Source organism: Methylobacterium phyllostachyos (assembly GCF_900103445.1).
Lineage (GTDB): Bacteria > Pseudomonadota > Alphaproteobacteria > Rhizobiales > Beijerinckiaceae > Methylobacterium > Methylobacterium phyllostachyos.
On sequence record NZ_FNHS01000001.1, the window covers coordinates 283,246 to 337,063 of the forward strand.

Consider the following 53,818-nt stretch of genomic DNA (forward strand, 5'->3'; position numbering starts at 1 on the left):
ACATGCATGGCGATCTGGCGGCCGAGCGCCGAGAGCGCCTCGACATCACCCTCGGACTCCAGCGCCACCAGCACGCCGATCTTGCCGAGGCCCTCGGAGATCTGGTTGTGCACGTAGGAGGCGATGACGCCCTTCTTGACTTCGAGCTTGGCGACCCGGCGCAGGTTCATGTTCTCGCCGATCGTGGCGATCAGGGCCTGCAGCTTCTCGGACACGGTCTCGGTGGCGCCCGGGAACTTGGCGGCCTGGAGGCCTTCCAGCGTGCCGTCGGTGTTCAGCGCGATCTTGGCGGCCTCGCGGGCAAAGGCCTGGAAGGCGTCGTTGCGGGCGACGAAGTCGGTCTCGGAGTTCACCTCGATGACCGCGGCGTGATGGCCGGCGGACTCGACGGCGACCAGGCCCTCGGCGGCGACGCGGCCGGCCTTCTTGGCGGCCTTCGCGAGCCCCTTCTTGCGCAGCCAATCGACCGCGGCCTCCATGTCGCCCTGCGTCTCGTTGAGCGCGCCCTTGCAATCCATCATGCCGGCGCCGGTCGTCTCCCGGAGCTCCTTCACCATCGCGGCGGTGATGTTGGCCATGGCGGTCCCTTTCGTGTGGTCTGGATGAGAGAGGCCCGGCGCGCGGGTAAGCGGCCGGGCCCGGTATGCGGGGAACCGCGACGGCCCGATGACGGGGCCGCCGCGACGTCCGGATCGATCAGGCCGCGGCGGCGGCCTCGACGAAGCCGCGGGCCTGCGAGACCCACGAATCGCGATCGATGCGGCCGTTGAGCTTCAGGTCGGCATCGACCTTGGCGACGTCCGCGGGGGTCATCGCGGCAATCTGCCAGTAATGGTAGATGCCGGCGTCGTTGAGCTTCTGCACGATCTGCGGGCCGGCGCCGTTCAGCTTGGTCAGGTCGTCCGGCGCGCCGCGCGGGGCGGCGAGCAGCTCGAAATGCTCGGTCGACTCGGCGAGCATCGCCACGTCGGCCGGGTCGAGGGCGTCGGACTCGACCGAGACGGCCTCGTCGTCGTTCGCCGGCAGTTCCTCGGCCATCGGCTCCTCGGAGGCGCCGAGATCCATGCCCGACGAGCCCTGGGCGCGCGAGATGCCGTCGATGGCGGCCTTGGCGATCAGGTCGCAGTAGAGCGCGATGGCGCGGCCGGCGTCGTCGTTGGCCGGGACGATGTAGCTGATGCCGTCCGGGTTGCAGTTGGTGTCGACGATGGCGGCCACCGGGATCCCGAGGCGGTTCGCCTCCTTGATCGCCAGCTGCTCCTTGTTGGTGTCGATCACGAACAGCAGGTCGGGGACACCGCCCATATCCTTGATGCCGCCGAGCGCCTTCTCGAGCTTCTCCTTCTCACGGGAGAGCATCAGGCGCTCCTTCTTGGTCAGGCCCGGGCCGCCGGTCTCCAGCGTCTCGGTGACCTTGCGCAGGCGCGAGATCGAGCCCGAGATGGTCTTCCAGTTGGTGAGCATGCCGCCCAGCCAGCGGGAATTGACGTAGTACTGGGCCGAGCGCTTGGCCGCCTCGGCGATCGTGTCGGCGGCCTGGCGCTTGGTGCCGACGAACAGCACGCGGCCGCCCTTGGCGACGGTGTCGCTCACCGCCTGCAGCGCCTGGTGCAGCGCCGGCACGGTCTGGGCGAGGTCGATGATGTGGATGTTGTTGCGCGTACCGAAGATGTACGGCTGCATCTTCGGGTTCCAGCGGTGCGACTGGTGACCGAAATGGGCGCCCGCCTCGAGGAGCTGACGCATAGAGAAATCGACGGCCATTCTTTTTGCTCTCCGGTTGGATCCGCCGCGGAGGGATGCAGCCGCTCGACGCATTCGGGCGACCACCGGAAACGCCTCATTCAGGCATGAGGCCGGCTCCGCGTGTGGGATGGGCGGGCGCTTAGCAGAGAGCGCGGTCGGAAGCAAGGCTTCGGAGAGCGGCACGGTCGAAGGATGCCGCGCAGGTGACGCCATCCCTCAATCACAGGCTGCGTTCAAACCGCTTGCAACACGCAGCTTCGGCTTCCGATCATCAAGCCATGGCGATGGTCGCGTTCGACACCCTAAAATTCGCCCGCCCCCTCCGGGAGAAGGCCAAACTCTCACGCGAACAGGCAGAGGGCTCGGCCGATGCCATGGCGGAAGCGTTGCAGGGCGATCTCGTCAGGACGGCGGACCTGCGCGCCGCGTTGGCGGGTACGCGGCCCGCGATCGTGTGCTGGGTTGCGGGCCTGATCGGCTTCCAGACGCGCGCATTCATCGCCCTCGCCCGTGCCCTACATTGACGGACGCGCGGCTCGACTCACCCGCCGGCGAACACCGCCGCCACATCGTCGGCCGTCATCACGCGGTAGGCCCCCGCGGCGAGATCTGCCGGCAGATCGAGCCCACCGACCCGATCGCGGTGCAGTGCCGTGACATGGTTGTCCACGGCGGCGAACATCCGGCGGACCTGATGGTAGCGGCCCTCGGTCAGCGTCACCGCGCAATGGGTGGCATCCTCGACCACGAGATCCACCGGCAGCAGCGGCCGCTCCTCGCCCTCCAGCATCAGCGTCCCGGAGGCGAACACCGCCGCCTCATTGCCCGCCAGAGGCCGGTCGAGGGTCACGCGGTAGCGCTTCGCCACCTGGGCCTTCGGGCTGATGATCCGGTGCAGCAACGCGCCGTCGTCGGTCAGCAGCAGCAGGCCGGAGGTCTCCTTGTCGAGGCGGCCCACGGTGGAGAGCGGCGGGTCTCGGCGGCGCCAGCGCTCCGGCAGCAGCCCGTAGATCAGAGGCCCCGCCTCCTTGTGCGAACAGGTCACCCCCAGCGGCTTGTGCAGCATCAGGCACAGGCCCGGCAGTGGATCCAGCGGCTCGCCATCGATCGTCAGACGCTCCGGAAGATCCGGATCGAGGGCGATCCGCGTGCCGGCATCTCCGAGCTCAGCGCCGTCGAGGCGGATCGCCCCCACGCGGGCGAGCCCCTGGATCTCCCGGCGCGAGCCGTAGCCCAGATTGGCGAGGAGCTTGTCGAGCCGCACGGCTTTCGCGCTCACCGGCGTGCCTCGTAGACCCGGTAGCCGTTCTCCTGAACCGTCACGGACGCCGTCCGGAACGCTGCGCGCAGGGGCGCCTCGTAGGGCAAGTGCGCGTTGGCCACGAGCCACAGCGTGCCGCCGGGCCGCAGCGACGCGGCGGCCCGGGCGATGAAGGCCCGGCCGAGCGCCTGATCCTCCGCTCCACCCTCATGGAAGGGGGGATTCGTGACGATGAAGTCGAGGTCGCCCGGCACCTGCCCGGGCGTCCGGATATCGGCCCAGAGGATCGTCGCCCGCGGGTCGGGGACGTTGCGTCGGGCCATCTCGACGGCGCGGCGGTCGATCTCAACCAGGGTCATCGCGGTCACGGCCTCCGAGGCCAGGACCGCCCGGGCCAGGATCCCGAGGCCGCAGCCGAGATCGGCCCCGCGGCCCTTCAGCACCGGCAGCGCCCGCAGGAGCAGGGCCGTGCCGGGATCGAGCCGATCCCAGGAGAAGATGCCGGGCTGCGTGCACAAGGCGAGGTTGTCGACATGGCGCGGCCCGCCCTCGTCGATCGCCTCGGCGATCCCGGCGGGCTCCGGCGGCCGGTCGGCTTGGCAGATCCGGTGGTGGCGGCGCGGCTGGTCGGCGGCGGCACACCCGAAGGTGGTGAGTTCCTTGGCCAGCCGGGTCCCGCCCCGATCCTTGGGCGCAAGCGCGATCATCCGGCCGCCGGGCCCCAGGGCGCGCAGGACCTGCGCCAGGACGTAGCGACGCTCGACCGTTCCGGGTGGCGCGAGCACGGTGGCGGCGTCGAGGCTGTTCTCGGACAGATCCTCCAGCCGGGCGGCACCGGGAATCAACGGGGAAACCTGGACGGCATCGCCGGGGACCTCAGCGAGATCCACCGGCGGCAGGCCGTAGACGGCATGTCGCATGAATAATTCGGAAGCTGGAGGGATGCGGCCGGAACGCGACTCCGGTGCGGTGCGGGACCGACCCGCGCCCGACTCGGCTCATCCGGGGGAACGCCCCATTTTATACCGGATCGGGGCCGGAAGCCCAGCCTGACGGGCAATCTGGCCCCGCGGGGCCGGTCAGCCCCGGGGGAATTCGAGGCCCATCTCGCGGTAGCGCGCGGGGTCGTCGGCCCAGTTCTCCCGCACCTTCACGTGCAGGAACAGGTGAACCTTCGCGTCGGCCGCCTCGGCGATCTCGATCCGGGCCGCCTGTCCGATCGACCGGATGGTCTGGCCGCCCTTGCCGAGCACGATCGAGCGCTGGCTCTCGCGCTCCACGAAGATCGTCTGCTCGATCCGAACCGACCCGTCTGCCCGGACCTGCCACTGGTCGGTCTCGACCGTGGAGCGGTAAGGCAATTCCTCATGCAGCCGGTCGTAGATCTTCTCGCGGGTGATCTCGGCGGCCAGCATGCGCAGGGGCGCATCCGAGACCTGATCCTCCGGGTAGAGCCAGGGGCCGGCCGGCATCCGGGCGGCGAGCGCCCGCCGGAGATCCTGCACACCGCTGCCGTTCAGCGCCGAGATCATGAACGTCTCGGCGAAGGGCGCGGCGGCGTTGAGCTTGGCGGCGAGATCGAGCAGGCGCTCGCGGGCGATCAGGTCGATCTTGTTGAGGATCAGCAGCTTGTCGCGCTTCACCGCGTCGAGGCGGCCGAGCACGGCCTCGACCTCTTCGTCGACGCCCTTTCGAGCATCCACCAGCAGGCAGACCGCGTCGGCGTCGGCGGCGCCGCTCCAGGCCGAATGGACCATCGCCCGGTCGAGCCGGCGCTTGGGCGCGAAGATGCCGGGCGTGTCGACCAGCACGACCTGGGCGTTGCCCTCGATGAAGATGCCGCGCACCAACGCCCGGGTCGTCTGCACCTTGCGGGAGACGATCGACACCTTCGTGCCGACAAGGTTGTTCAGGAGCGTCGACTTGCCGGCATTCGGCACGCCGATCAGCGCGACGAAGCCGGCCCGGGCGTCGGTGGGTGTGCCCGGCAGCGCGGAGACGGCATTCGCGCCGTCCCGCGCGCCGCTCCCAAACGGAGTGTCATCCTGATCGTGCTCGGTCATGCTGTCTCCGTCGGCCCCGCCGCCGGCAGGGCTCCGATCCCCTCCCGCTCCATCAGCGCCTGCGCGGCCGCCTGCTCGGCGATCCGCTTCGATGTGCCCTCGCCGAGCCCGGGCGCAAGGCCCTCGACCTCGACGGCGATGCGGAACCGGGGCGCATGGTCAGGGCCGGTGCGCTCCACCACCGCGTAGGTGGGGATCGGCAAGCTTCGGCCCATGGCCCACTCCTGCAGGGCGGATTTGGCGTCGCGGCCCCGCGCCGCCGAGGCCGGCTCGCTCGGGTGGAAATGCGCCTCGACCACCGCCCGGGCGGCATCAAACCCGGCATCAAGGTAGATGGCACCGAGAATCGCCTCGCAGACATCGGCCAGGATGGTCTGATTGCGCCGGCCGCCGCCCATCACCTCACCCTGGCCGAGAATCAGGTGCGGCCCGACTTCCCAGGCGGCCGCCACGACCGCGCAGGTCTCGCGGCGCACCAGCGCGGCGAGACGGCGCGACAGGTCGCCCTCGTCGGCCTCCGGGAACGCTGCGTAGAGCCGGTCCGCCACCGCGAGCCCGAGGACACGGTCGCCGAGGAATTCCAGGCGCTGATAGCTGCCGCCCCGGGCGCTGGCCTTGCTGGTATGGGTCAGCGCACGGGTCAGCAGACCCTGGTCGGCGAAGCTGTGCCCGATCCGCGCCTCCAGCGCGGCGAGCGGCGGGCGCGGCTTATGGCTGCGCCGGGCCCGCGCGGAGGTTGGGGGCTGGGCGGCGTCGTCCAAGTCCGGTCCGATCAATGGATGGTCGAGAACAGGCGCGACCAGCGGACATGGGCCGGCCAGTTCCAGACCTGCCACGCCGGCGTGCCCTCATCGATCGAGAAGAAGATCATCTCGGCGCGGCCCACGAAGTTCGCAAAGGGCACGTAACCGACATTGGCGAGATCGCGCGAATCGGTGGAGTTGTCGCGGTTGTCGCCCATCATGAAGAAGTGCCCGGCCGGGACCGTGTAGAGTTCGGTCTTGTCCCAGAAGCCGTTGTCGCCATCGCGCTCGATCACCTTATGAACGACGCCGTTGGGCAGGGTCTCGAGGTATTGCGGAACCTTGGTCGCCTGGCCGTAGGGGTCGGTCGTCTCGTAGTCGGCGATCCGCTCGCGCTTGACCGCCTTGCCGTTGATGTTGAGCACGCCGTCGATCATCTGGATCTTGTCGCCCGGCAGGCCGATCACGCGCTTGATGTAGTCGGTCGCATTGTCCTTCGGCAGCTTGAACACCGCGATGTCGCCGCGCTTCGGCTCGGCGCCCCAGATCCGACCGTCCGCCTGGATCGGGATGTATTCCGAAAGCGGCAGGGAGTACTTCGAGTATCCGTAGGAGTACTTCGAGACGAACAGATAATCGCCGATCAACAGGGTCGGGACCAGGGAGCCCGAGGGGATGTTGAACGGCTGAAACAGGAGCGTCCGCACCACGAGAGCGATCAGGAGCGCCTGGATGCCGACCTTCAGCGTCTCGCGGATGCTGGCCCAGGTGCCGGTCTCGGCGGGTTTCCTGAGCGGCTTGCCGTCGTAATCCACGCGCACGTTCCGTCTTCGGTTGAGATTGCGTTGTCTTCCGCCCGCGGGGCGGCCGGGGAAGCGGTTGTCCCGAGGAATGCGCCGCAATCGTGTCCGCTGCGAGCGGCGGGTCTAGACCAAGCGCGATCCCCCCGCAACGCGCGAGGGTGCCGGGCTAATCCGCGCCCTCAGCCGGTGACCGTCACCGGCAGCGCCTCGATGATCACGAAGGCTTGTGCCATCGGCGCATCGTCGGTCAGGCTCACGTGAAGGCGGGCCTCATGGCCCTGCGGGATCAGCGTGGCGAGCCGCGCCGCCGCGCCACCGGTGAGTCGCAGGGTCGGCTGGCCGGAGGGAAGGTTCACCACCTCCATGTCGCGCCAGAACACGCCGGCGCTGAGGCCGGTGCCGAGCGCCTTGGCGCAGGCCTCCTTGGCGGCGAAGCGTCGCGCATAGCCCTCGGCGCGGGCCGCACGACCGTCGCAGCGCGCCCGCTCGCCGTCGGTGAAAACCCGGTGGGTGAAACGCTCGCCGTGGCGTCCCAGCGTCTGGGCGATCCGACGGATGTCGCAGAGGTCCGATCCGATCCCGATGATCATGGTCGACGCGCGCGGTCCATCGCGGCCCGCATGTCTCGCACCGCCTGCGGGAGCCCGACAAAGATCGCGTCGGCGATCAACGAATGTCCGATGTTGAGTTCCCGGATCTGCGGCAGCGCCGCCACCAGCCCGACGCTACCGAGGGTCAGCCCGTGGCCGGCATGGATCTCAAGGCCGAGGCCGGCCCCGTACTCGGCGGCGCGCCGGATCCGACCGAGTTCATGCGCGATCCGGGCCGCATCTCCGTCGAGCGCAGCCTCACAGTAGCTGCCGGTGTGAAGCTCGACCACCGGTGCCCCAAGCGCTCGGGCGGCGTCCATCACCGTCGCTTCCGGCTCGACGAACAGGGAGACGCGGATCCCCGCCTGGGCAAGCGACCGGATGCGCGGGGCGAGGTGATCGCGGCCACCGACGATGTCGAGGCCGCCCTCGGTGGTGCGTTCCTCGCGCTTCTCCGGCACGAGGCAGGCGGCGTGAGGCCGGGTGTCGAGCGCGATCGCCACCATCTCGTCGGTGGCCGCCATCTCGAAGTTGAGCGGAACGGACAGGCGGCGCTTGAGGGCCGCGATGTCGGTGTCGCGGATGTGGCGCCTGTCCTCGCGCAGATGCGCCGTGATGCCGTCCGCCCCCGCCTCGACGGCGAGCAATGCGGCGCGCACCGGGTCCGGATAATCGCCGCCGCGGGCGTTGCGGACGGTGGCGACGTGATCGATGTTGACGCCGAGGCGCAGCGTTTCGGAAGTCATCCGCTCGTTCGTTCCAAAGTCGGCCGTTCCAAGATCGGCGTGATGCGCCGGGCTCCTGGCAGCGATATGCTGGCGTCCCCGCGCTCCGGCAAGACGGGCCGGCGCAACCGGCTGCCTCAACTTGCCAACTCGGCAAAAACCGACTATGCGCCGCCCCTCGCGTTCGCTCCGGCCGGGGGCTGAACGGACGGTGCCGCTTGCGGCACAGGGTTTCTTTGAAACCCGTCGTCCGGTGTCTCCGCCTTCGATCAACCGCTCGGGCCTGAAAATCGGCTCGAAGGGCTTGGCGCCGGGCGATCCGCGAAACGAACCGGCCCGATACAGCCGCCCCGCGCGGCCGGGCTCCTTTTGACGCTGAAAGGCCCGACGATGCCTCTCTACGAGCATGTGCTCTTGGCCCGCCAGGACGTGACGTCCCAGCAGGTCGAGACGATGATCGACACCTACAAGGGTGTGATCGAGCAGAACGGTGGCCGTCTCGAGAAGATCGAGATGTGGGGCGTGAAGTCCCTCGCCTACCGGATCAAGAAGAACCGCAAGGCGCATTTCGCGCTGCTCAACATCGACGCCCCGCCGGCCGCCATCGCCGAGATGGAGCGCCAGATGCAGATCTCCGAGGACGTGCTCCGCTTCATGACCGTCCGGGTCGAGGAGCTGGATCAGGAGCCGTCCGCCATGATGCAGAAGCGCGACCGCGACGACCGCAAGGATCGCGAGCGCGGCCGTCGTCGTGACGACGAGGGCTTCGGTGGCGGCTTCGGCGGCGACCGGGGTGACCGCGGCGATCGGGGTGATCGCGGCGAGCGTAGCTTCGGTGGGGAGGGCTAACCCATGGCATTCGGTGCTGGTGCGGGTGCGGGCGGCGGACGCCGCCCCTTCTTCCGTCGTCGCAAGACCTGCCCGTTCTCTGGCGCGAACGCGCCGAAGATCGACTACAAGGACGTCAAGCTCCTGTCCCGCTACGTGTCCGAGCGCGGCAAGATCGTGCCGTCGCGGATCACCGCGGTCTCGGCCAAGAAGCAGCGTGAGCTCGCCCAGGCGATCAAGCGCGCCCGCTTCCTCGGCCTGCTGCCCTACGTGATCAAGTAGGTCATCGAAACCCGCCGGCCCGGCATACGCCCGGGCCGGTCCTCGCAGAGGGCGGCCCCGGTCGCCCGATCGTTGGGGCGCGAAGCCGCCTCTAACCCTGCCGCAGCGGCAGCGGGACAGCGGAATTCATGGCACAGCATATCGGCATCGGTATCGGCGCGGGTCTCGTCTCGGCACTCCTGTTCGGGGTGCTTCTGAAGGCGACGCCGCTCGCGATCCTGCTCTACCTCGTGGCGCCGCTGCCGATCCTGATCGTCGGCCTCGGCTGGAGCCACAAGGCCGCGCTTTGGGCGGCCGCGGCCGGCAGCCTCGCGCTGGGCCTGGTGATTGCACCCTTCATGGGCCTCGCCTTCGGCGCCTATATCGCGCTGCCCGCCTGGTGGCTCGCCTATCTGACGCTCCTCGGGCGCGAAACGCCGCAGGGCCTCGAATGGTATCCGACCGGCCGCCTGCTCGGCTGGATCGCCGCCACGGCGGCTTTGGCCTTCATCGCCATCGCGGTCCTGTCCTCACCGAACCACGCCGCCTTCGATCGGCAGCTGCGCGGCCTCGCCCAGACCCTGGTGCAGGCCCGCATGCCGGCCCCCCGCACGACCGGCGAGGCCGGCCGCACAGAGACCCCTCCGACCGAGACCGACCGGTCCGGTCCGGAAGCGGGCGGGGACGCCGGCGCAGGGCTGCAGACCGAAGACGATCAGACCGACGTCACGCGGTCGGAGATAGCCGACGCCCTCGCCCGTGTCGTGCCGGCCTTCGCGGCCAACGGCCTCGCGCTGCTCCTGACCTTCTATCTTTGGGCGTCGGCCCGGATCGTGCGGATCTCCGGCCGCCTGCCCCGGCCCTGGCCCGACCTTCCCTCCACCACGATGCCCCGGACGACGCTCGCGACCCTGGGGGCGGCCCTCCTCATGTGCTTCGCCCCTGGCTATGTCGGCGTGTTCGGCGTCGCGCTGGTCGGTGCCCTGAGCGCCGCCTTCGCGATCCAGGGGCTCGCGGCCTTCCACGACCGCTCCCGCGGCCGGCCCGGACGCGCCCTGATGCTGTTCGGCCTCTACCTGATCCTGTTCGTGACCCAGGGCATCGCCCTGGTCGCCCTCACCCTGTTCGGCCTCGCCGACACAGCCCTCGACCGCCGGCGTCCCCAGGACCGCCCGGCGCCGTGAGACCCCGGCCCCAGCGGCCGAAACCCTGAAGGAGAAAGACCATGGAAGTGATCCTGCTCGAGCGCGTGGCCAAGCTGGGCCAGATGGGCGAGACCGTGAACGTCCGCCCGGGCTTCGCCCGCAACTTCCTGCTCGCCCGCGGCAAGGCCCTGCGCGCGACGGAAGCCAACAAGAAGCACTTCGAGGCCCAGCGCGCCCAGCTCGAGGCCCGCAACCTCGACCGTAAGAAGGACGCCGAGGCGGTGGCCGAGAAGCTGAACGGCCAGAGCTTCGTCCTGATCCGCCAATCGGGCGAGACCGGCGTGCTCTACGGCTCGGTCTCGACCCGCGACCTCGCCGAGGTCGTCTCCAAGGACGGCTTCACGGTGGATCGCGGCCAGTTCACCCTGAACCAGCCGATCAAGACGCTGGGCCTGCACACCGTCCCGGTCGTGCTGCACCCCGAGGTCGAGGTCGAGATCACCGTCAACGTCGCCCGCAGCCCCGAGGAGGCCGAGCGTCAGGCCCGCGGCGAGTCGGTCACCGAGCGCGAGGCGTTCAACCTCGACGATCTCGGCCTGGAGGTCGGCCAGGCGCTGGCCGACGCCGGCGAGGGTGCCGACGACCGCGGCTGATTGTTTTGATTCGGCGGGTCCGGGCGGCTTCAGGGCCGGTCGGATCCGCGACGGGGCGTCTCCTTCTCCTACGCATGCGGCGCACGGCGAAGATGCGCCCGGACCCGGCGCGAGACCCGCCGGGAAGCGGCTTCGCTGCACGCAGGCACTATCCCGGTATAGCGGTGAACACTGGGGATCATCGCCCCCGAGACTTGACACGTTCCAGTTTTGTTCCAGCATGGACGCTCGCCGCTCCCGAGAGTCGGCGGGCGTTCGTTTGTGCGGGTCCTACCCGGGGAAACGGACGGTCGGCTAGGCTTCGGTAACCATACCGGGGCCAAGGTCGTGCGGTGTGATCCTGGCGCGCCCACCGCGGCGCCTGATACGGAGTCGTCCGCCGATGGCCCTGCCCAATGCGCTCACGGCCAAGCTCGAAGCGGTCCAGGCCGAATACCGCGTCGCCCCGCACAACGTTGACGCGGAGCAGGCCCTGCTGGGCGCGATCCTCGTGAACAACGACGCCTACTACCGGGTGTCGGACTTCCTGCTGCCCGAACACTTCATGGAGGATGCCCACCAGCAGATCTTCACGGTGGCGGCCTCGCTGATCCGGGCCGGCAAGCTCGCCACGCCCATCACCATGAAGACCTATCTGGGCGATGCCGATTTCGGCGGCCAGACGGTGATGCAGTACCTCGCGCGGCTGGCCGCCGACGCGACCACGGTCATCAACGCGGGCGATTACGGCCGCACGATCTACGACCTCGCCATCCGCCGCCGGCTGATCACCATCGGCGAGGATCTGGTCAACGGCGCCTACGAGGCTCCGGTGGAGCAGGCGCCCCGGGACCAGATCGAGGAGACCGAGCGGCGGCTCTACGAGCTGGCCGAGGCCGGACGCTACGACGGCGGTTTCCAGAAATTCTCGGACGCGCTCACCGCCGCGGTCGACATGGCCGCCAAGGCCTACCAGCGCGAGGGCAAGCTCTCGGGCATCGCCACCGGCCTCACCGACCTCGACGCCAAGATGGGCGGTCTGCAACCGTCCGACCTGATCATCCTCGCGGGGCGCCCGGCCATGGGCAAGACCTCGCTGGTGACCAACATCGCGTTCAACATCGCGAAGGCCTATCGCGGCGAGAAGCAGCCGGACGGCACGACCAAGACCGTGAATGGCGGGATCGTCGGGTTCTTCTCCCTCGAGATGTCGGCCGAGCAGCTCGCCACCCGTATCATCGCCGAGCAATCGGGCGTGCCCTCCTACAAGATCCGGCGCGGCGACATCCGGCCCGAGGATTTTTACAAGATCACCGACGCCGCCCGGGACATGCAGACGATCCCGTTCTACATCGACCAGAGCGGCGGCATCTCGATCGCGCAGCTTTCCGCGCGCGCCCGGCGCCTGAAGCGCCAGAAGGGCCTCGACCTGCTGATCGTCGATTACCTGCAGCTGCTCTCGGGCTCGGGCAAGCGCAGCGACAACCGCGTGCAGGAGATGACCGAAATCACCACCGGCATGAAGGCCCTGGCCAAGGAGCTGGCGGTGCCCGTGATCGCCCTGTCGCAGCTCTCCCGTCAGGTGGAGAACCGCGACGACAAGCGCCCGCAGCTCGCCGACCTGCGTGAGTCGGGCTCGATCGAGCAGGACGCCGACGTGGTGATGTTCGTGTTCCGCGAGGAATACTATGTCGGCAACAAGAAGCCCCGCGAAGGCACGGAAGAGTTCTTCGCCTGGGAAGCCGAGATGCAGCGCGTCCACGGCAAGGCCGAGGTGATCCTCGGCAAGCAGCGTCACGGCCCCACCGGCACCGTGGAACTGCAGTTCGACGCCAACATCACCCGGTTCTCGAACCTCGCGCAGACCGACCGGATCCCCGAGCAGATGTAAAAGGCTGGCGTCGCCCGTTTTCGGATGGGCGACGAGCAGGCGGCTGTGACAGCTCCGAAGCGTGCTGCGCGCGGAACGATCGCCCCGGACTGCGGGCCGACATTCATGCCTGGGCCGAGGAACAGGCGCGCTTCCTGCGCGCGGGCGCTTGGTTACGTCTCGACATCGCGCTTTGGGCGGACGAGATCGCCGGGTGGGTCGCAGCGAGCGTCATGCGCTGACCAGCGCGCTGAGCCTGATCCTGCTCCATCTGCTGAAATGGGATCCTCAGCCCAGCCGGCAAAGCCGCAGCTGGGTCACGTCGATCAGAACGCCGCGAAGCTTGGTCGAGGAGCGGCTGGACGACAGTCCCAGACCGCGATCGCAGATCGGCGGACTGGTCGCCCGCGCTTGTCATCGTGCGCGGCTCGACGCGACGGGCGAGACTGGGGTCGACGAAGACACCTTCCCGCAGGTCTGCCCCTACAGCTGGGAGGCCATCATGACGCGATCGATCCCCTGGCCACCGGCAGACCCGCAAGCCTGATCGTCCGCCGCGAACCATCGCCGAACCCGCTCGTTGTGCGAGGACCCTGATCCCCGCCGCAGGAGCGACGATGTCCGAGCCGACCCCGCCGAAGATGCCCTACTGGCATGTCTACACCGACGCGGAGGGGGTGAGCCGCCAGGAGCTGTTCCACCTTGAGCACTTCAAGTTCGAGGGGATCAACCCCGAGACTGCGCCGCAATGGAACGACAAGATGGATCCGGCCCAGTCGGTCGTGACGTTCACGGTCCTGCCGGTGGGCTGGGTCGGGGAGTGGCACGAGAACCCGCGCCCGCAATGGATCGCGATCCTCTCAGGCCGCTGGTTCGTGGAGACCATGGACGGCCACCGGGTCGAGATGGGTCCGGGCGAGCTGATGATGGGCGAGGACCAGAACACGAAGGAGCGGGACGGCAAGAAGGGTCACCTGTCCGGCACGGTCGGCGACGCGCCCTGCACGATGATCGTCACCGGCCTGCAGGTCGAGCCGACGGTGAACCGGCCCGGCCGCTTTAAGTAGGGGTCGGGCCATGGACGGGTTCGAGTTCACGCAGCCGCGCTTCAAGGCCTACGTCCTGCCGAACGCGCCCCTGGAGAAGCTGGCCGAGGGTTTCCGCTGGACGGAGGGTCCAGTGTTCTTCGGCGACCGCGACGAGCTGCTGTTCTCCGATCTGCCGAACAACCGGGTGATGCGCTGGGCTGAATATGCCGGCTTGAGCGTCTATCGCGAAACGAGCGACTTCGAGAACGGCCATGCCCGAGACCGGCAGGGCCGGCTCCTGTCCTGCTCGCACCGCGGCCGACGCATCCACCGGACCGAGCTCGATGGGCGCGTCACCAGCCTGGTCGAACGCTACCGGGGCCGGCGGCTGAACTCGCCGAACGACATCGTCTGCAAATCGGATGGGACGATCTGGTTCTCCGACCCACCCTACGGGATCCAGACCGATTACGAGGGCGGCAAGCAGGAATCCGAGCTGCCCGCCGCGGTTTACCGGTTCGACCCGCGCGACGGCTCGCTGCGGGTCGTGGCGGACGATTTCCAGGGGCCGAACGGCCTGTGCTTCTCCCCCGACGAGGGCAAGCTCTACATCGTGGAGACCGGCCTGCAGTTCGATCCCGAGCCGCTCCAGCACGTCCGGGCCTTCGATGTCGCCGAGGACGGCACCCTGTCAGGGGGCGGCGTGCTCTTCAAGATCGACCCGGGCAACGCCGACGGGATCCGCTGCGACGAGCATGGCAACATCTGGTCGAGCGCCGGCGATGGCGTCCACTGCATCGACCCCGGCGGCGAGCGGGTCGGCAAGATCCTGGTCCCTTCGACCGTCGCCAACCTCGCCTTCGGCGGCCGCAACAACAGCCGCCTGTTCCTGTGCGCCTCCCATACGCTCTACGCGATCTACGTGAACGTACGGGGAGCACCACTTCTATGAGCGGCGTGCGGGCGATCATCGGGTTCGGCCGCACCGTCGCGGATCTCGCGGCCACGGAGGCATTTTATCGCGACGGCCTCGGCTTCGCGCGGGTCGCCCCACCGGAGCCCATCCCGTCCGCGCAGGCCGAGGCGATGGGCCTCGCGGAGCGGCGGGCGACGCAATTGCGTATGCGGCTCGGTGCGCAGACCGTCATCTTCCTGGCGGTCGATCCGCCCGGCGCGCCCTACCCGGCCGATCCCGCGGCGACCGACCCGTTCTTCCAGCACCTCGCGATACCGGTCCGCGACATGGGTTCCGCGATGGGCCACCTCGCCCAGGTCGGCCCGACACCGATCAGCCGCGACGGCGCTCAACACCTGCCCGCCGCCTCGGGGGGCGTGACCGCCTACAAGTTCCGCGACCCCGACGGGCATCCGCTGGAGCTGATCTTTTTCCCGGACGGGCCGCCGGCCGCGCGCTGGCGGGACGCGCCCGGCCTGTTCCTCGGCATCGATCACTCGGCGATCACCGTCACCGACCTCGACGCGGCCCTGGCCTTTCTGACCGGACCGCTCGGCCTCACGGTGGCGCAACGCGGCCTGAACCAGGGCCCTGAGCAAGCGCGCCTCGACGGCTTGGACGCCCCACAGGTCGACGTGATTGCGCTGGAGCCTCCGGAACCCGCTCCGCACGTGGAGCTGCTACATTACCGCGCGCCGGCGGCCCGACGACATCTGTCGTTCGGCCCCGCCGACCAAGCCTCGACGCGCTATGTTTTCTCGACGGCCGATCCGGAGGGCCTCTTGCGACGTCTGCGCGATGCCGGACTGTCGCCGCGGGCCTCCGCAGACGGCACGGCACTCTCTTGCGCCGGTCCGGACAGCCACGGATTCCTCTTCGTGCGAGCCTGAGGGTTCGCCGCCCGGCACGGCTTCGAAGAGGCTTGACGCGCCGCCCCTCCGGCGTCCAATCCGGCCCGCCCCGGAGGTGAGACCGATGCCGCTCCTCGCCCTGCCCTTTCCGGCCATCGATCCGGTGGCGCTCGCGATCGGGCCGATTACGATCAAATGGTACGCGCTTGCATACATTGCCGGCCTGATCGGCGGGTGGTACTATGCGCGCCGCCTCGTCATGGCCGACAGCCTTTGGGGCGTGGTCAAGCGCCCACAGGTGGTCGATATCGACGACCTCGTGGTCTGGGTGGCGCTCGGCGTCGTGCTGGGTGGCCGGGTCGGCTACGTGCTGTTCTACAATCTGCCGATGTACATCGCCGACCCAATCGAGATCCTGGCGATCCGAAACGGCGGCATGTCGTTCCACGGCGGGTTCATCGGGGCGATCCTGGCCTTCCTGCTGTTCGCCCGGGCGAAGAAGCTCAACGGCTACACCCTCCTCGATATCGGCGCCGTGGTCGTTCCGATCGGCCTGTTCTTCGGCCGCATCGCCAACTTCGTGAACGGCGAGCTCTGGGGCCGCGTGGCCCCGGACTTCCCCTACGCCATCGTGTTCCCGAGCGGTGGCCCCCTGCCCCGCCACCCGAGCCAGCTCTACGAGGCGGCGACCGAAGGCCTGCTGCTGTTCATCGTGATGGCGGTGAGCGTCCGCCGCTTCGGCTTCCGCAAGCCCGGGTTGCTCGGCGGCATCTTCGTGCTCGGCTACGCGCTCGCCCGAACGTTCTGCGAGTTCTTCCGCGAGCCCGACCGGCAGCTCGGCTTCCTGTTCGGCGACCATCTCGGGCCCATGGGCGGCGGCGTGACCATGGGCATGCTGCTCTGCGTGCCGATGATGATCGTCGGCCTCACCTACATCGTGCTGGCGGCGACCGGCCGGACGCGCCCGCGCCATCCCGCCGCGGCCGCCACCGGGGAGGCGGGCAAGGCGCCCGTGGAGGCGTGACGCCGCTGGGCGCCGAGATCGCCGCGCTGATCCGGCAAAACGGGCCGATCGGAGTCGATCGCTACATGGCGCTGTGCCTGGGCCATCCGGTCCACGGCTATTACCGCACCCGCGATCCTCTGGGTGCCAAGGGCGATTTCACCACGGCGCCCGAGATCAGCCAGATGTTCGGCGAGCTGATCGGCGCCTGGACGGCCTATGCGCATGGGCTGATGGGGCAGCCGGATCCACTCATCCTGGTGGAACTCGGCCCCGGCCGCGGCACGCTCATGGCGGATGCCCTGCGCGCCCTGCGCGCGGCGGCGCCGGGCGTCCGGGTGAGGCCGCATTGCGTCGAGACCAGCCCGGTGCTGCGGGCCGCCCAGGAACGGGCACTGACCGGAACCGGCGCGGTCTGGCACGATGGAATTGAGACGCTGCCCCCGGGCCCGGCCATCCTCCTGGCCAACGAGTTCTTCGACTGCCTGCCGGTGCGCCAGTTCGAGCGCCGGCCAAACGGATGGCATGAGCGTCAGGTCGGTCTCGGGCCGCAGGGCGGCTTCCTCTTCGGCCTCGCCCCGGAGCCGACACCGGGGCTCGACGCGGACGGACCGGAGGGCGCTCTGATGAGCGTCCCGGCGGCCGGCCTCGCGGTCATGCGCACGGTGGCGCAGCGGATCCGCGCGGAAGGCGGCATGTTGCTGGCCATCGATTACGGCCATACCCGTCCCGGCTTCGGCGACACGCTTCAGGCGCTCGCCGGGCACAGCTACGCCGACCCGCTGGCGGCACCCGGCGAGGCCGACATCACGCACCATGTCGATTTCGCCGCCCTCGCCCGCGCGGCGACGGGCGTCGGCGCCCAGGTCCACGGGCCGGTCGATCAGGGCGATTTCCTGTTTGCCCTCGGCCTGCGCCCCCGGGCCGAGCGCCTGAAGGTCCGGGCGACCGAAGCCCAGGCGGCGGAGATTGAGCGAGCGGTCGCCCGGCTCACGGATCCCGGCCGCGGCGGGATGGGCAGCTTGTTCAAGGTTCTGGCGGTGAGCGGCCCGTCCCTGGGGCCGCTTCCCGGATTTCCGGAGGTGTGAGGCTCCGGCCTGTGCGTCCTCAGCCGAACGAGCCGAAGCCGGCATCCGACTGGCTGGCGGGCCGCGGGGCGGGCGGCGCGGGCGGATTCACATCGTTCGGATCGAAGGCGACGGGCTCACCCGTCACGGGATGCGCAGGCGCGCTCAGCTGGTGGGACTGCTGGACCTCCGGCTTGGGCGCGTCGATCAGGGCTTCGGACTCGATTCCACGTGACATTGCGATCCTTCTCGGATGGGCACCGAATCCGGCCCCATATTGCAATGCAACAAGAGTCTGACGCTTGGACGACATCGTCAAGGGGAAGCCCTTGCGCTATCGGGACGCCAGCCTTGCAGCGCAGGATCCGACCATGACCACAGGCATATCGATCGAGGCGCCGGACTTGTCCGCGCAGGCGGGGATCCGCCACGCGTTCTTCACCCGCCGCGGCGGCGTTTCCGAAGGCCTCTACGATTCGCTGAATGGGGGGCTCGGATCCGGCGACGTACCCGCACACGTCGCAGAGAACCGGACCCGGATGTGCGCCGCCCTCGGCTTGCCGGCGGATCGCCTCGTGTCGCTCTATCAGGTCCACTCGGCCGAGGTCGTGACCGTCACGAGGCCCTTCGCCCCCGCCGACCGCCCGCGGGCCGACGCCATGGTGACCCAAGTTTCAGGCCTCGCGCTCGGCATCGCCACGGCCGATTGCGGGCCGATCCTCTTCGCGGATGCTGAGGGCGGGGTGATCGGCGCCGCGCATGCAGGCTGGAAGGGAGCGCTCACCGGCGTCATCGCGTCCACGGTCGCCGCCATGGAGGCGCTGGGCGCGCGCCGGCACCGGATCGTCGCCGTCCTTGGCCCGACGATCAGCCAGCCTTCCTACGAGGTCGGCCCGGATTTCATCGCCCGCCTGAAGATCGAAGCCCCTGGGATGGAACGGTTCCTGGGGGCGGGTACGCGGCCGGACCACGCCCAGTTCGATCTGCCGGGCTTCATCCTGGGGCGCCTCGCTGAGGCGGAGATCGGCCGCGCGGTGGCGCTGAACCTCTGCACCTACGCGGATCCCCAGCGCTTCTACAGCTATCGCCGGGCCACCCACCGGGGCGAGGCCGATTATGGCCGGCTGATCTCCGCGATCACCCTCGCACCCTGAGGGCGGACTGTCCCACCGCCGACGCCGCCCGTGCGAAAAGGGGGGTGCGACACTTTGTCAAAGGCGCGCGGGCGAAAAAAGCGTGGCCGTAACCGAACCTTGGCAATTCGAGCGCGTTGTGGGGTCAAGGTGCCGGGGAAAAACGGCGGGTTGCCACAAGGGGCCGCGTGAGCGGTCGGCGATACCGCGGAGCGCAAAGCAGCCCTGGAACCGCTGGAACGCAACCAGACCCGCGTTCCGTCACTGCCCGCGGGCGGTGCGGAACCACCCATGAGGACCAGACCATGAAATCCCTGCTCCGCGTCACGACCGCCCTCGCGGGCGTCGCCCTCGCCGGCTCCGCCTTTGCTGCCGACCTGCCGCGCCGCGCCGCGCCGCCGCCCGTGTTCACCCCCGTGCCGGTGTTCACCTGGACCGGCGCCTACTTCGGTATCAACGCCGGCTACGCCTTCGACGCTTCCAGCCGCTCCAACGGCAACAGCTTCGGCGTGCCCTTCCCCTACGCCACCCCCGGCACCGTCGCCACCTTCCGCAACAGCAGCCAGGACGGCTTCTCCGGCGGTGGCCAGATCGGCTACAACTACCAGTTCACCCCGGGCTCCGGCGTCGTCGTCGGCATCGAGGCCGACGCCCAGTACCTCGACTTCGGCCGCAACCGGAACAGCGCCTTCATCACCGGCGGCGCGCTCGCGCCCGGCTACTACGTCACCGACCCGCGCGGCCTGTCGAGCCTCGACTACTTCGGCACCGTGCGTGGCCGCCTCGGTTACGCCTTCGACCGCACCCTCGTGTACGGCACCGGCGGCTTCGCCTACGGCTCGGGCTCCTCGGACCGCTCGTTCGGCGGCTTTGCCGGCAACGACAGCTTCCGCACCGGTTACGCGGTCGGCGGCGGCATCGAGTACGCGCTGCCCACCGACTCGTTCCTGAACTTCTTCCGCTCCTCGGCCGTGACGCTCAAGGTCGAAGGCCTGTACGTCAACCTCGACCGCAACACCCGCAACCAGGGTGCGTTCGTCATCAACGCCGCCAACAACGTCCCGGTCGTCACCAGCGGCATCGGCCGCCGCTCCGATGAGTTCGCCGTCGTCCGCGCCGGTCTGAACTACAAGTTCGGCTCGTACTGAGATTGACCACCGGCGCGGCTCAGGCCGCGCCACACGTTGCACTGTTCGGCAATGTCTTGAAGCAGCTCGGCCTCGCGGCCGGGCTGTTTTCGTTTCGCCGGGCGAGAATGAAGTTTTTGCCAGGCCCCTGACAAAGCGTCGCCGCGCTCCCATGTCGTGTCAGCCGTGCGGCGCGTTCGGGCCCGCGGATATCATTCGAGGAGGACGACTCCATGAATAGCGAAGAACGCGACGTTATCTCGGGCATCTTCCAGCGGCTGGAGCAGGCGCAATCCCAGCCGCGCGACGCAGAGGCCGAGCGCTTCATCGCCGACAAGATCCGCGCGCAGCCCTATGCGCCCTATGCGATGGCGCAGCTGATCTACGTGCAGGAGGAGGCCATCAAGAGCCTGAACCAGCAGCTGGAGCAGGCGCGCAGCCAGGGCACGCAGGCCCAGTCCTCCGGGGGCGGCGGCTTCCTGTCCAGCATCTTCGGCGGCGGCAGCAGCCAGCGCCAGGAGCCGCAGCCGGGCTACGCGCAGCAGCGCCCCGCCGGCCAGCCCTGGGGCAATGCGGGCGGCGCGCCGCAGGGGTATCCGCAGCAAGGGTATCCGCAACAGGGTTACCCGCAGCAGCAGGGCGGCCCGTGGGGCGGCCAGCCGCAGGCGCCGGCGCGCGGCGGCGGCTTCCTCGCCTCGGCCCTGCCCATGGCGGCCGGCGCCGCGGGCGGCATGCTGCTCGGCAGCGCCCTCTCGAATGCCTTTGCGGGCGGCCATTCGAGCCTCGGCAGCGCCGCGGCCGCGGGCCTCGGCGGGGGTGGTGGCGAAACCATCGTCAACAACTACTACGGCGACGGTGGCAACCAGGATCTCGGGGCGGCCCTCGATAACGGCGGCGGCAACGACTTCCAGAATGCCGGCTTCAGCGATCCGGGCGGCGATTTCGGCGGCGACATGGGCGGCGGCGACGACAGCGACTGGACCTGAACGACGCGTCGATCCCAGCGATGGCCCGGCCGCGATGGAGCGCGGCCGGGCCCTTCTTCGTCAGTCCGGTTCTGGACCGACGTCAGAGAACCTCGACGCGCGTTCCGACGGGAACGCGTTCATAGAGATCGATCACGTCCTCGTTCATCATGCGGATGCACCCGGACGAGACGGACTGGCCGATCGTATTCGGCTCGTTGGTGCCGTGGATTCGATAGAGCGACGAACCGAGATAGAGGGCGCGCGCCCCGAGGGGATTTGCCGGACCGCCCGCCATATGGCGCGGCAGGTCGGGGCGGCGGGCCAGCATCTCGGCCGGCGGTGTCCAATCCGGCCATTCGGCCTTGCGGCTGACGCTCTTGAGGCCGCTCCAAGCGAAGCCGGGCCGTCCGACCCCGATGCCGTAGCGCAGGGCGCGCTGGCCGGTCTGGACGAGGTAAAGGTGTTTGCCCGAGGTGTCGATCACGATGGTCCCGGGCCTCTGAGGCCCGGCGAACGCCACCTCCTGACGCTGATATTCGGGCGCGACGGCGCGGGCGATTCGCTCGGCCTGGGGTTGCGGCGTGGCATAGGCCTGCGCAGCCCCGTAGGCGACCGGCGCCGCATAGGCCTGAACGGGTTCCGGCTCGGCCGGCAGCAGCTCGCCGCTATAGGGCTCGACCCGCTGCGGAGCCGCGGCGGGTCGCGGCGACACGGCGCGCTGCGACGTCGCGTACCGCTGGGGCCAATCCCGCCCTGAACGCCCACCGCCCGTGACGAGATACTCGATCAGACCGCCGCCATAGCCGCCTTCGGCATAGCGTGCCTGCTGCGCCTGCGCCGGCGCGCACCAGAGGGAGACGGCCGTCGCCGCCCATAGACACAGTCGGATCGAACCCCGCATCACACCCTGCTCCCGATCCGGGACGTCCGATCCCGGCGCAGGCACAATCTGGCCGGACCTCGGCGAATCGGGTGAAGGAACGTGGTGAATCCCCCCGTCGCGACAGTCTCTTCCCGATTGAGGAACCGCAGCGTGAATCACCGGTAAAGTCTGCACGCCGCCGTTCGGGTGAACTCCGGCCTCACCGAGACGTGCTGAACATCCCGGAGCAAGCTTGGCAGTCACAGTCCGCTAACCGATATGGTAGACAGTCGCGACGACGCACCCCGAACGCCTACGCCCGGACGATGACTCAGAAGCGCTACCGCATCGAAGACAGCCTCGGGCTTCCCGGAACAGCGGCACCGCCACAAGCCGCGCCGCCGTCGAACGAGCGCTTGGACGAAATCTTCTCCGCCATTCAGGATCTGCGCCGCATCACGCAGATGAGCGCCAGCGAGACCATCGAGGCGTGCCGCCGCGATCTGCACGAGGCGCTGGCGATGCGCTCCGAGCTCGACGTGATGAAGGAGGCCATCACGCGCACCAAGTCGGAGCTGGCGACCCTCCACCGGACGGAATACACCGGCAAGGGTATGCGCCGGGCGGCCGACGAGCTCGACGCCGTGGTCGATTCGACCGAGCGGGCGACGACGCAGCTGCTGGGCGCGGTCGAGGAGATCGAGACCCATGCCGGCATGCTCAACGCGGCGACGCTGCCGCCGGGCATGAAGCAGCATGTCGACGTGATCCTTGAGCGGGTGATCACGGCCTACGAGGCCTGCAACTTCCAGGATCTGACCGGCCAGCGGATCAACAAGATCGTCGGCGTGATGAAGTTCATCGAGGAGCACCTCGACCGACTCATCGACACGTGGTCGGAGCTGGACAGCTTCAAGGAGCTGATCGCCGTCATGCCGTCGGTGCCGAGCTCGCTGGACGACGAGAGCAGCCTGCTCAACGGACCGAAGCTCGACCACGATATCGGTCACGTCGACCAGAGCGACATCGATTCGCTGTTCGACTGATCCGGCGCCTGCCGGGCGGCCCGCCAAATTTCTTCGCCGCCCCTGTCCCCCTCGGGGGCGGGAAGGCTTAAATCTGTGGGATGAGCCGCAGAGCCCTCTCAGACCTGCCCCCCGATACGTTCGATGACGGCCGCGAGGCCGAGCGGGAGGAACCCACCGACGAGGCCGACGCTTCGCTGCCGGAGGACCCGGCGGCCGAGATCGACTTCGACTTCGAGCCGGGTGCCGTCGAAGCCGGCACCGAGGTGATTCGCCGCTTCTGGTCGACGCTGCCGGCCTCGCCCGGCGTCTACCGGATGTTCGACCATCGCGGGGACGTCCTCTACGTCGGCAAGGCCAAGAACCTGAAGGCCCGCGTTGGCTCCTATGCCCGCGGCCAGGCACATTCGAACCGCATCGCCCGGATGATCTCGCAGACGGCGGCGATGGAGTTCGTCACCACGGCGACCGAAACCGAAGCGCTGCTGCTCGAAGCCAACCTGATCAAGCAACTGAAGCCCCGCTTCAACGTGCTGATGCGGGACGACAAGTCGTTCCCCTACATCCTGGTCACTGCGGACGGTCCCGCCCCGCAGATCGTCAAGCACCGCGGCGCCCGGCGCCGGAAGGGCAATTATTACGGCCCCTTCGCCAGCGTCTGGGCGGTCAACCGCACGGTGAACGCCCTGCAGCGCGCCTTCCTCCTGCGCACCTGCACCGACAGCTACTACGAGAACCGCACGCGGCCGTGCCTGCTCTACCAGATCAAGCGCTGCTCCGGCCCCTGCACGGGTGAGATCGCCGAAGAGGACTATGCCGCCATGGCGGATTCCGCCCGGGCGTTCCTCGCCGGCAAGTCGAACGCCGTGAAGGACCGGATGCGGGCCGAGATGCAGCAGGCCTCCGAGGCCCTGGAATTCGAGCGGGCCGCCCGCTACCGGGACCGGATCGCCGCGCTCTCGGCGATCCAGGGGGTGCAGGGCGTCAACACCCAGGGCGTCGAGGAGGCGGATGTGTTCGCCCTCGACGAGCAGGCCGGGCAGTTCTGCATCGAGGTGTTCTTCTTCCGGAACTTCCAGAACTGGGGCAACCGCGCCTATTTCCCGAAGGCCGACCGGACCATGACCCCCGACGAGGTGCTGGGCTCGTTCATCGGCCAGTTCTACGACGACAAGCCGGCACCGCGCACGGTGCTGACCAGCCACGCGATCGAGGATGCCGAACTCGTGGCCGCGGCCCTGTCGAGCCGGGTCGATTACCGCGTCGAGATCCACCGGCCGCTGCGGGGGGAGCGCAAGAACCTCGTCGACTACGCCCAGCGCAACGCCAAGGAAGCGCTGGCCCGGCGGCTCGCCGACACGGCGTCCCAGGGCAAGCTGCTCACGGCCCTGGGCCAGGCCTTCGGCATGGAGAAGGCGCCGCGCCGGATCGAGGTCTACGACAACTCGCACATTATGGGCACGAACGCGGTCGGCGGCATGATCGTCGCCGGTCCTACGGGCTTCATGAAGACGCATTACCGCACGTTCAACATCAAGTCCGAGGAGCTCACCCCGGGGGATGATTACGGCATGATGCGCGAGGTGCTGCAGCGCCGGTTCAAGCGGCTCGCCAAGGAGGCGCCGCGCCCGTCGCAAGACGCCGAGACCGCGGCGGCCGGCGAAGACGGCGTGCCGGACGCTGCCGCCCCGGCTGAGGACGGCGAGTCGTTCCCGGCTTGGCCCGATCTCGTGCTGATCGACGGCGGCAAGGGCCAGCTCGACGCCGCCCGCGCGGCCCTCGACGCGGTCGGCGTCTCGAACGTCCCGCTTGTCGGCATCGCCAAGGGCCGTGACCGGGATGCCGGTCGGGAGACGTTTTTCGTCCCCGGCCGGCCGCCTTTCAAGCTTCCGCCCCGCGACCCGACGCTCTACTTCGTGCAGAGGCTCCGCGATGAGGCCCACCGCTTCGCGATCGGGACCCACAGGGCCAAACGCAAACGTGAGATGGTGAAAAATCCCTTGGATGAGATCGCCGGCATCGGTCCGAGCCGCAAGCGCGCGCTGCTGCACCACTTCGGAACCGTCAAGGCGATCGAGCGCGCCGCCTTCGAGGATCTGGCCAAAACGCCGGGGGTGAACGCCGCGACCGCGCGGGCCGTCTATGATTTCTTCCATGCCGGCGCCTGAGTCTCCGGTGGCCGCGCGCGACACCGAGGGCGCCGCCGCGGCCGGCACCGGGACGTTGACGCCCGCGCCGCGCTCTGATTTCACCGCGGCGATGAACGCCGTCCTTCCCCGACGACGGTCGCCGGCCTGGACGCTCGCGAACTGCCTGACTTACGGGCGCCTCGTCGCGGTGCCGGTGATGGTCGCGCTGCTGTTCTGGCCCGAATCGCACACCGCCCGGTGGACGGCGTTGGGCGTCTTCGTGGCTGCCGCGATCACCGACTACCTGGACGGGTATGTCGCGCGGACCTACCACCAGAGTTCCGCGCTCGGCCGGATGCTCGATCCGATCGCCGACAAGCTCTTGGTCTCGGCCTGCCTGCTGATGCTGGCGGCCGATCACACGATCGTCGGCTCCAGCGTCTGGGCGGCGATCGTGATCCTGTGCCGGGAGGTCCTGGTCTCCGGGCTTCGGGAATATCTGGCCGAGTTGAAGGTCGGCGTGCCGGTGAGCAAGATCGCCAAGTGGAAGACGACCGTGCAGCTCGTGGCCCTGGGCTTCCTCGTGGCCGGCCCGGCCGGCGAGACGGTGCTGCCGGGCACGGAGCGGATCGGCATCACCCTGCTGTGGCTCGCCGCCGCCCTCACGATCTGGACCGGCTGGGACTACATGCGGGCCGGGATCAAGCACGTGATCGACGACCCGCGCTGACGGTCCGGTCGGTGGCCCCTCAGGGGCTCAGCTCGCTACGGTGTTCCAATGAAACTGGTCTACTTCGCCTGGGTCCGCGAGCGGATCGGCCGCCCCGAGGAGGAGCTGACGCCCCCGGCGGCGGTCGTCACCGTGGCCGACCTCGTCACGTGGCTCCGGGAACGCGGCGCGGAATACACCTACGCCTTCGAGGATCCGGGCGTGGTGCGGGCCGCGATCGACCGCGTTCACGTGAAGCCGGGAGCACCCATCGCGGGGGCGCGCGAGATCGCCTTCTTCCCGCCGATGACGGGCGGCTGAGGTGCCTGATCGGTCCCGCCGCACGTAGTTCTCCGGGCTTGAACCGGAGCAAAACCCGGCCTCAGACAGGGCGTCGCTCCGGCTTTCCCCTCTTGCCGAACGGCGCGCGGACCGAGCCAAGTTGTTTACGGGTTCGGTCCGCATCACGGGCCTTTCGAATAACGGAACGCTCAAGGTGAGATCGCCGTTACTCGGTGCCGAATTCCGGTACTGGAGCCCTGAAATGCGCACCGTCCTGTTGACCACCGCCGCTGTGTTGAGTTTCTGCGCTGCCGCGCAGGCCCAGACCACCGTCATCGAGCGCGATCGGCCCGCCGTCGTGGTCGATCGCCCGGCCACCGAATCGAAGTCCGTCACCGTCCATGACCATGGCGACGGCTGCGTCACCAAGACGGTGCGCAAGGAAGACGACATGGGCGATTCCAAGACGGTGAAGAAAGAGTCCTGCGACTGAGGCGCGGCCGGGCGCCGGGGCGGATTTCGCCCGGCGCCCCTGAGCGTGGATGTTTCGAGGATCGTCCCGGCAGAGCGGCGATCCTCGGCGGAACCTTCGCGCGGATTTGAGAGCAAGAAGCGCGTTGCGGCTCTGATCGGCCAAGCCTCACGTGATCTCCGAACCGATCGGAGATTCGCCATGACGGCCACCGACACGCCAAGGATGACGGCGCCCGAATGGGCGATGCTCGTCGGCCTCTCCATTCTCTGGGGTGGCTCGTTCTTCTTCACCCGCGTGGCGCTCGCGGCCCTGCCGCCCTTCACGCTGGTGGCCCTGCGCGTCGGGCTCGCCGCCCTCGTGCTCAACCTCTTTCTCGCGCTGCGCGGAACCCGCCTCCCACGCGAGCCTGCGGTCTGGCTGGCCTTCCTGGGCATGGGCCTCCTGAACAACGCCGTGCCGTTCAACCTGATCGTCTGGGGCCAGACGCAGATCGCCTCCGGGCTCGCCGCGATCCTCAACGCCACGACACCGCTCGTCACCGTCGCGCTGGCCCATTTGGCGACCGAGGACGAGCGGATGACCGGCCATCGGCTCGCGGGCGTCGTGATCGGCCTGATCGGCGTGGCCGTGATGGTGGGGCCGGACGCGCTCGCCGGCCTCGGCAGCACGTTCCTGGCGCAATTGGCCGTACTCGGCGCAGCGCTGTCGTATGCGTGCGCCAGCATCTTCGGCCGGCGCTTCAGGCGGATGGCGGTCCCACCCCTGACCGTGGCGACCGGGCAGGTCACCGCATCCACGCTGCTGATCCTGCCCATCGCGCTGGAGGTCGATGCACCCTGGACCCTGCCGATGCCCGGCCTGACCGTCTGGGGCGCGGTGCTCGGCGCCGCGCTGCTATCCACGGCCCTCGCCTACATCGTGTTCTTTCGGATCCTGGCCACCGCCGGCGCGACCAATATCTCCCTCGTCACCTTCCTGATCCCGGTCTCGGCGATCCTGCTCGGCGCCGTCGTCCTGGGCGAGCGCCTCGATTCCCGGCACTTCATCGGCATGGCCCTGATCGCCGGCGGGCTGACGGCGATCGACGGACGTATTCTTGCGGCCCGCGGGCGGCAGGCCGGAAGAGCGTAATCCGCGCCGAACCTCGACAGGTCGATGCGAGGCGCGCTCAGCGCCAGCCAGCATCCACGAAATAACCGTGCCCCGTGCACATCCGGGCGTCGTCCGACGCCAGGAACAGGACCAGGGCGGCGACGTCGGTGGGCTGGATCCGCCCGTCGAGACATTGCCCCGCGACGATCGCGGCCTCGCCCTCGGGCGTGTACCACTTCGCCTGGCGCGGGGTCTGGACGTTGCCGGGCACGATCGTCACGACGCGGATGCCGTCGCGGCCGAGATCGCGGGCCAGGGCCCGGGTCATTCCCTCGATCGCGGCCTTGGCGGTCTGGTAGACCGGCATGTCTTTCGAGCCCAGATGCCAGCTGATCGATCCGAAGTTGAGGATCACGCCGCCGCCGGCCCGCCGCATCGCCGGCACCGCCGCCTGCGCGGCGAAGAACAGGTGCCGCAGATTCACCGCCATGCGGTCATCCCAGTAGGCGGGCGTCACATCCTCGAGCTTGTGGCGATCATCGTTGCCGGCATTGTTGACCAGCACGTCGAGGCCGCCGAGATCGGCCTCCGCCTCGGCCACGAGGCGCCGCACCCCCTCGACATCGGTCAAGTCGCAACGCCGGTAGAGTGGCGCATGCGCCGCCCCCGGGGCAAGTCGCCCCACGAGGACCTCCGCTGCCGCATCCGCGATGTCGCAGAACACCACGCGGGCCCCCTGCGCCACGAACGCCTCGACCAGCCCCTCGCCGATGCCCGATGCGCCGCCGGTCACCAGCACGCGCTTGTCCCGAAGGCTTGGATAGCGCGCGCGGTTCTCAGACGATGCCGGCATTCTGCAACCCCTCCAAGGCGGCCCCTCTCCGGGCCGCGACTTGTCTGAGTTTTATCAACCCTGGTGCAGCCTGCAATGCGCCTCAGCAAGGTGGGGGTTCGCAAAACGTTAACGACTTGCAAATGACAAGGAGAGGCGTTCGAGCCAATCCGGATCGCGTGGCGGTCGGGAGGGGCTTCGGGCCATAGCTTCAACACGCGCGCCGCCGCCGGATTCCGGGCGGACTCGGCGGGCGGCGCTCCAGAAAGGACTGCGCAATGCCCCTGCGCCTGGAACTCAAGCCGTACGAGCGTCTGATCATCAACGGCGCCCTACTGCGCAACGGCGACCGCCGCTCGACCTTCCTGATCGAGACGCAGTGCAAGTTCCTGCGCGAGAGCGAGATCATCACGGAAAGCGAGGCCGATACGGCCTGCAAGCAGCTCCATCTGACGCTGACGGTGATCTACCTCGCCGACGACCCGGCGCAGGGGATCGACCTGTTCTTCCGTCAGGCCACGGACCTGATACGCGAGGCACCGGCCTGCGCCCCGCAGATCGCGGCGATCGCGGCACAGATCGAGGCCGGGGATTACTACCGCGCGCTCAAGCTGAGCCGGAAACTCGTCGAGTGGGAGAGCGCCGGCCGGTTGCCTCCGGCCGATCAGCCCAAGCCCGCCGCCCCCTGAGGGGCAGACCTACCTCAGCCGGGATTGCCCTGCAGGCCGGCGGCCACGTGGTTGTTGATCGAGACGAGGGTGGCGATCTTCTCCGGCGTCGGCGCGATCATCGTATCGACGCAGCTGCGCAGCACGAACACGCCCAGCCGCCCGACGCCCTGCTTCACGTCCGCGGGGAGCGGGTTCTCGTCGGCGGTGGCCTCCGAACTCAGGAGCGTCCAGACGCGCTGGTTGTACGACAAGGCCTCGTTGAGGCGCGCGTTCTCGCCGGCTTCGAGGGCCTGGCCGGCCCCGATCAGACGTTGGGCGGCCTTCAGAAGGAGCTGGGACTCAGCCTCACGGGGCGTCAGTGCGCTGTGGGCGGTTCTGGCGTAAGCATTGGCGGCGTTGTTCATCGGCGGTGCAGACCCCGGCATCAATCCTGCCGGCAGGGCAGGCTTAGCCGCAGATTTCGCAGAGCAGGAGTTAAGACTGCGTGTGCAGCGGGTCGGCCATGATAACGCCGGGTTGGACAACGACGACACGGTGTGGCCTAGGAACCGGCCCTGGATCGCATCACCAATGCTGAATTTTTTTCTCGGAACCTTGGCCGGCGGGCTCATCGTCGGCGTGCTGACCATCACGGCTGTCCGTCAGCCGGAGGTTCAGGCGCGCCTGGGATTGAAGTCGAACCCGGCTCCGGTGACGCTGGCGGAGGCGAGCCGGCCACCCGTGCCCCCGGAGCCGGATTGCGGCCGACGCCCGGAGGCGGCCCCGAAGGGCAGCACGCAGGACATCCTGTTCAACCGCCAGAGATTTTGGTCGGTCTCGCCGTGATCAGAGCGCGCCGATCAGCACGAGGAGCATCGTCGTCGCGACGGTGGTGCTGACGAAGCCGCACAGGGCAGCCGCGAAGGAGGGGCCGGTCCGGACGGCAGAGGTCGAGTCGATGTCGGTCGAGAGTGTGGCGGGGGTCATCGGCGCAAACCTTGTGGGCGACATGCGTCGCGCATGACGGAACTTTGCTGCGGAAGCGGGCAGCTCGAAGTGCGAAGCCGCACCCGATCAGTCGCAGCGGTTGATCTTTTTGGCGATCCGCAGGCCGCGCAGCTCGCTTCGAAGGTCGATCGCCACGACACCCTCGCCGCATTGCTCGAATGCGTCGCGGGCGTCCTCGTACCGATCACCGACTTCATCGAGCGTGTCGCAGACACGGTCGTGGTTGCCGAGCCGCGCCTCCTGGCGTGCCTGGAAGCGCAGGGCATTCGCCTCATCGACCTTGCGCTGGGCCTCCAGGCAGGCTGGCAGAGCCAGGGCCGAGGAGGTCAGGGCGAGGCCCGCCAGTGAGCCGGCGAGGCAGCGAAGAAGAGTAGCCGAACTGGCTCTCACGGTTACACTCACGCACACGTTGCAGGACAGGCCGAACGGGCGCTGCCGGGTTTCCCGGGGCAGCGCAGGGCCACCCCGTCTCTGTGGGCAAAAACGGTGAAGCTGCGGTGAAGGTTCCAGCGGAAATCAGCGCTTCCCCCGCAAGCGGGAGGCGAGGATTGCGGGGAGCGTCACGGGCGCAGGACCCATTGGATCGACGCCGACATCGTACTGCTTGGGCATCGGCTTGAGCTTGCCGTGGCTATGTCCGTGCAGGTTGAGGGCGCCGCGGCTCATGCCGTTCCAGGTGCGGAACGCGTAGTGGCAGAGCACCACCATCCGACCCTCGACGGCGAATTCCGCGTAGTGGCACACCGAGGCCCAGCCGGGTGCCGTCAGGGTCTCCGGCCCGTCATTGTTGCCGACGATCAGATGCTTTTCCCCGTTGAGGGCCTCGAGGATCTCGCGGATCCGCGCGCCGCTCGGGCCGAGGGCAAAATCGCCGAGGTGCCAGACGGTGTCGCCGGGCGCGACCGCGTCGTTCCAGGCCGCGATGAGGCCGGCATCGTGCGCATCGAGATCCGGATAGGGCCGGTGGTCGAAGCGCAGGGCCCGCGTATCGCCGAAATGCGTGTCGCCCGTGAAGAAGATGGTCACCAGCCGGCTCCGTCGAACACCGGGGCACTTGCCAACCGGATGGCCGCCGAAGCGCCAGGTCCGCGGACTGGTTCCCGCGAAACCGTGACGCGCGGGCGCGTTGACGCCCGGATCGGCGGGAGCGAAGCCTGCACGCTGTGGACGAGCGCTCCAAGAGGGGTTGGACGATGCTGGGGACGGTCGGCTTCGCGTTCCTGGCGGGACTCCTGTCGGTCCTGTCCCCCTGCGTGCTGCCATTGGTGCCGATCGTCCTCGGGACGGCGGCGGCGGAGCATCGGCTCGGGCCGCTGGCGCTCGCCGCGGGGCTGGCCATCGCTTTCACGGCCATCGGCCTGTTCGTGGCGACCGTCGGCTTTGCCATCGGTCTGGACGGCGACGCGTTCCGCTCGGCCGGCGCAATCCTGATGGTGAGTTTTGGACTCGTGCTGATGCTAACCCGCCTCCAGGCCCGGGTCGCCACCGCGGCGGGCCCGGTGGGCGCCTGGGCTGAGGAACGCTTCGGCGGTATCGGCCCGGGGGGGCTGTCGGGTCAGTTCGCCGTCGGGCTCCTGCTCGGCGCCGCCTGGAGCCCCTGTGTCGGGCCGACCCTCGGGGCCGCCTCGCTGATGGCCGCGCGGGGCCAGAATCTCGGGGGCGTCGCCCTCACGATGCTGGCCTTCGGGATCGGCGCCGCCCTGCCGCTGATGCTGCTCGGCTTCGTCTCCCGCGAGGCGCTGATGCGCTGGCGCGGCGGGCTCGCGGCGGCTGGGCGCACCGCGAAGGCTGCGCTGGGTGTCCTGCTCGTGACGATGGGCCTCCTCGTGCTGACCGGGCTCGACAAGCGCGCGGAGGCTGCCATCGTGGCGGCCTCGCCGGACTGGCTCAACGCGGTGACGACCCGTTACTGACGAGGCGCCCCCCGACCGGAGACCCGCCATGCCCGATGCCCCCCGCCTGTCGAGCCTCGCCCATGGTGGCGGCTGCGGCTGCAAGCTCGATCCGGCGATCCTGCGTCAGCTGCTGGCGGCGCAGCCGGCCGCCGGCCCGTTCGAGCGCCTGCTCGTCGGCAACGAGACCTCGGACGATGCCGCGGTCTGGGAGTTGGACGACGGCACCTGCGTGATCGCCACCACCGACTTCTTCACCCCGATGGTGGACGATCCGGTTGATTTCGGCCGGATCGCCGCGACGAACGCCATCTCGGACGTCTACGCCATGGGCGGACGGCCGATCCTGGCGCTCGCGATCCTCGGCATGCCGCTCGGCAAGATCGAGCCTGCGGTTGTCGCCCGGATCCTGCAGGGCGGTGCCGAAATCTGCGCCGAAGCCGGCATCCCGGTGGCGGGCGGCCACTCGATCGACGCGCCCGAGCCGATCTACGGGCTCGCGGTGATCGGCACCTGCCGCCGGGAGGCGGTGCGGCGCAACGCCGACGCCCTGGCCGGGGACGCCGTAATCCTGACCAAGGCCCTGGGGGTCGGCGTGTACTCGGCGGCGATCAAGCGCGAGGCCCTGGACGAGGCCGGATACCGGGACTTCGTCGCCACCACCACGCTGCTGAACCGGATCGGCCCGGAGCTCGCCGCCGAGCCCGCCGTCCACGCACTCACCGACGTGACCGGCTTCGGCATCCTCGGCCACGGCCTCGAACTCGCCCGGGGCGCCGGCCTGACGCTGGTGCTCGACGCCGATGCCCTGCCGCTGCTGCCGCGGGCGGCGGCGTTGGTCCAGGACGGCTTCGTCACCGGCGCCTCGCACCGCAACTGGTCCGCGTTCGGTGCCGAGGTCGACCTGCCGGCCGATCTTCCCGACTGGCGCCGCCATCTGATGACCGATCCGCAGACCTCCGGCGGGCTGCTGGTGACCTGCGCCGCCGACCGGGCGGACGCCATCCTGGACCGCATCCGCCAGGGCGGCTACCCGGCCGCCGCCCGGATCGGCCGGATGGAGGTCGGACCGGCCCGGATCCGCGTGGGCGGCTGAGGGCGCGCCGGGGCTTGGCGATCTCCGAGAGGCAATCTTCAACATTCCCGTCCAGGCTGCCGCCGCACACGCTGTCCGCGCCGCCTTTTGACCAACGCCGCCTTGACCGACGCCGCCCCCCTGTCACCGCCAGCCCACGGTATCGCCGACTGGCCGTTCGGACCGGCCGTTCCCGGCTTGGCCCGGCCCGCCTCGCTACCCGGTGGGCGACCCTGGCCCCGGATCCGCATCGTCACCCTGATCTCGGCTGAGGCGGACGTGCGGGAGACCGTCGCCTCGGTCCTGCGCCAGGATTACCCGGCCCTCCGACACGACCTCGTCCCACCCGGCGAAGCGCGATCCCTCGTCGCGCGGTTGCGGGTCGATCCGGGCATCGACTACCTCCTCTGGCTCAACCCGGGCGATCTCCTCGCCCCCGGTGCCCTGATCGCCCTGGCGCTGGAGGCCGCCCTGACGGAGGCCAAGGCAGTGGCGGGCCTGCGCGTCCTGTTCGATACGGCGGTGCGCGGCCTCGACTGCCCGGCTTTCACGGAGGGATCGGGCGGCGCGGTGCTCTGGGCCCGCGGGGGGCTCGATGCGGCCGCCCTGCCCGATGCCAATGGGATGTTCGATGCCGCAACGGCGTGGTCGGCCATCCCGGAGGAAGCCCGCCGATTCATCGGTCGCCCCATGCTGCTCCACCGGCTGAAGGCGGCTCCGACAGAGCCGGACGGCTTGTCGATCGTCTCGCTCACCGGCACCGGCACGCAGGGTGGCGCGGGCGTGGCGCAGCGGCGCCTCGCCGAAGCCCTCGCTTTGGCGGGTCATCGCCTCACCTCCATCGCGCTGAGCGACCGCCCGGAGGCGGCTGAATGGACCGACACCTTCCCGCAGGCCGAGGCGGCGATCGCGGCGGCAGGTCCCGACCTCGTCCTCGCTGGCAACCTGCATGGGGCGACCCGCAGCCTCGACGTGATCGACCGCCTCCGCCGACGCGGCCCGGTCGCCCTGGTGCTGCACGACCTGTTCCCGCTGACCGGCCGATGCGCCCATCCCCGCGATTGCGGCCGCGCCGCGGGCGGCTGCGATGCTGCCTGCCCCGGTCCGGACGAGTATCCGCAGCTCGCCCCCCGCCGGATCGCCGACATGCACGCCAGGAAGCGCGCGGCGCTGGCGAGCCCCGCGGGTCCATGGCTGCTCGCCAACTCCGCCTGGACCCTCGCGCGCACCCGGGAGCTCGCGCCCCCCGGTTCCGTGGCGGAGCCGATCCGGCTCGCCTTCCCGACCGCAACCTTCCGCCCCGGTGATCGGGCCGCCCTGCGCCGCCGGCTCGGCCTGCCGCCCGAGGCCGTGCTGATCCTGATCTCCGCGGTGATCGTCGACGGGCCGGACAAAGGCTTTCACGACCTGCGCGCCGCGCTCCGGGCCGTGGCGCGGCCGGGGGTGGGGGTGGTGGCGATCGGCCGGCTCGACGATCCCGGGCGGCTCGGCATCGCCAACCTGTTCGCGCCGGGTCTGATCGCCGATGAGGAGACGCTGGCTGCTTGGTACGGTGCCTGCGACCTTCACGTCACGGCGAGCCGTAACGAGACCCTCGGCCAGACGCCGATCGAGGCCGGACTGTGCGGCGTTCCGACCCTGGCCTACCGCACCTCCGGGCTGACCTCCGCGGTCATCGACGGCGTATCGGGCCGCCTCGTACCTGTGAGACCCGGCGCCCTCGCGGAGGCGCTGGCCGAGCTGGTCGCCGACCCGGAGGCGCGGGCCCGGCTCGGCGCCTGCGCGCGGATCGCCCTGGAGAGCCGTTACAGCCCGGCCGCCGCCGCCCTGTCGCTGGAGGTTGTCTTCCGGCGGCACGGGCTGAGGGATGCGAGCACGCGGCAAAGCTTCGGGCCGGCGATGCTCGGTCACTTCCCCTTCGCATCCGTGCGGCAGCCGGGCGCGACCGGGACCGTCGAGGCGCCCTCGTCGCCCCTCGTGCGTCGGTTGCGGCGGGCCAAGCAGATGGTCCTCGGGCGCCGGATGCCCCTCCTTGTGCGCCGCTGCCTGTATCTCGCGGGACGCTTACGCCGGAGCCTGCCGTGACGGCGCGATCGGACGCCGCAACGGCCGGACGCCGCCGGATCTATCTCGACCAGACCCATCTGCGCGGTCACGTCACCGGGATCGAGCGGGTCACCCTCGACCTGTTCGCGCCCGACAGGCTCGCGCCGCACGCGGTCCATCCGGTCACCAGCCGATCGCTGCCGGGCATGGTCGCCGCCCAGCACCTGACGCTGCCCCTGCATGCCCTCCGGGACCGGGATGCGCTCCTCCTGTTCCCGGGCTTCCCGCCGGGACCGCTCTGTGCGCTCGCGGCGTCGCGCTGCCTGCTCTACGTGCACGACACCTTCCTGCTCACCCGGCCGGAGGATCTGAGCCTGCGCAGTCGCCTGTACATGAGCCCGAGCTTCGCCCTGGCCCTGCGCTGGTGCCCGAACCTGTTCGTCAACAGCCGGACCACCGGCGAGGCGGTGCGGGCCGTCTGCGCGCCGCGGGCTCGGGTCGCGCTGCTGCGCCCGCCCGTGCGCGACGCGTTCGGCCTCGGCGACCTGCCCGGACCGGCCCCCTACCGACGGGGGGGCCCGCTGCGGCTCCTCGCCATCGGGACCATCGAGCCGCGGAAGAACTACCCCGCGGCCCTGGCGCTGACGGCGGCCCTGAACCGCGCGGGCGTGCCGGCGGAACTGCATCTCGTGGGACGGGTCGGCTGGGGCCGACACGATTTCCTCGATCATCCGCCGCCCGTCCTGCACCGGCATGGCTACCTGTCCGACGCCGAGCTGCGCGATCTCGTGGCCTCCTGCCACGTGCTGCTCTCCACTTCGAAGGCGGAAGGACTCGGGCTGCCGCTGCTGGAGGTGCAGCATGGCGGCCTGCCCGTGGTGGCGCCGGACGAGGCCGTATTCCGCGAGGTGCTCGGGACCTCCGGCCTGCTGATCCGCCCGGAGGAGCCGGACGCCGCCGCGCGAGCCCTGGTCGCCTGGCTCGCCGGGGACGGCCTGGCCCGCGCGGCCGACGCGAGCCGCATCAACGTGGCACGCTGGAACGCGGCGGCGGCCGAGGACGGCGTGCGCTTCCACCGATTCCTCGCGGGTGATGCCACAGCCTATGCCGCCGCGGATTCGATCGTCGCCGCTCACAGCGTCGTGTGAGGCCCGTACGTAGTCACCGGCAGGAATACGGCTTTTCTCGCCTTAAAGTGTTGACAGTTAGATTTGTCACTAGGCGCATCATCTGTCGGTTTCCTGCCGCGGTTGCCGGATCAGGATGAGAGTACTTTGGCGGTACGGCGATTGCTGACATACCATCGAAGACACTGCCCTCGTCCGGGTCCTGTCCCAGATCGGCACGGAACTGATCTGAAGGGAAACGGAACGACGACGGGGACGGTGGGCGGAACGGTCCGCCCCGATAGGTCAGGGAGCGAGGCGTATGTTCGACTTCTCGACACGAATAAGCGGTGAGCAACCTGTCCGGATCGTGCTTCCGGAGGTCGCGCCCCGCAACGACACAAAGGTGATCCTGCGGCGCCTGTGGCGCGGCCGCAGCTTCATCGCGCTCAGCGCCCTGTTCATGGTCGCGGTCGCGGTGGCGCTGCTGGGCCTGATCCCGCCGCGCTACACGTCCAGCATTCAGATCCTGGTCGATCCGAGCGACCTGCGGGTGGTCGAGAACGACGTGAACGCCCGCCAGCCGCAGGCCGACAGCGGCGTCTCGATTGCCGAGAGCCAGGTGCGGGTGATCCAGTCGGACAACGTCCTGCGCCGGGTGATCGCCAAGATGCACCTCGATCAGGACGACGAGTTCGTGCTGCCGGACGGCAACAACGCGACGCTCAACTGGATCAAGGGGGCGCTCGGCATGCTGCCCCCGCCGGGAAGCCGGAACCCGGTCAACATCGCCCTCGACACGCTCCAGAACCGGCTGAGCGTCCGGCGGGCCGAGCGGACCTTCGTGATCGACGTCTCCGTCCAGTCCCGCGACCCGGAGAAGGCGGCGCAGATCGCCAACGCCATCGGCGACGCCTACTTCGCCGAGGAAGCCGCGGCCCGGACGGACACCGCCCGGCGCGCCTCGGATGCCCTGGCGGGCCGCCTCGCCAGCCTGAAGCGCGATGTCGAGCAGGCCGAGGACGCGGTGGTGCGCTACCGCGAGGATCACAAGCTGGTGGCCTCGAGCGGGCGCCTGCTCACCGACCAGCAGCTCGGCGACCTGAACCAGCAGCTCGTCACCGCCTCGATCAAGACCGCGGAGGCGAAGGCACGCCTGGATCAGGCGCGCCGGATGCGCTCCTCGGATCCGAGCACGGCGCTGCCCGAGATGCTGCAATCGCTGGAGATGCAGGCCCTGCGTCAGCAATACGCGACGCTGTCGCGCAACACCGCCGAACTCGCCACCCGCCTCGGCGAGCGCCACCCGGCCATGGCCGAGCAATACGCCCAGCAGCGCGACCTCCAGCGCCTGATCCAGCGCGAGAAGGAGCGGATCATCGATACGACCCAGAAGGATTACGACCGGGCCGCCGCCAGCGAGGCGGCGATCCGGGGAAGCCTCGACCGGGTGAAGAACGAGACGGCGTCCAGCGACCGGGCCTATGTCGGCCTGCGCGAGCTGGAGCGGACGCTGGAGGCCCGCCGGGGTGTCTACGAGGCGTATCTGAAGCGTGCCCGCGAGGCGAGCGAGCAGGAGCGGCTCAACACGACCAACGTGCGGATTATCTCGGCCGCGACCCCCGCCCGCCAGCGGACTTTCCCGCCCTCCCCGAAGATTGTGCTCCCGCTCGCCCTGGTGCTCGGCCTGCTCCTGGGCGGCGCCATCGCCCTGGCGCTGGGCGCCGACAGCGACCGCCGCCAGACGCAGCGCGCTTCAGTGCGTCCGGCCGCAAGCTTCCGAGCCGCCGATGCGTGACCTCGGGGAGATCGGCCTCGACCTCAGCGGGTTTCGCAAGAGCGGCCACCGGTTTTGCGAGGACACTCCGCGCCCCACAAAAGATCCGAGCGGACGACGTGTCGGCCTGCCGACGCCAGTCCGCGTGGATCCCCGCCCGTCCGCGTCGCACCCGGACACGGCTCTCAGCCTTCGGTTTGACGGGCGCTCGCGCGCCGAACCGGTGCCCGCTTCGGCGGAGAGCGCTTTGAAACCGGCGGATCCGCACAACCGGGATGTGCGCCCCCTGCGGTTGCCCGCCGCCCTGCTCCCCGGTGCGGCGCTTCCGGGCGCGAGTGTCGAGCTGTTCGGCCTGCGCTTCCAGACCGGCAGCGCCGAATCGATCGTGGCCGCGGTGGCGGCCCGGCGCGATGACGGGCCGCGGATGGTCGTGACCGCCAATGTCGATCACATCGTCCAGCTCAGCGACGATGCGGCCTTCCGGGGCGCCTACGACCGCGCTGCGGCCAGAACCCTCGACGGGATGCCCCTGGTGTGGCTCGCGCGGGCTGCCTGCCGCCGACAGGTCCACCGCGTGACCGGGCACGATCTCCTGGCCTGCGTGCTGGCCGACCCGCCGCCCTTCGCGAGGCGGATCTTCCTGGTCTCGGCCCGCCAGGACGCGGCCGACGCGCTGGCGGCCCGTCTGCGGGCCGAGGGCCTGCCGGAGGGGGCTGTGGCGAGCGCGGTGCCGCCCTTCGGCTTCGAGGCGGACGCGGATTACAGCCGGGCGCTGGCGGAACGGATCCGAGCCCACGGCACGACGCTGCTGGTGATGGGCGTCGGCGCGCCGAAATCGGAGATCTGGATCGACCGGCACCGGGCGGTTCTGGGCGATCCCGTGGTGTTCTGCGTCGGCGACGCCCTGAACGTGGCGGCAGGTTATCTGACCCGCGCCCCGGGCCTGATGCAGCGCCTCGGCCTCGAATGGATCTTCCGGTTCCTGCAGGCACCGCGACGGCTGTTCCGCCGCTACTTCATCAAGTCCTGGCGCTTCATCGGCATCGTCGTCCGGGGGCGACTCGCGGAACGTGGTGGTTGAGCTCAACCCACATCCGCAAAGAGGTCCGGTCGACGCAATTGCAGCGCGAACAGGAGCGTCAGCGACTTCATGTCGGTGAGTCGCCCGTCGCGGGCCATGGCGGCGAGATCCCGCAGCGGGATCTCGTGGACCGTGACCGCCTCCCCCTCGCCCGCGAGGCCGCCGCCGGCCCCGATCCGGTCGGTGGTCCCGTAGGTGGCGAGGAACAGATCCATCCGCTCGGTGGAGATCCCCGACATCGACCAGGCGCTGGCGATGAAATCGAGAGCGCTCAGGCGCAGGCCGGTCTCCTCCATCGCCTCACGGCGGGCCTCGTCCTCGGGCGTCCCCTCGTCGAGCAGGCCCGCCGGCGCTTCCAGATGGGTCGCCGGACCGTCCGAGTAGAGCACCGGGGCGCGAAACTGCGAGACCAGCGTGGCGACCCGCCGGTCCGGATCGTAGGGCAGGACCGCGACCGCCCGGCCGTGATCCTCGATCTCCCGCGTCATGCGGGTCCCGTCCTCTTGAATGACTTCGGCCACGAGGAAGCGTGCCCAGCCGTCGTGTACGAGGCGCACGCCCCCGATCCGTGGTGCCATACCGGTCCCATCTCATCCGCGAGATCCTGACGGATCGTTCAGGAATGCGGCGGCTTCACGGAGGGCGAGATGCGAAAGCGCACGCGATCGCCATCCCGCTCGGTCCCGTCCAGGCGAGCGCCCTCCTCGCGTACGAGATTCGGGATATCGATCGCCGCCAGCGGGTCGGTGCAGGTGACCACGAGGGTGCGGCCGGCGGGTAGGCGGCGCAGCGCCTTGCGGGTCCGCAGGACCGGCAGGGGACATTTTAGCCCGCTGAGATCGAGGACGAGGCTATCCGACTCGTCCTGCATGCGGCGCGCTCCCGATCCCGACCGGGAGCCTCATAGGCTTGACCGCGTCGGCAAACCAGTTCCGCTCACCATTCGGGATGGCTGAAGGCCGGACCGTCATACCAGTCCGGGTCGGACCACGCGTAGCGCGGCCCGTAATAGCCATACTCGAACCCGTGCGAGCGCGTCGGCGCGTAGGTGTAACCGTAGCCGAACGGCACCGGGTACTGATATTCGCCGTAGTAGCTGTACAGCGGCGGCCGGGTCGGCCCCGGCGGCGGCCCGGCGACGCGGCGGCCCGGACCCGGCTGGGTGCGATACAGCGGCGGATCGGCGGCGAAGCCCGGACCGGCGCTGATCGCGAGGGACGCCGTCCCGGCCAGCAGGGCGGCGGCGTAGCGGAACATGGAACACTCTCCTGCGCATGACCTCATGCTTCGGAACGTTCCAATATCACGCTTTGCCCGTGAGTCGCGCGAACGCGCCCAGAACGTCAACGCGGCCTTAAAACACGCATTCCGAGAAGGCGGCGCGCACGCAGGCGCCCCAGCGGCCCTCATAGTCGGCGAGCAGATCCTCGGCCCGGGTCCGGCCGGCGGCGACGATCGCCTCCAGCGGCTGGAGGTAGATCGCCTCGTTGCGTCCCTCGGCGTCCCGGCGACCGCGGGCGCGCAGGCCCGCGCGGGCAATGGCGAGCGCTTCGGCAGCGACCGCGCCGAGCGTCGTGTTCGCCACCGGGGTCGCGAGGCCGAGACGCGGGGCGGTGGCGCGGGCAGCCTCGCGGTTGGCCGCGTTCCAGCCCTTCACGAGGTCGAGGGCGGCATCGAGCGCCGATTCGTCGTAGAGCAGCCCGGTCCAAAAGGCAGCCTGCGCGGCGATCATCCCGGGATCGCCGACATCGGCCCCGCGCATCTCCAGGAATCGCTTGAGCCGCACCTCGGGGAAGGCGGTCGAGGCATGGTTGGCCCAATCCGCCACCGTGGCGTACTCGCCTGGCAGTTGCGGTAGCTTGCCAGCCATCAGGTCGCGGAACGAGGCGCCGGACACGTCATGGTAGATGTCTCCGCGCTTGACGAAGTACATCGGCATGTCGAGCAGCCAATCAGTATAGGCCTCGTAGCCGAACCCGGCCTCGAACGCGAAGGGCAGCATGCCGGTGCGGTCGGCATCGGTATCACGCCAGATCTCGGAGCGGCGCGACAGGAACCCGTTCGGCCGCCCATCGGTGAAAGGGGAGTTGGCGAACAGTGCGGTGGCCACCGGCTGCAGCGCCAGCGAGGCGCGCATCTTGCGCACCATGTCGGCCTCGGAGGCGAAATCGAGGTTCACCTGCACGGTGGCGGTGCGCAGCATCATGTCGAGGCCGAGGGAGCCGACCTTCGGCATGTAGGACGCCATGATCCTGTAGCGGCTCTTGGGCATCACCGGGGTCTCGTCCCGGCGCCATTTCGGGCTCATGCCCAGCGTCAGGAAGCCGATGCCCAGGGGGTCGGCCACCCGCTTCGTGGCCGCAAGATGGGTCGCGAGTTCCGCCGCGGTGGCGTGGACGTCCGGCAGGGCGGCGCCGGACAGCTCGAACTGCCCGCCGGGCTCGATCGAGATCGCCCCACCCTCCTCCGCGGCCAAGCCGATGATGTGGCCGCGATCGAGGATCGGCTCCCAACCCGTCTCCCGCGCGAGACCCTCCAGCAGGGCCTTGATTCCCTGGTCGCCGTCATAGGGTACGGGCGCCCGACTCTCCCGGTAGAACGGGATCTTCTCGTGCTCGGTGCCGATGGCGAATCGTGCGCGTGGCTTCTCGCCCGCCGCGAACCATTCGATCAATTCGGCACGCCCGGTGAGCGGCGTGGTGTCGTTGCTGTCGCGCGCCATGCGCTGCCTGCCCGTGCGTCTGACCGAGAATGAGGGCGCGCCGGGCTGCTCCGGCGGGTCCGTCCGGTTCCCCCCTCTTGCGAATGGGCACCGGGCGGACGCCCGCCCTCGACCCCAACGAGCGCGTGGCGCAGGCGGCGTCCGTTCACGCACATAGTCGAGGTGCCGGGAACCCACAACGCGGCGCCGTGAACCGAGATGCGCCGACACGTCCGATCTCGATGAACAATCGGCTGTGCCAACGCTTGCATGTGCGCGGGCACACATCGTCCGGTCGGGCGGATCCGTCAGCGGGCGTCGCCCAAAACGGCCTGGACCAGGGTCAGCACGGCGACGGCGGCGGTGTCGGCCCGCAGGATTCGCGGCCCGAGGGAGAGCGCGACCGTGTTGGGCCGGGCCCGGATCAGAGCCCGCTCCTCCGCGGAGAAGCCGCCCTCAGGCCCCACCAGCACGGCCAGCGGCGGCGGGGCCTGGGGATCGGCCGCCGCCGCGAGCGCACGCACCGGATCGCGCACGGATGCATCCTCGTCACAGAACACGAGGAGCCGCTCCGGGGCGAGCTCGGTCAGGATCTTGGGGAGACGCTCCGGTTCCGGGCAATCCGGGATCGCCAGGATACCGCACTGCTCGGCGGCCTCGATGGTGTTGGCGCGCAGGCGGTCCATGTTGATCCGGTCGCCCTGGGTGTAGCGGGTGATCACCGGGCGGATCGTACCCGCCCCCATCTCGACTGCCTTCTGCGCCAGGTAATCCAGGCGCGCGCTCTTCAACGGCGCGAACAGGTAATGAATGTCGGCTGGCGCGGGCTGCGGGCGGGTCTGCGCGGCGACGTGGAGATCGGCTCCCTTCCGCCCGGTCTGAGCCAGATGAGCGCGCCACTCGCCGTCGCGGCCGTTGAAGACCAGCACGGGGTCGTCCGGTCCCCGGCGCAGGACGTTGAGCAGGTAGTTGGCCTGTGCGCGATCCAGCGGCAGCCGCACGCCCGCGGCGAGGTCGGCCGCGACGTAGAGGCGCGGGGCGGTGAAATCGTAAGCCGGCATGGCGGCGTGGTCGCAAGGCGCCGTCGGCCTGTCAACGCGCCCAGCCCCCGCGAAAGTGTTGCCAAAGGGTTACGATCGCGGCTTTTCGGCTCTCGATGCACAGAGGTCTTGGACAGCCGGTTTGTCGCTCGATTGACGCCACATTCCTATGGCGAACCCAACAATACGGAATTGGGCCGGCCGTGTGCGGATTCGGCAGGGACGTCGAGGGAGTTGCGGGATGGCAAAGGGGAGCTTGAGCCTGGGGGCTGCGGTGCTGATCGGCACCGTTATGTTCGGCACGGCGGCCTCCGCGCAGGGTGCGGCACCGGAGTGCGGCACCATCCAGAAGACCCTGGCCGAGCGCAAGGCGCTGGTCGGCAAGGCCAACGCGGCCTCGCAATCGAAGAAGAAGATGACCCCGCAGGAGGCCTGCGCCCTGTTCGGGAAGCTCCAGGCGAACGGCGCCGAGGGCCTGAAGTGGATCACCGCCAACAAGGAGTGGTGCTCGATTCCGGATTCCTTCGCGGAGGGCTTCAAGGCCGACCACCTGAAGGTCAGCGGTATCCGCACCAAGATCTGCAGCGTCGCCGCCCAGGCGACCAAGATGGAGGCGCAGGCCCGCGCCCAGGCTCAGGCCCAGGCCAACGGCCAGGGTGGCGGCCTGCTCGGCGGCCCGGGCCTGACCGGCAGCTTCAAGCTGCCGCAGGGCGCTCTGTAAGAGCCCATCCCGACAGAGAATGAGCGCGGCGACCGATTGCAACGCGATCGGCCGCGGCTCTAAGGGATTGTGGATCCGGCGCGGATCCTTTCTCCGCCGCGGAGGAAGGATCGACATGCGGGACGACCGGAGATCCGGCCGATGAGCGGGCAGCCGACGGGCGGAACCGTGCTCCAGGATCGACGCCCGGCCGATGCGGTGGCCGGCCACTGGGTCGGGCGATTCGCGCCGCGATCCTGGCGCCCCTATCTCCGCCTCGCGCGGATCGACCGGCCGGTGGGCTGGTGGCTGCTCCTGCTCCCCTGCTGGTGGTCGGCCGCGCTGGCCGCGATCGCGGCGGACCAAGCCTTCCCGGATCCGTGGCACTGCCTGCTGTTCCTGATCGGCGCGGTGGCGATGCGCGGCGCGGGCTCCACCTACAACGACATCGCCGACCGTGACCTCGACGCGCAGGTCGAGCGCACCCGGCTGCGCCCCCTCCCCTCGGGACAGATCCGGCCGCGCCATGCCGCCCTGTTCCTGGTGGCTCAGGCCCTGGTGGGGCTGGCGGTGCTGCTGCAGTTCAACGAGCAGGCGATCCTGGTCGGGCTCTGTTCGCTGCTGCCGGTCGCGATCTACCCGTTCATGAAGCGCGTCATGCCGCTGCCGCAGGGGGTCCTGGGGCTGGCCTTCGCGTGGGGCGCGCTGATGGGCTGGGCGGCGGTCTTCGCGCGCCTCGATGCCGCGCCGCTGCTGCTCTACGCGGGCACGTGGTGCTGGGTGGTCGGGTACGACACGATCTACGCGGTCCAAGACATCGAGGATGACGAGATGGCCGGGATCCGGTCCTCCGCGCGCCTGTTCGGACGGCGTGTCCGGGGCGCGGTCGGCCTCTGCTACGCGCTCGCCGCCCTGTTGGTGGCGCTGGCAGCGTGGCGGGCCGGGGCGGGCGCCGTCGGGTTCCTAGGTGTTGCGGCCTTCGCCGGGCATCTCGCTTGGCAGGTCCTGTCCCTGCGGGAGCGTGACGGACGCGGGGCGCTGATTCTGTTCCGGTCGAACCGCGATGCCGGCCTGATCCTGTTCGTCGGCCTGACCGCCGACGCGCTGCTGCGCAACCTCTCTTGAAGTCCGGCGACGCGATCAGGTCCGGGCGATGATCTCGTTCTCGCCGCGGTGAATCTGCGGCCGCGCCGGCAACCGGCCGGTCTTGCGCCGGGCCAGGAAGCGCGGGCGGCGACCGCCCAACCCCGCATGGCGGCGCCGGATCCGGACGCGGCCGAGGATCAGCCGGCCGATCTGCTCGGTGACCGGCATGAGCACCCCATCCTCCCGGACGATCATGCGCACCAGCCCGGCCCGCAGCGCGATGTCGCGCCAGATCGCGACCACATCGTCCTCGTCGAAGCTGCCGAGCCGGTGGAGCTCTTCGCCCTCGGCGTCGACCACGATCAGGCTGAACCGGTCGGCCCCGGCCATCTCGGCCTCCTCGACGGCGTAGGCCAGCGCGATCCCGGTGGCGCGACGGGCGCCCGGGATGCGGCCGATCACCGGGAGCGGCGAGGCCGTGAGGTGGAGCGTGCCTGCGGCACCCGGCATGCGATGTCCTGCGTGACGTTCGTCCGTGAGCGTGGAAGTGTTCATCTGTCCGAGTCCCAGGGGCAAGTGGCGGCCCCAGTCGGGCCGTCCGTTATGCCAAGCAAAATCGCACCCGAACTCCTCCGCACCGCTTAAGAGCCGTCGTTAAGCGAATCTGGACAGGGCTGTCATTTGCGGAATGCTCAATGCTTCCTTGAATGCTCAACATTTCCTTGCGCGGATTGGTCGTTATCGATTGATCAACCAGCATCCTTGTGGCGATGCGGGCGGCGCCGTACAACGGCAGGGTCGGGTGCACGACCCTTCGCGCCCGGCCCCCTCAGCCCGAACGTCCTGCCATCCGCGTGTCCGGATGAATGACACGATGGGCTGCCCGGCCCCCACGGATCCCACGCGGAGCGCGATGCCCGAGCCCCTCACCGACGACGCCGTATCCGCCCTGATGCCGGAGTTGCGCGCCGTCATGCGCGAGGCCGCCGACATCGCGCAGCCGTTCTTCCGGCTCGGCGGCCAAACCTCCGCGCGGATCTGGTCGAAGGCGGGCGGCTCGCCGGTGACGGAGGCCGACGTCGCGGTGGACGCCTTCCTGAAGGTCCGCCTGAGCGCGCTCGTGCCGCAGGCGGCGTGGCTATCGGAGGAAACCGCGGACGATCCGGCGCGCCTGGATCACGACCTCGTCTGGATCGTGGATCCGATCGACGGCACGCGGGCGTTTTTGTCGGGTCATCCCGACTGGTCGATCGCGGTCGCGCTGCTCGCCAGGGGCGAGCCGCTGATCGGGTTCGTGCATGCCCCCGCGGGAAAGACCGATTACGAAGCCGTGCGCGGGCACGGCGCGACCCGCAACGGCGCGCCGATCCAGGTGGATGCCCGGCAGGATCTGGCGGGCGCCCGCATCACCGGCCCGAAACCGATGCTTGATCGCCTGACCCGGGGTGCCGGGCCGAACCCCGATTTCAGTGTGGTTGCGCGGATCCCGTCCCTCGCCCTGCGGCTGGCGCGGGTGGCGGAGGGCAGCGTCGATGTCGGGATGATTTCGGGCCATGCCCGGGACTGGGATCTGGCCGCGGCCGACCTCGTCCTGCGGGAGGCCGGCGGGATCGTCTGCGATTTCGAGGGCGCAGCGACCCCTTACAACCGGGCCGAGCCGGTCCACGGCGAGTTGCTCGCGGTGCCCGCGGCCCTGCGCGATCCCGTCCTCACGGCTTGGGGCCGATGAGGAGTTTGGGGCCGCTGAAGACGACGCGGCCCCTCAGGCCGCGTGCACTTCGCGGAGCGTGACCGCGCCTGGGGCGAGCCCGAGGCGATCGGCGAGATGCCAGTGCAGCTCCCGCGAGGAATGATAGTTGTAGGAGCGGTCGATCAGGTGGCTGATGTCGCCCCCCGTCTGACCCGCGGTCTTGGCCTCGGCCAGCTTGCCGACACGGAAGGTCGGGGCATCGGTCACGGGGGACCGGAGGCTGCGGCGGCGTGTGTACTCGAATAACATAAACGTCTTTTCTTTTCTGAACCGGACGTTTGCGCCGTCCGGCGTCGTTTCTGGGATATTGCCTCCGGCGCGACCCACTCCCGGACGGGTTTGCCCGGATCGGTAGCGTCGGAAGGAGGAGCCGCCACGTGCGGCCGGTTCACGGTCCTGACCCAGGCTCCCATCTGGCGGGAGCCCCCTGGCACGCCATGCGCATCAGGGGGAGCCGGGTCGGACCCGCCGACGGATCAGGCCGCCTGGAGGTTGCCCGCTGCGTCCTTGCCGCTGCGCTTGTCGGTCAGGATCTCGTAGGTGACCCGCTGACCTTCGATCAGGTTGCGCATTCCGGCGCGCTCGACGGCCGAGATATGCACGAACACGTCCTTGCCGCCGTCGTCGGGCTGGATGAAACCGTAGCCCTTGGTCTCATTGAACCACTTCACAGTGCCGGTATTCACGTAGTGTACCTCATTCGTCCATAGGCCACCGGCGCGGCGTAAGCGCCGCGTGGTGCACCACGGTCTTTCTGGATTTGGCCAGTGCGGCGGGGCGCGAGTCGCTGAACCTGAAGAGCGTCAGCCTCGGTGGGTAAGCCCCCCGAGGACGTATTTAGGCGCCGGCTGCGGCGGCAACAAGGCGCCGGGCGCGTATCTTCTGCGTCGCAGGCGGGGATGAAGGCGCAACCCCGATCCGCAGCCCCCTGGGATTTCGGGCCTTCACGATGCATATACGGAGTGCGCGCAAGCAGTTACGACGCGCGGCTCTGGACGATACATGGCAGGCATATCGGTTTCGCTGGACGGCGCGAACATCCAGCTGTCCTTCCAGAAGGACGATCAGGCGACGGCGGTGGTGATGGATGCCCGCGCCGCCCGTGCCCTGGTGCGGGCCGTCGGGCAGCTGCTCACGGCGATCGACGATACCGACGAGCCCGATATGGCCGATGAAATGGGCGATGAAGAGATCGCCATGCTCGACGTGACGTCGTCCGCGATCGAAATCGGGACCGACGAGGAGGGACAGGCCGTCGTCGCGCTCCAGGCTGGTGCGCTGCCGCCGTTCCAGCTCCGTCTGACCGACGAGGAGGCCCGCCACGTCGTGACGAGCCTCTCGGAAATTCTGAACGCGCCGCGCGACGTACGGACCTCGCACGGCGGCCACTGATCGTCCGCTTACATCCGCGTGCCGGGATCGGTCGGCGTTCCGGGGAAGATGTCGGGCTCCGAGCCTGGGCCGCCCGGCTCGCCGATGCCGGGGTCGTTCACCGGATAGGGCGTGCGGGGCCCGGTCGGGCCGATATCGGGCTCCTCATCGGGGATGGGCGGGGGCGGCGGCAGATCGCCGGGCGTGGGCTCGGGTAGGCCGGGATTGGCCATGACGCGGCTCCTCTTGGTTTGGGATGGGGACCAACGGACCGGGCTGCGGTGAGTTCCGATCTGCACTCGCCGTCGATTGGGCCGGTGCGAAGCCCGTGGGAACAGCCCGCACCGCGCTCGGTTGATCGGGCCAAACTCGATCTGCAGGAGGCCCCCATGCCCGATATCCGCCAAGCCAAGATCCTGATCCTCGCGACCGACGGGTTCGAGGAAAGCGAACTGACCGTGCCGCAGTCCAAACTGTCCCAGGCTGGCGCCACCGTGACGGTCGCCGCCCCGCAATCGCGCCAGAGCAAGGGCACGATCCGCGGTTGGGACAAGACCGACTGGGGGAAGGACGTCGCGGTCGATACCGATGTGGAGCAGGTCGACCCCTCGGCTTACGACGCGCTGGTCCTGCCGGGCGGCCAGATCAACCCGGACAAGCTGCGGCTCGAGCCCAAGGCTTTGGAGGTGATCAAGGCGTTCCTGACCTCCGGCAAGGTGGTCGCCGCCGTCTGCCACGCCCCCTGGCTGCTCATCGAGACCGGCGCGGCCAAGGGCCGCGACCTCACCTCGTTCAGCTCGATCCGCACCGACGTGATCAATGCCGGCGGCCGCTGGCACGACAAGGAAGTGGTGACCGATCAGGGTATCATCACAAGCCGCAACCCCGGGGATCTCGACGCCTTCTGTGCGAAAATCGTCGAGGAGATCCAGGAAGGCGGCCACGGTACGCGGCAGCTCGCGGCCTGATGTAGCCAAGCCGGCGTGGGAGCAGAACGCCCCCTTCCCCTCTCCCCGCGTGCGGGGAGAGGCCCGCACGGACCTCATCGTCCGTGCGGGAAGCGGAGGCGCAGCCGGAGCGGCGGTGAGAGGATTACCCGCGCCCGCGCTCCCCCAGAATCTCCAGCACGGTGCAGCTCCGGATCGGGCGCCCGTACTCGTCGGTCCCCTCCACGGTGAGGCGGTGCGCGCCGGGCGCGAGATCGTCGGGCAACTGCGCCGTCCAGATATGGCTGGAGGGCGTGGCCTGCACCCAGCTCTTCTTGGTCTCGGGATAGCGGGCGAAGAGTTCCGCGACGAACGGATCGGTACGCCGGGTCTGGGTCATCGCCTGCGCCGGCCGGTCGCCGATCCGGAACGTCAGATTGGTGCGCGGGCCGCCGTCGAACACGTTGACCACCATCGTCGTGTCGGCCAGCGCGTCCTGCGGCACCGGCGGCCGGAGCCCCTGGACCGGCCGGGTCAGACGGAGCACCTCCACGGCGCCGCTCCGTGCCGCGCTCTCGAACAGGATGCGCATCGTCTCGTCCGGTTGGCCCTGCGCCGGGACGTAGCGGGTGGTGTAGTCGGTCCCGCGCACCGACAGGACGTGGAAGCCGTTCGGCGTGCCGTCGCGGCTGTCGGCCGAGGGGATGCCGGTGCGCGTGTCGGGCCCGCTCCACCACGAGCCCGAGACGGCCGTCAGCACGTGATGGTGGTGGCCCTCGGCCGGGTAGTGATGCTCGGTGGTGTGGGTGTGGCCGGACAGGCTCAGCACCTTGCGCCCCGCCAGCAGGTCGAGCAGCGCCGTGCGGTCGATGGTGATGCCGTGCGGATCGTCCGGCGTCGTATCTGTGAAGAGCGGGATGTGCATGGCGAGCACGATCAGGTCGTCCCGCGGGATCTCGGCGAGCAGGTTGCGCAGGAAGGTCAGGCTGCGCTCGCCGATATGGCCCCGGTAGGTGTTGGCGCCCACCGGGACCGGCGGCCCCAGCCACTCGACATTGTCGAGCATCACGAACCACGCCCGCCCGTGGCGGAACGCGTAGGTCGGCGCCCCGAAGACCCGCTTCCAGGTCTCGCGGCTGTAGCGAGCATCGGGCGCCTGCATGTTGAGGTCGTGATTGCCCGGCAGGCTGTACCAGGGCAGGCCGATCTGCCCGACGATGCGGTTCGACCGGCCGTAGAGCGAGAGATCGTCGAACAGCACGTCACCCATGGTCATGCCGAAGGCGGCCGGGATGGCCATCGCGCGGGCGATGGCGGTGTCGCGCACGTGGTCGAGCTCGAACCGGCTCTCGGGCTGCGGATCCGTGAACAGGACGACGTCGAAATCCGCTGGCTCGTCGACGCGGGTCAGCGTGAAGTCGATCGAGGCCGGCAGCTTTCCGGTCTGCGCGACGCCGCGGTAGCGCAGGCCCAGGCTGGCGGGCGTGCCGTCCGGCTGGTGGATGTAGGAATAACGCGGCACGTTGTCGGCGTCCCGCGGCACGGCGTAGCCCGGCGGCTTGATCACGAAGACCGCCCCGTCGCCGGGCATCGGCAGACGGTAGCGGCCCTGATCGTCGGTGCGCGCGATCTCACGGCCGTTCGAGACCAGCACGCCGGGCAGCGGCGCCCGGTCCACACCGGTCACGTCGGTGGCGTAGACGATCCCGGTCGCCTCAGCGGCGCCCTGTGCCTCCGCGCGACCGGCCACGAGGCCGAGCCCGGCGAGGGCCGCCACGGTTTCCCGCCGGGTGAGGCGTCCGTCTCCGGATGTGGGTTCGCGCGTCATCGGGGGCTCCTGCACAGAGATCCGCGTCGCCTCCGGACGCAGCCGGCACAGTGACGTCCGCGGCGACTGCCACGGTGCGGACTCGAACGGCCAAGCAGACCCTGTTGACCGGAGGATGACAGACGCGCGCCCAAACGCACGAGGCCCGCATCTCGGGAGAGATGCGGGCCTCGGATGATCCGGGTCGGACCGGGCGGAGGATTACTCCTCGTCGCCGGGCTCGAAGGTCTGGGGCATCGGCTCGGCGCTGGCGACCGGGGTCGGGGCGCCGATGGTCGAGGGGACGTTGACGCCGTCGCGCTTGTAGATGTCGTCGCGGAACTGGACGATCCCGTCCGGGGTCGACCACGCGGTGATGTAGGTCCAGTAGACCGGCACCGGCTGGGCGATGTTGGCATCGACGCGCTTGCCGCTCTCGATGGCCTCCTCGACCTTCGCGCGGTCCCAGCCGGGCGTCTCCTTCAGGAGCCACGTGATGTACTCGCGCACGTTCTGCACGCGCACGCAGCCCGAGGAGATGAAGCGGAAATCGTCGCCGAACACGCCCTTGGTGTTCGTGTCGTGCATGAACACGCCGTAGGGGTTCGGGATGTTGATGCGTACGATGCCCATCGAGTTGAAGTCGGCGCCCGAATCCTGCCGGTAGGTGTAGCGGGTACCCTCGTCGGAGAACCAGTTCACCGATTTCGGCGAGATCTCCTGGCCGTTCGAGAGGATGCGGATCCGGTTGTCCGTGAGATAGTTCGGATCCTTCTGCATCTTCGGGATCAGGTCCTTCTTCACGATGGAAGCCGGGACCGTCCAGGTCGGGTTGAAATTGATCTGCGTCGCCTTGGTGTTCATGATCGGCGACTGGCGGTCGATCTTGCCGACGCCCGCGGCGTGGAGCGTAACGACCTGGCCGTTCTCGACCGTCTCGACGAGGGCGGCCGGGATGTTGGTGATCACGAAGCGGCGGCCGAGGTCGCCCGAATAGGAGCGCAGGCGCACCACGTTGGTCTCGAGCTGGCGCAGCCGCACGTCGGCCGGCACGTTCATCGCCTGCTGGGTGGCGAGGCTCATCGCGCCGGTCTGGCTGAGGCCGTGCCGGGCCTGGAAGCGCTTCACGCCGGCCGCGACGTAGGAATCGTACACGCCCGAGCTGCCGGCCGCCGAGTCGAGATCGCCGGTGACGATCAGGCGCTGACGCACGGCGGCCACGGCCGGGCCGCGGGAGCCGATCCGCAGGTGCTCGGCGCCCGAGACCTGCCGCCAGCCGCCGCGGTTCACGATGTCCTTGTAGCGCTCGACCATCTGCTCGGTCGCCGCCACGGTCTGCGGCGAGAGGATCGGCGTGGTCTCACGCTGTACCTGCATGCCGACGGGGGAGGCGTAATCCTGCGCCCATTCGGCCTGGGCGTAATTGCCCTGGTCGCGGGCCTGCGCGGCGCCGATCCCGAGGGCGCCGAAAGTGGCCACGCTCAGGAGGGTGGTGAACCGGTTATGTGCCGTCTTGCGCATCGGTCGCTGGCTCTGGTCCGGAGTCTGTTCGGATCGTGGCGGGAGGAACTGGTCTCGGCCGCCACGGTGTCGGGTTGTGGCTTAAGACTCCCTATCGAAGGGGCCGGAATATGGCATCGCGGTGCGCCAGCGCACGCGGCCTTCCGGTGCGGCACCCTGGCAACAGCCACGGGCTTCCTGGTGTGGCAGGGATACCATAGCGGCCCGGCTTGGACCGCGAACGGGCGCAGCATGGACCGGGCTTCGGCCAGATCGAGACGACGCGACGGCGACCCCGTGGCACCCCTGCGCGCCGCGATCGCCGTGCTGGCGCTCTACGCCTTCGTGCTCCAGGCCTTCCTGGGCGGGCTGATGCCGATCCCGGCCGCGGCCGACGGTCTCTGCGCGCAACATGCGGCCTCCGACTCGACGCCGGACCGGCCGCTCACGCACGGCCACGGCGATTGCTGCACGGTGGCACAGGCGACCGGCACCGCCCTTCCGGCACGCGCCGCACTCGTTAGCGTCGCGTGGATCGCCGGGGATCATGGCGGGGTCGCCCACCGGGCCGTCGGCCAGATCGGCCCCCGGGCCCCGCCCGACCGCAGCGCATCACCGCGTGGTCCCCCATCCGCCTGAGCCATCGTTCCTTCGACGAAACCCTCAGAGCGGATGCATCCCCATGAAGATTCTTATCCCGGCCGTGATCGGCCTCGGCCTCGTTGCGTCGTCAGCGCAGGCCCACGCGGTGCTGGAGCGCAAGCAGGCGAGCCCCGGCTCGACCTATCGCGGCGTCGTCCAGATCATGCACGGCTGCGACGGCAAGCCGACCACCAAGGTCAGCGTCAGCATCCCGGAGGGGCTGATCGGCGCCAAGCCGATGCCGAAGCCCGGCTGGACCCTGGCGATGACCCGTGGCGCCTATGCCAAGACCTACACGACCCATCACGGCACCGCCTCGGAGGGCGTGACGTCGATCACGTGGAGCGGCGGCTCCCTGCCGGACGACGAGGTCGACGAGTTCACCTTCCTGGCGCAGGTGGCCGACACGTTCGAGCCCGGCGCGACGGTCTACGTGCCGGTGCAGCAGGATTGCACGGAGGGCAGCCATTCCTGGTCCGACATCCCGAAGCCCGGACAGGACGCCCATGACCTGAAGGCCGCGGCGCCCGCCTTCCGGGTCGTCCAGGCCGCCCAGACGGGCGGTGCGATGGCGGCCCAGGCGGCGCCCGCGAAGGCGGCCTCGGTCAAGGCCGGCGACCTGACCATCGAGACGCCGTGGCTGCGCGCCACGCCGAACGGCGCCAAGGTGGCGGGCGGCTACGTGCGGATCACCAACACCGGCAGCACGCCGGACGTGCTGACCGGGGCCGCGGTGCCCTTCGCCACGTCGGGCGACATCCACTCCATGTCGATGGAGGGTGGGGTCATGAAGATGGCGCCGGTCACCGAGGGCCTGACCATCAAGCCCGGGGAGACCGTCGAGCTGAAGCCCGGCGGCTACCACCTGATGTTCGAGGGGCTGACCGGCGCGCCGAAGGCCGGCGAGACCGTCGCGGGGACGCTCACCTTCCAGCGGGCCGGCACCGTGCCGGTGACCTTCTCGGTCGCGCCGATCGGAGCCTCCGCCCCCGGCGGCCAGCACCAGCATCAGCACTAGCGTCCGGGCAGGAGCAGCGCACCGAGAACGAGCGGTCACGAGCGCCCCATGGCGTGCGCCCGACTCTACGGCACCTGGACCGGACCAGGGGGCCGCCGCCCCCGGCTGAGGCCGGCCGGGCGCCGGCTCCTCGCGCTCCTCGTCCTGTACGCCCTCACGCTTCAGAGCGTCCTCGGCGGCCTCGCCATGGCCGCCGCGGCGGGGCCGGAGCATGTCCTGTGCCTGGCCGGCGGCCCCATCGACAGGTCGGCGCCGGACGATCCGCATCACCCGGCCCACGCCCCGATGGCGTGCTGCCTCGCGTGCCATGTCGCCGCCCCGACCGCCCTCCCCGCCCCCGCGCCGGCTGAAGCCGTGCCGGCCCTGTACCCGGTCGCGCTCATCCGGGCGCGGCCGGCGCGCACCGCCCTTCCGCGGGCGCCCCCCGCGGCGGGTTC

64 protein-coding genes (2 of these 64 running past the window's edge) are annotated in these 53,818 nt (G+C 69.7%); 37 read left to right on the forward strand and 27 right to left on the reverse strand.

What is annotated here, in order from left to right; genetic code table 11:
• Together tsf and BLQ49_RS01275 are read right to left on the reverse strand one after the other, a co-directional pair.
• A protein-coding gene (tsf, locus tag BLQ49_RS01270) for a translation elongation factor Ts (RefSeq protein ID WP_091712654.1) crosses the window boundary here: on the reverse strand, window positions 1-578 show its 5' portion. Its footprint begins 349 nt before the window's first position; the window shows 578 of its 927 coding nt (coding positions 1-578); its start codon is at window positions 576-578; its stop codon lies off the left edge, out of view.
• A 118-nt stretch (window positions 579-696) separates the two neighbouring features.
• Window positions 697-1,764: a 30S ribosomal protein S2 gene (locus tag BLQ49_RS01275; RefSeq protein WP_091712655.1), complete on the reverse strand. Its 1,068-nt coding sequence runs from the start codon at window positions 1,762-1,764 to the stop codon at window positions 697-699.
• 185 nt (window positions 1,765-1,949) lie between these two features.
• Between BLQ49_RS01275 and BLQ49_RS01280 the strand changes: the two genes are divergently transcribed.
• Window positions 1,950-2,270 (forward strand): hypothetical protein, encoded by a 321-nt coding sequence (locus BLQ49_RS01280; RefSeq protein ID WP_244507382.1) that lies wholly within the window; start codon window positions 1,950-1,952, stop codon window positions 2,268-2,270.
• Between the two features lie 17 nt (window positions 2,271-2,287).
• Here the strand turns inward: BLQ49_RS01280 and BLQ49_RS01285 are convergent, their stop codons facing one another.
• The 7 genes from BLQ49_RS01285 to BLQ49_RS01315 form a co-directional block, all read right to left on the reverse strand.
• Window positions 2,288-3,025 (reverse strand): pseudouridine synthase, encoded by a 738-nt coding sequence (locus BLQ49_RS01285; RefSeq protein WP_091712659.1) that lies wholly within the window; start codon window positions 3,023-3,025, stop codon window positions 2,288-2,290.
• The gene (locus tag BLQ49_RS01290) at window positions 3,022-3,927 is read right to left on the reverse strand and encodes a class I SAM-dependent methyltransferase (protein ID WP_091712660.1); all 906 of its coding nucleotides are present in this window, start codon (window positions 3,925-3,927) and stop codon (window positions 3,022-3,024) included. Before BLQ49_RS01290 ends, BLQ49_RS01285 begins: the two co-directional genes overlap by 4 nt.
• 159 nt (window positions 3,928-4,086) lie before the next feature.
• Window positions 4,087-5,070, reverse strand: a complete 984-nt coding sequence (era, locus tag BLQ49_RS01295) for a GTPase Era (protein ID WP_208858994.1) — start codon at window positions 5,068-5,070, stop codon at window positions 4,087-4,089.
• Window positions 5,067-5,846: a ribonuclease III gene (rnc, locus tag BLQ49_RS01300; RefSeq protein ID WP_091712662.1), complete on the reverse strand. Its 780-nt coding sequence runs from the start codon at window positions 5,844-5,846 to the stop codon at window positions 5,067-5,069. The genes era and rnc overlap by 4 nt, the downstream gene beginning before the upstream one ends.
• On the reverse strand, window positions 5,843-6,628 hold the full coding sequence (gene lepB, locus BLQ49_RS01305) for a signal peptidase I (protein WP_208858995.1): 786 nt from the start codon (window positions 6,626-6,628) through the stop codon (window positions 5,843-5,845). The genes rnc and lepB overlap by 4 nt, the downstream gene beginning before the upstream one ends.
• Window positions 6,629-6,795: 167 nt before the next feature.
• A complete protein-coding gene (acpS, locus tag BLQ49_RS01310) occupies window positions 6,796-7,206 on the reverse strand; it encodes a holo-ACP synthase (RefSeq protein ID WP_091712665.1) in 411 nt (136 codons plus the stop codon).
• On the reverse strand, window positions 7,203-7,952 hold the full coding sequence (locus BLQ49_RS01315; RefSeq protein WP_091712667.1) for a pyridoxine 5'-phosphate synthase: 750 nt from the start codon (window positions 7,950-7,952) through the stop codon (window positions 7,203-7,205). The genes acpS and BLQ49_RS01315 overlap by 4 nt, the downstream gene beginning before the upstream one ends.
• A gap of 369 nt (window positions 7,953-8,321) precedes the next feature.
• Between BLQ49_RS01315 and rpsF the strand changes: the two genes are divergently transcribed.
• From rpsF to BLQ49_RS01370, 11 genes are all read left to right on the forward strand, one after another.
• Complete coding sequence (rpsF, locus tag BLQ49_RS01320; protein WP_091713090.1) at window positions 8,322-8,780, forward strand: 30S ribosomal protein S6; 459 nt, start codon at window positions 8,322-8,324, stop codon at window positions 8,778-8,780.
• 3 nt (window positions 8,781-8,783) lie between these two features.
• On the forward strand, window positions 8,784-9,041 hold the full coding sequence (rpsR, locus tag BLQ49_RS01325) for a 30S ribosomal protein S18 (protein ID WP_091712669.1): 258 nt from the start codon (window positions 8,784-8,786) through the stop codon (window positions 9,039-9,041).
• Window positions 9,042-9,169: 128 nt separating this feature from the next.
• Window positions 9,170-10,204 (forward strand): DUF2232 domain-containing protein, encoded by a 1,035-nt coding sequence (locus tag BLQ49_RS01330; RefSeq protein ID WP_091712670.1) that lies wholly within the window; start codon window positions 9,170-9,172, stop codon window positions 10,202-10,204.
• Window positions 10,205-10,245: 41 nt separating this feature from the next.
• A complete protein-coding gene (gene rplI, locus BLQ49_RS01335; protein ID WP_091712671.1) occupies window positions 10,246-10,818 on the forward strand; it encodes a 50S ribosomal protein L9 in 573 nt (190 codons plus the stop codon).
• A 382-nt stretch (window positions 10,819-11,200) separates the two neighbouring features.
• The gene (locus tag BLQ49_RS01340) at window positions 11,201-12,688 is read left to right on the forward strand and encodes a replicative DNA helicase (RefSeq protein WP_091712673.1); all 1,488 of its coding nucleotides are present in this window, start codon (window positions 11,201-11,203) and stop codon (window positions 12,686-12,688) included.
• Between the two features lie 193 nt (window positions 12,689-12,881).
• Window positions 12,882-13,214 carry a DUF29 domain-containing protein gene (locus tag BLQ49_RS01345; RefSeq protein WP_167627597.1) on the forward strand — a complete coding sequence of 111 codons (333 nt, stop codon included), beginning with the start codon at window positions 12,882-12,884 and terminating at the stop codon, window positions 13,212-13,214.
• 70 nt (window positions 13,215-13,284) lie between these two features.
• Entirely contained in the window at window positions 13,285-13,734 is a 450-nt protein-coding gene (locus BLQ49_RS01350) for a cupin domain-containing protein (protein ID WP_091712676.1), read from the forward strand.
• Window positions 13,735-13,744: 10 nt separating this feature from the next.
• On the forward strand, window positions 13,745-14,647 hold the full coding sequence (locus BLQ49_RS01355) for an SMP-30/gluconolactonase/LRE family protein (RefSeq protein WP_091712677.1): 903 nt from the start codon (window positions 13,745-13,747) through the stop codon (window positions 14,645-14,647).
• Window positions 14,644-15,540: a VOC family protein gene (locus tag BLQ49_RS01360; protein ID WP_091712679.1), complete on the forward strand. Its 897-nt coding sequence runs from the start codon at window positions 14,644-14,646 to the stop codon at window positions 15,538-15,540. The genes BLQ49_RS01355 and BLQ49_RS01360 overlap by 4 nt, the downstream gene beginning before the upstream one ends.
• 85 nt (window positions 15,541-15,625) lie before the next feature.
• Window positions 15,626-16,525 carry a prolipoprotein diacylglyceryl transferase gene (lgt, locus tag BLQ49_RS01365; protein WP_091712681.1) on the forward strand — a complete coding sequence of 300 codons (900 nt, stop codon included), beginning with the start codon at window positions 15,626-15,628 and terminating at the stop codon, window positions 16,523-16,525.
• Entirely contained in the window at window positions 16,522-17,592 is a 1,071-nt protein-coding gene (locus tag BLQ49_RS01370; protein WP_091712683.1) for a class I SAM-dependent methyltransferase, read from the forward strand. Before lgt ends, BLQ49_RS01370 begins: the two co-directional genes overlap by 4 nt.
• Before the next feature lie 19 nt (window positions 17,593-17,611).
• On the opposite strand, the gene BLQ49_RS01375 is transcribed toward BLQ49_RS01370, so the two are convergent.
• Window positions 17,612-17,809, reverse strand: a complete 198-nt coding sequence (locus BLQ49_RS01375; protein WP_091712685.1) for a fibronectin-attachment protein (FAP) — start codon at window positions 17,807-17,809, stop codon at window positions 17,612-17,614.
• Window positions 17,810-17,954: 145 nt separating this feature from the next.
• On the opposite strand from BLQ49_RS01375, the gene pgeF reads away from it, so the two are divergent.
• The 3 genes from pgeF to BLQ49_RS01390 all read left to right on the forward strand — a co-directional run bounded on the left by pgeF (window position 17,955) and on the right by BLQ49_RS01390 (window position 20,817).
• On the forward strand, window positions 17,955-18,725 hold the full coding sequence (pgeF, locus tag BLQ49_RS01380; RefSeq protein ID WP_091713091.1) for a peptidoglycan editing factor PgeF: 771 nt from the start codon (window positions 17,955-17,957) through the stop codon (window positions 18,723-18,725).
• A gap of 284 nt (window positions 18,726-19,009) precedes the next feature.
• On the forward strand, window positions 19,010-19,852 hold the full coding sequence (locus BLQ49_RS01385) for an outer membrane protein (protein WP_091712687.1): 843 nt from the start codon (window positions 19,010-19,012) through the stop codon (window positions 19,850-19,852).
• 212 nt (window positions 19,853-20,064) lie between these two features.
• The gene (locus BLQ49_RS01390; protein ID WP_091712688.1) at window positions 20,065-20,817 is read left to right on the forward strand and encodes a DUF2076 domain-containing protein; all 753 of its coding nucleotides are present in this window, start codon (window positions 20,065-20,067) and stop codon (window positions 20,815-20,817) included.
• A gap of 82 nt (window positions 20,818-20,899) precedes the next feature.
• Here BLQ49_RS01390 and BLQ49_RS01395 read toward each other — a convergent pair whose 3' ends face one another.
• Complete coding sequence (locus BLQ49_RS01395; RefSeq protein ID WP_091712690.1) at window positions 20,900-21,700, reverse strand: L,D-transpeptidase; 801 nt, start codon at window positions 21,698-21,700, stop codon at window positions 20,900-20,902.
• Between the two features lie 287 nt (window positions 21,701-21,987).
• On the opposite strand from BLQ49_RS01395, the gene BLQ49_RS01400 reads away from it, so the two are divergent.
• From BLQ49_RS01400 to BLQ49_RS01425, 6 genes are all read left to right on the forward strand, one after another.
• Window positions 21,988-22,707 (forward strand): protein phosphatase CheZ, encoded by a 720-nt coding sequence (locus tag BLQ49_RS01400; RefSeq protein ID WP_091712692.1) that lies wholly within the window; start codon window positions 21,988-21,990, stop codon window positions 22,705-22,707.
• Between the two features lie 80 nt (window positions 22,708-22,787).
• A complete protein-coding gene (uvrC, locus tag BLQ49_RS01405) occupies window positions 22,788-24,854 on the forward strand; it encodes an excinuclease ABC subunit UvrC (protein WP_091712694.1) in 2,067 nt (688 codons plus the stop codon).
• A gap of 91 nt (window positions 24,855-24,945) precedes the next feature.
• Window positions 24,946-25,545: a CDP-diacylglycerol--glycerol-3-phosphate 3-phosphatidyltransferase gene (gene pgsA / locus BLQ49_RS01410; protein ID WP_091713093.1), complete on the forward strand. Its 600-nt coding sequence runs from the start codon at window positions 24,946-24,948 to the stop codon at window positions 25,543-25,545.
• Window positions 25,546-25,593: 48 nt separating this feature from the next.
• A complete protein-coding gene (gene moaD / locus BLQ49_RS01415) occupies window positions 25,594-25,845 on the forward strand; it encodes a molybdopterin converting factor subunit 1 (protein ID WP_091712696.1) in 252 nt (83 codons plus the stop codon).
• Window positions 25,846-26,068: 223 nt separating this feature from the next.
• On the forward strand, window positions 26,069-26,299 hold the full coding sequence (locus tag BLQ49_RS01420; RefSeq protein WP_091712697.1) for a hypothetical protein: 231 nt from the start codon (window positions 26,069-26,071) through the stop codon (window positions 26,297-26,299).
• A 180-nt stretch (window positions 26,300-26,479) separates the two neighbouring features.
• Window positions 26,480-27,412, forward strand: coding sequence for a DMT family transporter (locus BLQ49_RS01425; RefSeq protein ID WP_167627598.1), 933 nt, complete (start codon window positions 26,480-26,482; stop codon window positions 27,410-27,412).
• Between the two features lie 37 nt (window positions 27,413-27,449).
• Here BLQ49_RS01425 and xylB read toward each other — a convergent pair whose 3' ends face one another.
• Window positions 27,450-28,226 carry a D-xylose 1-dehydrogenase gene (gene xylB, locus BLQ49_RS01430; protein WP_091712699.1) on the reverse strand — a complete coding sequence of 259 codons (777 nt, stop codon included), beginning with the start codon at window positions 28,224-28,226 and terminating at the stop codon, window positions 27,450-27,452.
• Between the two features lie 257 nt (window positions 28,227-28,483).
• On the opposite strand from xylB, the gene BLQ49_RS01435 reads away from it, so the two are divergent.
• A complete protein-coding gene (locus BLQ49_RS01435) occupies window positions 28,484-28,894 on the forward strand; it encodes a flagellar biosynthesis repressor FlbT (RefSeq protein ID WP_091712701.1) in 411 nt (136 codons plus the stop codon).
• Between the two features lie 14 nt (window positions 28,895-28,908).
• Here the strand turns inward: BLQ49_RS01435 and flaF are convergent, their stop codons facing one another.
• Window positions 28,909-29,301, reverse strand: coding sequence for a flagellar biosynthesis regulator FlaF (flaF, locus tag BLQ49_RS01440; protein WP_244507384.1), 393 nt, complete (start codon window positions 29,299-29,301; stop codon window positions 28,909-28,911).
• Window positions 29,302-29,446: 145 nt separating this feature from the next.
• Here flaF and BLQ49_RS01445 point away from each other — a divergent pair, with 145 nt between their 5' ends.
• Entirely contained in the window at window positions 29,447-29,701 is a 255-nt protein-coding gene (locus tag BLQ49_RS01445) for a hypothetical protein (RefSeq protein WP_091712704.1), read from the forward strand.
• Here the strand turns inward: BLQ49_RS01445 and BLQ49_RS29435 are convergent, their stop codons facing one another.
• The 3 genes from BLQ49_RS29435 to BLQ49_RS01455 form a co-directional block, all read right to left on the reverse strand.
• Entirely contained in the window at window positions 29,702-29,842 is a 141-nt protein-coding gene (locus BLQ49_RS29435; RefSeq protein WP_167627599.1) for a hypothetical protein, read from the reverse strand. It lies immediately after the preceding gene.
• An 87-nt stretch (window positions 29,843-29,929) separates the two neighbouring features.
• The gene (locus BLQ49_RS01450) at window positions 29,930-30,253 is read right to left on the reverse strand and encodes a hypothetical protein (protein ID WP_091712706.1); all 324 of its coding nucleotides are present in this window, start codon (window positions 30,251-30,253) and stop codon (window positions 29,930-29,932) included.
• A gap of 126 nt (window positions 30,254-30,379) precedes the next feature.
• Complete coding sequence (locus BLQ49_RS01455; RefSeq protein ID WP_091712707.1) at window positions 30,380-30,889, reverse strand: metallophosphoesterase family protein; 510 nt, start codon at window positions 30,887-30,889, stop codon at window positions 30,380-30,382.
• Window positions 30,890-31,056: 167 nt separating this feature from the next.
• Between BLQ49_RS01455 and BLQ49_RS01460 the strand changes: the two genes are divergently transcribed.
• The 6 genes from BLQ49_RS01460 to BLQ49_RS01485 all read left to right on the forward strand — a co-directional run bounded on the left by BLQ49_RS01460 (window position 31,057) and on the right by BLQ49_RS01485 (window position 38,840).
• Complete coding sequence (locus tag BLQ49_RS01460; RefSeq protein WP_091712709.1) at window positions 31,057-31,776, forward strand: cytochrome c biogenesis CcdA family protein; 720 nt, start codon at window positions 31,057-31,059, stop codon at window positions 31,774-31,776.
• 28 nt (window positions 31,777-31,804) lie between these two features.
• On the forward strand, window positions 31,805-32,851 hold the full coding sequence (gene selD, locus BLQ49_RS01465; protein WP_091712711.1) for a selenide, water dikinase SelD: 1,047 nt from the start codon (window positions 31,805-31,807) through the stop codon (window positions 32,849-32,851).
• Window positions 32,852-32,953: 102 nt separating this feature from the next.
• Window positions 32,954-34,915 (forward strand): glycosyltransferase, encoded by a 1,962-nt coding sequence (locus tag BLQ49_RS01470; RefSeq protein ID WP_091713096.1) that lies wholly within the window; start codon window positions 32,954-32,956, stop codon window positions 34,913-34,915.
• Entirely contained in the window at window positions 34,912-36,024 is a 1,113-nt protein-coding gene (locus tag BLQ49_RS01475; protein WP_091712713.1) for a glycosyltransferase, read from the forward strand. Before BLQ49_RS01470 ends, BLQ49_RS01475 begins: the two co-directional genes overlap by 4 nt.
• Before the next feature lie 280 nt (window positions 36,025-36,304).
• The gene (locus BLQ49_RS01480; protein WP_091712714.1) at window positions 36,305-37,780 is read left to right on the forward strand and encodes a GumC family protein; all 1,476 of its coding nucleotides are present in this window, start codon (window positions 36,305-36,307) and stop codon (window positions 37,778-37,780) included.
• Window positions 37,781-38,006: 226 nt separating this feature from the next.
• Entirely contained in the window at window positions 38,007-38,840 is an 834-nt protein-coding gene (locus tag BLQ49_RS01485; protein ID WP_244507385.1) for a WecB/TagA/CpsF family glycosyltransferase, read from the forward strand.
• 2 nt (window positions 38,841-38,842) lie between these two features.
• Here the strand turns inward: BLQ49_RS01485 and BLQ49_RS01490 are convergent, their stop codons facing one another.
• The 5 genes from BLQ49_RS01490 to BLQ49_RS01510 all read right to left on the reverse strand — a co-directional run bounded on the left by BLQ49_RS01490 (window position 38,843) and on the right by BLQ49_RS01510 (window position 42,602).
• Window positions 38,843-39,418 (reverse strand): NUDIX domain-containing protein, encoded by a 576-nt coding sequence (locus BLQ49_RS01490; protein ID WP_091712716.1) that lies wholly within the window; start codon window positions 39,416-39,418, stop codon window positions 38,843-38,845.
• A gap of 38 nt (window positions 39,419-39,456) precedes the next feature.
• Window positions 39,457-39,711: a sulfurtransferase TusA family protein gene (locus BLQ49_RS01495; RefSeq protein ID WP_091712717.1), complete on the reverse strand. Its 255-nt coding sequence runs from the start codon at window positions 39,709-39,711 to the stop codon at window positions 39,457-39,459.
• A gap of 65 nt (window positions 39,712-39,776) precedes the next feature.
• Window positions 39,777-40,097: a hypothetical protein gene (locus tag BLQ49_RS01500; RefSeq protein ID WP_091712720.1), complete on the reverse strand. Its 321-nt coding sequence runs from the start codon at window positions 40,095-40,097 to the stop codon at window positions 39,777-39,779.
• 97 nt (window positions 40,098-40,194) lie between these two features.
• Window positions 40,195-41,562: a glutamate--cysteine ligase gene (locus BLQ49_RS01505; RefSeq protein ID WP_091712722.1), complete on the reverse strand. Its 1,368-nt coding sequence runs from the start codon at window positions 41,560-41,562 to the stop codon at window positions 40,195-40,197.
• A gap of 287 nt (window positions 41,563-41,849) precedes the next feature.
• Entirely contained in the window at window positions 41,850-42,602 is a 753-nt protein-coding gene (locus tag BLQ49_RS01510; RefSeq protein ID WP_091712724.1) for a 16S rRNA (uracil(1498)-N(3))-methyltransferase, read from the reverse strand.
• 220 nt (window positions 42,603-42,822) lie between these two features.
• On the opposite strand from BLQ49_RS01510, the gene BLQ49_RS01515 reads away from it, so the two are divergent.
• On the forward strand, window positions 42,823-43,302 hold the full coding sequence (locus BLQ49_RS01515) for a hypothetical protein (protein ID WP_091712726.1): 480 nt from the start codon (window positions 42,823-42,825) through the stop codon (window positions 43,300-43,302).
• A 141-nt stretch (window positions 43,303-43,443) separates the two neighbouring features.
• Window positions 43,444-44,406 carry a 4-hydroxybenzoate octaprenyltransferase gene (gene ubiA, locus BLQ49_RS01520; RefSeq protein WP_091712727.1) on the forward strand — a complete coding sequence of 321 codons (963 nt, stop codon included), beginning with the start codon at window positions 43,444-43,446 and terminating at the stop codon, window positions 44,404-44,406.
• Window positions 44,407-44,421: 15 nt separating this feature from the next.
• Here ubiA and BLQ49_RS01525 read toward each other — a convergent pair whose 3' ends face one another.
• Window positions 44,422-44,877, reverse strand: coding sequence for a DUF6101 family protein (locus BLQ49_RS01525; RefSeq protein ID WP_091712730.1), 456 nt, complete (start codon window positions 44,875-44,877; stop codon window positions 44,422-44,424).
• A gap of 403 nt (window positions 44,878-45,280) precedes the next feature.
• On the opposite strand from BLQ49_RS01525, the gene BLQ49_RS01530 reads away from it, so the two are divergent.
• A complete protein-coding gene (locus BLQ49_RS01530; RefSeq protein WP_091713100.1) occupies window positions 45,281-46,096 on the forward strand; it encodes an inositol monophosphatase family protein in 816 nt (271 codons plus the stop codon).
• A 33-nt stretch (window positions 46,097-46,129) separates the two neighbouring features.
• On the opposite strand, the gene BLQ49_RS01535 is transcribed toward BLQ49_RS01530, so the two are convergent.
• A complete protein-coding gene (locus tag BLQ49_RS01535; protein WP_091712731.1) occupies window positions 46,130-46,366 on the reverse strand; it encodes an AsnC family transcriptional regulator in 237 nt (78 codons plus the stop codon).
• Between the two features lie 227 nt (window positions 46,367-46,593).
• A complete protein-coding gene (locus BLQ49_RS01540; RefSeq protein WP_091712733.1) occupies window positions 46,594-46,803 on the reverse strand; it encodes a cold-shock protein in 210 nt (69 codons plus the stop codon).
• A 316-nt stretch (window positions 46,804-47,119) separates the two neighbouring features.
• On the opposite strand from BLQ49_RS01540, the gene BLQ49_RS01545 reads away from it, so the two are divergent.
• Entirely contained in the window at window positions 47,120-47,509 is a 390-nt protein-coding gene (locus BLQ49_RS01545) for a hypothetical protein (protein WP_091712734.1), read from the forward strand.
• A gap of 8 nt (window positions 47,510-47,517) precedes the next feature.
• Here BLQ49_RS01545 and BLQ49_RS01550 read toward each other — a convergent pair whose 3' ends face one another.
• Entirely contained in the window at window positions 47,518-47,721 is a 204-nt protein-coding gene (locus tag BLQ49_RS01550) for a hypothetical protein (protein WP_091712736.1), read from the reverse strand.
• A 156-nt stretch (window positions 47,722-47,877) separates the two neighbouring features.
• Here BLQ49_RS01550 and BLQ49_RS01555 point away from each other — a divergent pair, with 156 nt between their 5' ends.
• Window positions 47,878-48,456 carry a type 1 glutamine amidotransferase domain-containing protein gene (locus tag BLQ49_RS01555; protein WP_091712737.1) on the forward strand — a complete coding sequence of 193 codons (579 nt, stop codon included), beginning with the start codon at window positions 47,878-47,880 and terminating at the stop codon, window positions 48,454-48,456.
• A gap of 124 nt (window positions 48,457-48,580) precedes the next feature.
• Here BLQ49_RS01555 and BLQ49_RS01560 read toward each other — a convergent pair whose 3' ends face one another.
• Both BLQ49_RS01560 and BLQ49_RS01565 read right to left on the reverse strand, forming a co-directional pair.
• Window positions 48,581-50,242 (reverse strand): calcineurin-like phosphoesterase C-terminal domain-containing protein, encoded by a 1,662-nt coding sequence (locus BLQ49_RS01560; RefSeq protein WP_091712738.1) that lies wholly within the window; start codon window positions 50,240-50,242, stop codon window positions 48,581-48,583.
• Window positions 50,243-50,443: 201 nt separating this feature from the next.
• Complete coding sequence (locus tag BLQ49_RS01565; RefSeq protein ID WP_091712739.1) at window positions 50,444-51,742, reverse strand: L,D-transpeptidase family protein; 1,299 nt, start codon at window positions 51,740-51,742, stop codon at window positions 50,444-50,446.
• Window positions 51,743-52,018: 276 nt separating this feature from the next.
• On the opposite strand from BLQ49_RS01565, the gene BLQ49_RS01570 reads away from it, so the two are divergent.
• The 3 genes in view from BLQ49_RS01570 to BLQ49_RS01580 are tightly spaced (at most 48 nt apart) and all read left to right on the forward strand, a layout consistent with a single transcriptional unit that may run on beyond the window.
• The gene (locus BLQ49_RS01570) at window positions 52,019-52,360 is read left to right on the forward strand and encodes a hypothetical protein (RefSeq protein ID WP_244507386.1); all 342 of its coding nucleotides are present in this window, start codon (window positions 52,019-52,021) and stop codon (window positions 52,358-52,360) included.
• A 43-nt stretch (window positions 52,361-52,403) separates the two neighbouring features.
• Window positions 52,404-53,381 carry a DUF1775 domain-containing protein gene (locus tag BLQ49_RS01575; protein WP_091712741.1) on the forward strand — a complete coding sequence of 326 codons (978 nt, stop codon included), beginning with the start codon at window positions 52,404-52,406 and terminating at the stop codon, window positions 53,379-53,381.
• A 48-nt stretch (window positions 53,382-53,429) separates the two neighbouring features.
• Window positions 53,430-53,818 carry the 5' portion of a hypothetical protein gene (locus tag BLQ49_RS01580; protein ID WP_244507387.1) on the forward strand. The gene runs 31 nt beyond the window's last position, so only the first 389 of its 420 coding nucleotides appear in the window; it begins with the start codon at window positions 53,430-53,432; the stop codon falls past the right edge of the window.

Coding starts and splice junctions, on each gene's coding strand:
- BLQ49_RS01515 (WP_091712726.1), top strand. CDS start 42,823: ATGGCAAAGGGGAGCTTGAGCCTGGGGGCTGCGGTGCTGATCGGCACC.
- BLQ49_RS01360 (WP_091712679.1), top strand. CDS start 14,644: ATGAGCGGCGTGCGGGCGATCATCGGGTTCGGCCGCACCGTCGCGGAT.
- BLQ49_RS01425 (WP_167627598.1), top strand. CDS start 26,480: ATGACGGCCACCGACACGCCAAGGATGACGGCGCCCGAATGGGCGATG.
- BLQ49_RS01530 (WP_091713100.1), top strand. CDS start 45,281: ATGCCCGAGCCCCTCACCGACGACGCCGTATCCGCCCTGATGCCGGAG.
- acpS (WP_091712665.1), bottom strand. CDS start 7,206: ATGATCATCGGGATCGGATCGGACCTCTGCGACATCCGTCGGATCGCC.
- moaD (WP_091712696.1), top strand. CDS start 25,594: ATGAAACTGGTCTACTTCGCCTGGGTCCGCGAGCGGATCGGCCGCCCC.
- era (WP_208858994.1), bottom strand. CDS start 5,070: ATGACCGAGCACGATCAGGATGACACTCCGTTTGGGAGCGGCGCGCGG.
- BLQ49_RS01555 (WP_091712737.1), top strand. CDS start 47,878: ATGCCCGATATCCGCCAAGCCAAGATCCTGATCCTCGCGACCGACGGG.
- uvrC (WP_091712694.1), top strand. CDS start 22,788: ATGAGCCGCAGAGCCCTCTCAGACCTGCCCCCCGATACGTTCGATGAC.
- pgsA (WP_091713093.1), top strand. CDS start 24,946: ATGAACGCCGTCCTTCCCCGACGACGGTCGCCGGCCTGGACGCTCGCG.
- BLQ49_RS01275 (WP_091712655.1), bottom strand. CDS start 1,764: ATGGCCGTCGATTTCTCTATGCGTCAGCTCCTCGAGGCGGGCGCCCAT.
- BLQ49_RS01565 (WP_091712739.1), bottom strand. CDS start 51,742: ATGCGCAAGACGGCACATAACCGGTTCACCACCCTCCTGAGCGTGGCC.
- BLQ49_RS01510 (WP_091712724.1), bottom strand. CDS start 42,602: ATGCCGGCTTACGATTTCACCGCCCCGCGCCTCTACGTCGCGGCCGAC.
- BLQ49_RS29435 (WP_167627599.1), bottom strand. CDS start 29,842: ATGACCCCCGCCACACTCTCGACCGACATCGACTCGACCTCTGCCGTC.
- xylB (WP_091712699.1), bottom strand. CDS start 28,226: ATGCCGGCATCGTCTGAGAACCGCGCGCGCTATCCAAGCCTTCGGGAC.
- BLQ49_RS01445 (WP_091712704.1), top strand. CDS start 29,447: ATGCTGAATTTTTTTCTCGGAACCTTGGCCGGCGGGCTCATCGTCGGC.
- BLQ49_RS01355 (WP_091712677.1), top strand. CDS start 13,745: ATGGACGGGTTCGAGTTCACGCAGCCGCGCTTCAAGGCCTACGTCCTG.
- BLQ49_RS01545 (WP_091712734.1), top strand. CDS start 47,120: ATGGCAGGCATATCGGTTTCGCTGGACGGCGCGAACATCCAGCTGTCC.
- BLQ49_RS01535 (WP_091712731.1), bottom strand. CDS start 46,366: ATGTTATTCGAGTACACACGCCGCCGCAGCCTCCGGTCCCCCGTGACC.
- rpsR (WP_091712669.1), top strand. CDS start 8,784: ATGGCATTCGGTGCTGGTGCGGGTGCGGGCGGCGGACGCCGCCCCTTC.
- BLQ49_RS01390 (WP_091712688.1), top strand. CDS start 20,065: ATGAATAGCGAAGAACGCGACGTTATCTCGGGCATCTTCCAGCGGCTG.
- BLQ49_RS01395 (WP_091712690.1), bottom strand. CDS start 21,700: ATGCGGGGTTCGATCCGACTGTGTCTATGGGCGGCGACGGCCGTCTCC.
- BLQ49_RS01480 (WP_091712714.1), top strand. CDS start 36,305: ATGTTCGACTTCTCGACACGAATAAGCGGTGAGCAACCTGTCCGGATC.
- BLQ49_RS01460 (WP_091712709.1), top strand. CDS start 31,057: ATGCTGGGGACGGTCGGCTTCGCGTTCCTGGCGGGACTCCTGTCGGTC.
- rplI (WP_091712671.1), top strand. CDS start 10,246: ATGGAAGTGATCCTGCTCGAGCGCGTGGCCAAGCTGGGCCAGATGGGC.
- BLQ49_RS01500 (WP_091712720.1), bottom strand. CDS start 40,097: ATGTTCCGCTACGCCGCCGCCCTGCTGGCCGGGACGGCGTCCCTCGCG.
- BLQ49_RS01490 (WP_091712716.1), bottom strand. CDS start 39,418: ATGGCACCACGGATCGGGGGCGTGCGCCTCGTACACGACGGCTGGGCA.
- BLQ49_RS01375 (WP_091712685.1), bottom strand. CDS start 17,809: ATGTCACGTGGAATCGAGTCCGAAGCCCTGATCGACGCGCCCAAGCCG.
- BLQ49_RS01290 (WP_091712660.1), bottom strand. CDS start 3,927: ATGCGACATGCCGTCTACGGCCTGCCGCCGGTGGATCTCGCTGAGGTC.
- lgt (WP_091712681.1), top strand. CDS start 15,626: ATGCCGCTCCTCGCCCTGCCCTTTCCGGCCATCGATCCGGTGGCGCTC.
- BLQ49_RS01560 (WP_091712738.1), bottom strand. CDS start 50,242: ATGACGCGCGAACCCACATCCGGAGACGGACGCCTCACCCGGCGGGAA.
- BLQ49_RS01330 (WP_091712670.1), top strand. CDS start 9,170: ATGGCACAGCATATCGGCATCGGTATCGGCGCGGGTCTCGTCTCGGCA.
- BLQ49_RS01385 (WP_091712687.1), top strand. CDS start 19,010: ATGAAATCCCTGCTCCGCGTCACGACCGCCCTCGCGGGCGTCGCCCTC.
- BLQ49_RS01435 (WP_091712701.1), top strand. CDS start 28,484: ATGCCCCTGCGCCTGGAACTCAAGCCGTACGAGCGTCTGATCATCAAC.
- BLQ49_RS01400 (WP_091712692.1), top strand. CDS start 21,988: ATGACTCAGAAGCGCTACCGCATCGAAGACAGCCTCGGGCTTCCCGGA.
- flaF (WP_244507384.1), bottom strand. CDS start 29,301: ATGCCGGGGTCTGCACCGCCGATGAACAACGCCGCCAATGCTTACGCC.
- BLQ49_RS01315 (WP_091712667.1), bottom strand. CDS start 7,952: ATGACTTCCGAAACGCTGCGCCTCGGCGTCAACATCGATCACGTCGCC.
- BLQ49_RS01495 (WP_091712717.1), bottom strand. CDS start 39,711: ATGCAGGACGAGTCGGATAGCCTCGTCCTCGATCTCAGCGGGCTAAAA.
- BLQ49_RS01350 (WP_091712676.1), top strand. CDS start 13,285: ATGTCCGAGCCGACCCCGCCGAAGATGCCCTACTGGCATGTCTACACC.
- BLQ49_RS01420 (WP_091712697.1), top strand. CDS start 26,069: ATGCGCACCGTCCTGTTGACCACCGCCGCTGTGTTGAGTTTCTGCGCT.
- BLQ49_RS01575 (WP_091712741.1), top strand. CDS start 52,404: ATGAAGATTCTTATCCCGGCCGTGATCGGCCTCGGCCTCGTTGCGTCG.
- BLQ49_RS01340 (WP_091712673.1), top strand. CDS start 11,201: ATGGCCCTGCCCAATGCGCTCACGGCCAAGCTCGAAGCGGTCCAGGCC.
- BLQ49_RS01525 (WP_091712730.1), bottom strand. CDS start 44,877: ATGCCGGGTGCCGCAGGCACGCTCCACCTCACGGCCTCGCCGCTCCCG.
- selD (WP_091712711.1), top strand. CDS start 31,805: ATGCCCGATGCCCCCCGCCTGTCGAGCCTCGCCCATGGTGGCGGCTGC.
- BLQ49_RS01550 (WP_091712736.1), bottom strand. CDS start 47,721: ATGGCCAATCCCGGCCTACCCGAGCCCACGCCCGGCGATCTGCCGCCG.
- BLQ49_RS01505 (WP_091712722.1), bottom strand. CDS start 41,562: ATGGCGCGCGACAGCAACGACACCACGCCGCTCACCGGGCGTGCCGAA.
- rpsF (WP_091713090.1), top strand. CDS start 8,322: ATGCCTCTCTACGAGCATGTGCTCTTGGCCCGCCAGGACGTGACGTCC.
- ubiA (WP_091712727.1), top strand. CDS start 43,444: ATGAGCGGGCAGCCGACGGGCGGAACCGTGCTCCAGGATCGACGCCCG.